Origin of the sequence: Paraburkholderia acidipaludis NBRC 101816, assembly GCF_000684975.1 — a bacterium.
GTDB lineage: Bacteria > Pseudomonadota > Gammaproteobacteria > Burkholderiales > Burkholderiaceae > Paraburkholderia > Paraburkholderia acidipaludis.
Genome location: NZ_BAXZ01000005.1, coordinates 1 through 56,185 on the forward strand (window position 1 = coordinate 1; position 56,185 = coordinate 56,185).

Genomic DNA, 56,185 nt, shown 5'->3' on the forward strand with positions numbered 1-56,185 from the left:
CGAGGGTGCCATTTTTTTGCCCGGCGATCGACCGGCCGCTACGTTGCTGACAACTTATGCGCCAAGCTCGGGCGAGGAAGCATGCTTCTGCGCGCTCGCGCTGGCGTCGTCCTGATCCGGATCCGCCTTGACGGGCGTAACCGCCGGCTTCTCGACGATCGGATGAGCGCCGTCGAGCGTCACCTGCACGCGCTTGTTGCTCGCCACCTTCTGCGGCACAGCCGTCGTGGCCGCGGCCGTGGTGACGGGCGCCTGCGGCGCATTGATCGGCACGTTGCGGCCGCGGGCCACATCGCGCAGACGCGAGCGCTCGGCCATCACTTTCGCGCCGTAGCCGCCGTCGTCCTGCGACGTCGAACCGACGTACAAACGCAGGCCGCCCGGCAACGAGCCGCCGCGCGCGATGCAATCCTTCAGCACGAGCGCGCCGACCTTGATGTTCGCAACCGGATCGAGCGCCGCATTCTGGCCGCCGAAGTACTGGAACTTGTCGGAGTGGACCTTCGACATCACCTGCATCAGGCCCTGCGCACCTACGCCGCTCTCGGCATACGGATTGAAGCCCGACTCGATCGCCATCACCGCCAGCAGCAGCAAAGGATCGAGCCCCACTTCCCGGCCGGTATCGAACGCAGCCTTGACGAGCTCGCCCACCGGTTCCTGTGCCACGCGATAGCGGCGCGCGAGATAGGTAGCGACCAGCGCCTGCTCGCCCTCCGAAACGAGGACGCGGTCGTCACGGGCATCGGGCGTGATGCGCTGCGACGGAATCATGTGTGCGAGCGTGCCGACGCTCGGCAGCGAACGCGGATCGAGGCCATTCAGCGTGGCGGCGTCGAGCGTCGCCAAACCGGGCCCCGGCTGCGCATTGCCGCCGCTATTTGCGCCGGCGTCGGGCGTAAGTGCCACCGGCAGCGTCGAACCGTCGTTCTCGCTGTCGTCGCCCGCAGCCCCCGAAGGCACGAGCGAAGGCAGCGGGTTGCCCTGCAGGAGGCGCGCCGGACCGGCCTGCACGGCCGCCGAAACGAAGGGCATGACGCGCGCGGCCAGCGTGCCGCGCCACGTGGGCAGCAGCCAGAGGGCAAGCGCGAGCAGGACGGCACAACCGCCGACAATGCTGAACAGGTGATGGCTCAGACGGGTGCCACGCCGCAGCAGCGCACGCAGGCCAAGAGCTACACGCTCGTCGGCGCGCCACCACGATAACCAGGTATTCATCTACAGATCTCCCCATGTTGCATGATCCGGCCAAACGGGAGCGGCACGAGGCCATCAGCCCGATGCAGGATCAAGACACCGCGCGCCCTGGCTGGTGCGGCAGCGGCGTCGGGAAAACGGCGAGTACGCCGTGGTGGAACTCCTCCGTTACTGCTTGAGGCACGCGCGAGGGCGCGCGGGAGTTCTCACGCAAAAAGCCAGCGCACAGGCGCGCTGGCGATGGACAACCAATCTAGACCGTGAAAAGCCGTGCAGGGAGTCGGCTAAACGGCGACGCGTTGCGTCTGAAGGACCGGGACGATGGCTAAAAATTGCAAGCCCTGCAACCAGTGTGGACGGATTCTAGCAGCGTTTTATAGATCGTCAATACTATAGATTGTCAAATCTATAACTAATTGTAATGATGAACAGCGTTCAATCGGTCGAGACCCGCGCGCCATGCGCGTTTGCGGCCGGTTATCTGCCGTTTGTAACCATTTCGCATTGTGGTGAGCAGCGTGCGGGAACCAACACAGGTAAAATCGACAATCGACCCGCCGCGCGCACGCGCCTTTGCGTCGCTCGTGGCGCCTGCAGCTGCCGCCGCTGTGGCCCCGACCCTTTCCTGATGAAATACAAAGACCTGCGCGACTTCATCGGCCGCCTCGAGAGCCTCGGCGAACTGCGCCGCGTGCCGCAAGCCGTCTCCCCGGTGCTGGAAATGACCGAGCTGTGCGATCGCGTGTTGCGCGCGGGCGGCCCGGCACTCCTCTTCGAGAACCGCTCGACCTATGCGTTCCCGGTCCTCGGCAACCTGTTCGGCACACCGCGCCGCGTTGCGCTTGGCATGGGCATCGACGCGCCCGCACCGGATCAAGGCGGCGCGGGCGACGACGCCGCGCTGGAATCGCTGCGCGACGTGGGCCGCCTGCTCTCCGCGCTCAAGGAACCCGATCCGCCGCGCGGCCTGAAGGACGCCGGCAAGCTGTTCACACTGGCGAAGGCCGTCTGGGACATGGCGCCGAAGGCGATTGGCTCGCCGCCGTGCCAGGAAATCGTCTGGGAGGGCCAGGACGTCGATCTTGCGAAGCTGCCCATCCAGACCTGCTGGCCCGGCGACGCCGGCCCGCTCGTCACGTGGGGGCTCACCGTAACACGCGGGCCGAACAAGACGCGCCAGAACCTCGGCATCTACCGCCAGCAGTTGATCGGCCGCAACAAGCTCATCATGCGCTGGCTCGCGCACCGGGGCGGCGCGCTCGACTTCCGCGAATTCGCGCTGCGCCATCCCGGCCAGCCCTACCCGGTGGCAGTCGTGCTCGGCGCCGATCCGGCGACCATTCTCGGCGCCGTGACGCCCGTGCCCGACACGCTTTCCGAATACCAGTTCGCCGGCCTTCTGCGCGGCAGCCGGACCGAACTCGCGAAGTGCCTGACGCCCGGCGTGGACGCGCTGCAAGTGCCGGCGCGCGCGGAAATCGTCCTCGAAGGGTTCATTTATCCGCAGGCGGGCGCTCCCGAACCGGCGCCCGCCGGCGCGCCGCCGCGTCCCACGAAGGGCGCCAGCGCCGCGTACGAGCACGCGCTCGAAGGCCCGTACGGCGATCACACCGGCTACTACAACGAGCAGGAGTGGTTCCCTGTCTTCACGGTCGAGCGCATCACGATGCGCCGCGACGCGATCTACCATTCCACCTACACGGGCAAACCGCCCGACGAGCCCGCCGTGCTGGGCGTGGCGCTCAACGAGGTGTTCGTGCCGCTGCTGCAGAAGCAGTTTCCCGAAATCACCGACTTCTATCTGCCGCCCGAAGGCTGCAGCTATCGCATGGCGATCGTGCAGATGAAGAAAAGCTATCCCGGGCACGCCAAACGCGTGATGTTCGGCGTCTGGAGTTTCCTGCGCCAGTTTATGTATACAAAGTTCATCGTCGTGGTCGACGATGACGTGAACATCCGCGACTGGAAGGAAGTGATCTGGGCGATCACCACGCGCATCGACCCCGCGCGCGACACCGTCCTCGTCGAGAACACACCTATCGACTATCTGGATTTCGCCTCGCCCGTTGCCGGGCTCGGCTCGAAGATGGGCCTCGACGCGACCAACAAGTGGCCGGGCGAAACCTCGCGCGAATGGGGCCGCGCAATCGAAATGAACGCCGACGTGAAGACCCGCGTCGACAAGCTGTACGACGAACTCGGGCTCTGAGGCGCCGCGCGTCTCCTGCCCGCCGCTCACGCACTCAGGAGACACGAAGATGAGTCAGTTGGCATCGGAGCGCTTGACACAGTTAAAGGACCCCGCACTTTTCAAGACCCGTGCCTGGATCGACGGCGAATGGAGCGGCGGCACGACGGAGTTCGCCGTGTTCGACCCCGCCGACAACGCCGAGATCACCCGCCTGCCGGACTGTGGCCCCGACGAGGCGCGCCGCGCAATCGCCGCGGCGCATGCGGCCCTGCCTGCGTGGCGCGCACTCACGGGCAAAGCGCGCGCGGCGGTTCTGCGCCGCTGGTTCGAACTCGTGACCGAGCATGCGGAAGACCTTGCCGTCATCATGACGGCCGAACAGGGCAAGCCGCTTGCCGAAGCGCGCGGCGAGGTCGCCTACGGCGCCTCGTTTCTCGAATGGTTCGCGGAAGAAGCGAAGCGCGTGAACGGCGACGTCCTGGCGAGTCCCGCGGCAGACAGAAAATTAGTCGTACTGAAGCAGCCAATCGGCGTTTGCGCGTCGATCACGCCCTGGAATTTCCCCATCGCGATGATCACCCGCAAAGTCGCGCCCGCGCTCGCGGCGGGCTGCACGATCGTCGTGAAGCCCGCCGAGCAGACGCCGCTTTGCGCACTGGCGCTTGCAGAGCTCGCGCAGCGCGCGGGCGTGCCGCGCGGCGTGTTCCATGTCCTGACGGCCGACGCGGCAAACTCGATCGAAATCGGCAAAGTGCTGTGCGAAAGCGACCTCGTGCGGCATCTGTCGTTCACGGGTTCCACGCCGGTGGGCCGCATTCTCATGCGGCAGTGCGCGCCGACGGTCAAGAAGATCGCGCTGGAACTCGGCGGCCACGCACCGTTCATCGTGTTCGACGACGCCGATCTCGACGCGGCGGTCGAGGGCGCCATGATCTCGAAGTACCGCAATGCGGGCCAGACCTGCGTCTGCACGAACCGCTTCTACGTGCACGACTCCGTCTACGACGCATTCGTCGGCAAGCTCGCCGCGGCCTCGCGCAGCATCCGCGTGGGCAACGGCTTCGAGTCGGACGTGACCCAGGGCCCGCTGATCGACGACGCTGCAGTCGAAAAGGTGGTCCAGCACATCGATGACGCCACTGCGAAGGGCGCCACGCTCGTCACGGGAGGCAGCGTGCGCGAGGGCCGCTTCGTCGAGCCGACCGTGCTCGCGAACGTCACGCGCGACATGCTGATCGCACAGGAAGAGACCTTCGGGCCGGTCGCGGCCGTATTGCGCTTCGAGAACGAAGCGGATGTGGTCCGCCTCGCCAACGACACCGATTTCGGCCTTGCGGCGTACTTCTACAGCCGCGACATCGCGCGCGTCTGGCGCGTGGCCGAAGCGCTCGAATATGGGATGGTGGGAATCAACACGGGCCTCATCTCGAACGAGGTAGCGCCGTTCGGCGGTGTCAAGCAGTCGGGGCTCGGGCGCGAGGGCTCGAAGTACGGCATCGACGAGTACGTCGAACTCAAATACTTGTGTATTGGCGTTTGATTAACGAAAGCTTACTATGGGCGCCCGCGCGCAAGGTGTGGACGCCCTGAAATCCGGACGCGCCGCGCGTCCCATTCGAACAAGAAATCGCATCAATGCCGCACTTCTCCCTGCTTTCCGACGGTTTTTTCCTTTCGCTCTCGCTCTGCCTCGACATCGGCCTCGTCAACGTCGCAATCCTCTCGCTCACGCTCTCGCACGGCTTCCGGCCAGGATTCTGGCTGGGCCTCGGTTCCTGTTTCGGCGACCTCATCTATGCGGCGCTCGCCCTCGCGGGCATGGCGGCGCTGCTGCAGTTCGAGGCCGTACGCTGGGTCGTCTGGATCGGCGGCTCGGCCATTCTGCTGATGCTCACCTGGAAGATGGCGCGCGAGGCGCTCAACCCGGCCGCCGCGCCGCCTGTCGAGGGCGAGGCGGACCTCGCCTCGCCGCTGCCCAGCCCCTGGCGCGGCTTCATGCGCGGCGTGCTGCTCGCGCTTTCTTCGCCGAGCGCGATCCTGTGGTTCGCGGCAGTGGGCGGCGCGCTGATTGCGAAGTCGGGCGCGACGAGCGCGGGCGCGGCGGCGCTATTTCTCTCCGGCTTCTTCCTCGGCGGCCTCGGCTGGACCCTCTTTCTCTGCGGCCTCGCGAGTCACGGACGCAAGCGCGCCGGCACCGCGCTGCTGCGCGCCTGTCACGTGGTGTCCGCGCTGCTCTTCGCCTGGTTCTCGTATAGCGTGATCGTGCACGGCTATCGCGATCTGATCGTTCAGCACGCGTCCTGATTACACGAAGGCGCCGCACCAGGCGACGCGCAAAAAGCAAACGGCGCAACGTGGCAGAGCCCGCGTTGCGCCGTTTGCGCACAACCACCACGGGGCGGCCCGTGGCCGCCCGCGCGATCAACGACGGTAATAACCGCCGTGGTAATAGCCGTGATAACCGTGGTAGTAGCCGTGATAATACGGATGACCCCAGTACGGATGGCCCCAGTAGCCGCCGACGACAACCGCGGGCGGCGGCGCATAGACCACCGGCGGCGGTGCATAAACGACGGGCGGCGGAGGCGGCGCATAGACCGGCGCAGCGTACACCGGATAAGCGGGTGCTACGGGAATGCCGATACCGATACCCACCGAAACGTGCGCCTCGGCCGCGCTGGCGAGCCCCAGACCCAGCGCAGCGGCAACGATAAACGAAACGGTCTTTTTCACTTCTCTTCTCCTGACAGCCAGCAACGGCGCCAACTTCAATCTGTTAGACAGACGGACACAACCGACGATTCCAATGTATCGAAAACACGGCGCCCTGGCGGTGGGCATTTGTTGCAAATTGCAAGCCCGTTTTTACAGCGTGCTGCCCTCTGACGCACCCGTGCGACAGGCACGCATTAGTAGAACCCCGCAGACGCGCCGCCCCAAGGCATGAATCGTCAGACGTTGTGGCGGGCTGTCATTCTTACCGCCCGGCAGGCCCGGCGGGACAAATTGCCCGGTAAAGTTTGATTACAAATTGGCTGGAGGCGCCATTCTCCGCACCGGTAAACGACGATGCCCGGTCGTCGACCGGGCATCCTGGACTGGCTCATGAACGCCGCCGTGGCAGCGATGTCGGCTCCTATCCAACCTTCACATAGGTGAACTCGCGGGTGATGCTGGGTGGCACGTAAGCACCGCTAATCTGCACCCTGGGCTTCAGGCGCTTCTTCTGATCCCACCAGCGGCGCCGCTGGACGGGCGTAAGAAACCGCAGATGCTTTCGGTAAGCGAAGATGCTCATGGCGAACTCCCGAATCGGACTACCGACAGGAAACAGCACGGGACTGCAACGACAAAACCGAAACACTTGAGACCATTGTGCTTAAATTTTGAGACATTGACTGCCTTGTTGTGAGATAGCCGCATCCATAGCGCATATCCCACTTGCATTGTCGATCTCGTTGAGCCAGGCCGCTGGGCTGGCGGCCGGGAATTCGAGCAATTTCCGCGCCACAGGCGGCGCAGGCAATACATAGGCCCGGCAGCTTGACCGGCGGACTATCTATCCTGCGTCCTTTGTAGCCGTCACGCTCCTGCGTATCGGTACGATATCGAACATAGGTCGCGCACGTGTGCAGGCTGCGCAGAATGCGGGCGCGTCGGCGCGCTGCACTACACAGCGCCCGCGCAAGCCGTGGTAATGTGGCAACGGCGCGCGTCGCCCGGACCATACGGCGCGCGTCCCGGGATTCACCGACGAGAACGCACAATGATCAAGGTCAGCATCCTTTATCCGTACCGCGAAAACGGACGCTTCGACAGCGAGTACTACTGCACGCGGCACATGCCGCTTGCCGCGCGTCTGTTCGGCGACGCGCTGCGCGGCTGGTCGGTCGATGTCGGCATCAATGCGGGGCCGCCGGGCACGCCGCCGCCATATGTCGCGGCGGGCCACTTCCTGTTCGACACCGCGGAAGCGTTCTACGCCATGTTCCAGCCGAATGCCAAAACGCTGCTCGACGACATTCCCAACTACACCGACGGCGGAAATGGCACGATCCTGATCAGCGAGATCAAGGTCTCGGTCTGAGCGACACCGCCTCACCCCCGATCACGACCCGGCGGCCGCCCGCGCCACCGCCAGCCCTACGGAGAAAAAACACCGATGTTCGGCGATATCGCCCGCTTTCTGCTCAATACGATTTTCACGCTGTTCGGCGCTGCCCTGCTTTTGCGCGCGTGGCTGCAGTACGTCCGGGTGGCTGCCTACAACCCGGTCAGCCACGCCGTGCAACAAGTGACCAACTGGCTGGTGCTGCCGCTGCGACGCGTCATTCCCGGCATGCGCGGCATCGACTGGGCCAGCGTGATCGCCGCGCTGATCGCCGCCATGGCCTACGTGCTGGCGACGGTCTGGCTGGCCGGCGTCGATCCGTTCGGCCTCTTGCCGACCCTGGTCATCGTCGCCTTGCTGACGGTGGTGAAATGGGCGCTCAATCTGCTGATCTGGCTCACGATCCTGATGGCGCTGCTGTCGTGGCTCAATCCGCAGTCGCCGGCCATGCCGGTGCTGTTCCAGCTGACGGCGCCGTTCCTCAACCCGCTGCGCCGCATCATCCCGCAGTTCGGCGGACTCGATCTTTCGCCGATCCTGCTCTTCGTCATCGTGCAGGTGCTTCTGATGGTGATCACGCGCGCGGCGGTGTCGCTTACGCTGTTTGGGATTTGAGGGGTGCGGGCGGCGGCGTTATGAAAAAGCCCGCTCAAAGGCGGGCTCCATCCGGGCAAATACGATCAGTGGGAACTACGCGGCAAGTTCAGCCGTCAGTTCGGGAAGCGTAGCAGGCACAACACCGCGCCCGACGGCGCAAAGCGACCTTGTTCCCAGTCGCGCAAGGTAGCAAGCAATATCAAGGCAAGGCGTGCCGAGCTGGGTATGACCCAGAACGCCGCCGATAAATGGATTGCTTTGCAACAACGGCAATGCCGATGATCGCCAGGCGAGCAAATCATCACGAAAAATCAGGCATTTCCAGAGAAGGTCGGCGGCGAGGTGGGCGTGTCCACTGCAAAAGCGCAGTAGCAACGAGCGCTACCAATCCCGTGTACACAATCATCACGGACCACGGGAACGGCGTGAACCTAAAAGGCGGAGGCAAGTATTTGACAAGCGGCGTGCTCGTTGTTGTGTAGATGAGTAGTTGGCTAGCCGTCGAGACAGAGAAAATCATCAAGGCCATGCCGCAGTTCCACGCGCGCTGTCCCTTGCGAGAAAGCGCAACGCCAATGAAAAGTGTGATTGTCGCGGCAACGAGCAGGCTCATTGGACGGCCATGTGGCATCAGGAGCAATAGCCAGCCTGTACGGCTTGCCGCGAACGACATTGCAAGAAAATGAAGTAGGCACGAGACGCTGATAGTGCCAATTCGAATCAGATCCCGTACCGAAGGTCCCGGCATATGATCGTTACCTTCCAGGAAGTCACTGCTCCTCCTGCTATACAGAAGGGCAACAAACAGGCCAGTCAGTGGTAGCGAAATCAACACAAAAAGCCGGAAAGGAAGCAATGCGGTCAACGCGATATTGCCGAACGCCGTCCATACGTAGAGCGTTCGGCCCCAAGCGCGTCCATAGCACAAGGCGATGCTCGCGACCAGACATCCGACGGTAGACATGAGCCAAACCGCGTCGCACATTAGTAGCTGCCACGGTAACGTCGCCTTTACTGTCGACCATGAGCGCGACCACATAAATCCCACGTAGGCGAACATTTGAAGCGAGTACACGCTTTGCAGCATCAGCGTAAAGGCAATCACTCTTATCGTTGTGTATCTTCTTGGAAAGCTCGGCGTCGTGACCATGTGGCAACAATTTTCGAATGAAGCCGGGAAAGCCCGGAAAACATAGGCAAAGCGTCCCTGCCAGCTATGAACGTGATTGCGGTGGGCGGGATTGTCGACGATCCAGGCGCTGGAGTCGACGGTCCGCTCCTGGTAGCTACCGCTCGACGACCGAACGCGACGATCGTCTCGGGCGGACGCGGGATGCAAAGGGCATAAGCGACCCGGAGGAGACCTTCGGTTTTCTCGTTAGCCGTCATTCGGTGCGGTCAGCTATTTGGCCAACTGCGCAAGGCCTATATACTGTCGTCGCGGCGGGGGGAAGGACACCCCGTAAGAGGCACCAGTGGATAATACCGACCGCGCCCAGGGTCTTGGGCACCGTCTGCGTAAGAGTCAGGCGCAGACTTTGCCCCGCCGCGCATCTCCAACTGAAAGTAGCTCTATCGCGATTGCCACGCTCTAGTGGGACGGCGGAGTTATAACTAAACCGGCGTCTACTCCACCGCGACGTGCTTTTCCAACGCACTGAAGCCAGTCCCGCCACGCAGCGGGGTCGGCAGTTGTTCCGTCCGAAAGCAGACTTAGATCTCCCAAGAGTGACCCAAGATCGTCAGAATTCGTCCGTTGGTAGAGTTCAACAATAAATTCATACATCGCGAGGTACGCCTCTTGCAATGTCAGATGCTCACTGTCCAGGGTCATTTCGCTCGTTGGGTTGTGTCTTTGGTCTTTCAATTGTTGCCGATCTAGGCGCGGACGTCGATTGTCCGAAAATGGCCGAATCCGGGCCAACGGCGAACGCACCAAACCGACCCTGAGCGGTCCTTCGGCACGCGACCGGCTCAGCGTCTCTTGCTGGAGGTATACCGCTCGCTCCGAGAGTATCGAGGATCTTTACTGTTTAACCCGATGATCAGTGAACTCATAGTCGGCCATGCAATCGGCCGAAGGGTCTCGCTTGATGGCCGAAAAATGAACGGTATCGTTGTCTATAACAGTGTACGTGTAGACATCGGGCGTGGGAGTGCCCTCCGTGATGATTGAAATCTTGTCGTCCTTCGTTTCCCACCGGCCTCGCTCTTCATCAAAAAGCTGAGTCTTTTCAGGATTTTTGTAGAACGCAATTTCGAACTTTCCGTCCAATGATCTTTTCATAGTCCACGCCAGATAGGAACATTTTCCATCCTTGTCCCTTTGACCCTGCCAGTTACCAGCCAAACGGTCATCGAGAGCCGAAGCGAGATTGGACACCGAGAGAAGAACTGCAACGAGCAAGAAATTTCGAGTTATGAGTTTCATAGGAATTTCAGCAATGGATAAGAGCTATAACGCCCGAATGAAGCTGTTCTGCAAGCGAAAGGCCGGACGACTGTCGCAGCCGACTCCGTTTTGATCAAGATGCCAAGATTCTCCTGAGAGCCGACCGATCTACGACCTCGGCCTGAAATGCCAAGAATTACGGTCTCGTCGCCCCGGACACGTTGTACGACCCCGCCCGTATGCCGTTACGTACCGCCGAGTCCACATTATTGGCTCTCTACACGACGGACATTTATCACACGCGCCGGATGCTCCTTCATGTGTCGAACCTCAACGGTGTCACCCAGGTGGGCAGGCAGCGTAGACGGTGTAGTGACCGGACCCTGTGCAAGTTGAACCGTAAATGATTGTTTACCAAGTGCTATGACCTTGCCGGTCTCCGTGACCGTCGGCTCCGACCGAAATTCCTGCATTTGCTGTTCGGGGTAAATATCGAACAGGTAAATAACCCCAGCGATTGCAGCCATGAGAACCAAGATGGCTCGCTTGTTCTGTCGCAGCAGCACAATATGGCCGCTCAAACCGGATGAGCGGCGAAATTTATGCGTATCAGATTTTTCCATCGGTGTTATTTGGATACCTGTGTTCTCGCTTGTAACAACGGCATTTGGGCGTGAAACTTGATGGATGGGCGGGACGGTCGCTTTCAGGCATACCAATGACATTCGAATGTCCGGTCGAGTGCGCCGACGAATGGCGCATGATGGCCGACCGCTGACGCCCATGCCAGCGATGCCACCGCTCCGCCAGCAAGCCACCCCAGTTTCGACGCCAGCCTCCAAACCACCCCACTGCCCAAACCCCAAAATTCCCTGTAGAATCACCGGCTCTGCGGGCGTCGTATAATGGCCATTACCCCAGCTTCCCAAGCTGGAGACGTGGGTTCGATTCCCATCGCCCGCTCCACATCGGCTCATCGTGCCGCATGACCTTACCGGACCTACCGGAGCCCAACTCAGGGCCTCGTGCAGGAATCCCGGGCTGCCCTGAATCCCCTCGTCGCAGATTCGAAGTTCGGCTCATCCTGGGTCATCCCGGCGTTTGTCACGCTGGCGCGCCGTGATCCGGCTTACCCCGACTCGCCTCGCGCAACCCGCGCGGCCGTCAACGATGGAACGATTTTTTATCTCCCGCCCCAGCGCGATCGCGCTGATCGCGCGCGCCCGCAAGAAGCTGCTGGCGGACGCCGGCGAGTGCGTCCCCTCAGAGGCCCAACCGCTTCTCGACCGCGCCGCGCAACTCGAACGCCTGCTGCTGGATGTGCGGGCCTGCCGCATCGACGCTTTCGAGCTGACCGATCCCACGCCCGTCCACATCACGATCTCGGCAGATTGAGGAGCCGAATCAGGATCCAACGTCGCCCGGCAGGCCTCCGTGCCGGCACTGCTATAATGCGCGTCGGTTTCGGCGCCGGTCGCCATGGCAGCGCCTGCGACATCCGCGGGCTCCGTCTGCCACCTGTCCGCCCCGCCGCCTGACCCCGATCCCGCGATCCTGCAATATCCTGTTTCAGCAGACGCAAACGCCCCGCCTGGCCTGCCCGTCTCGTGCCGCACAGCCGGTTGCAACGCGTGCTGCCCTCACCTGTCCATCCTCGAAGATGAATCACGATCCGAACGACGCAGTCCCGTCCGACTGCCCGCTGCCCGACGCATCGGGCGAGCCGCACGAGTCCGCCGAAAGCGTTTCGGCCGACGTCCTGCACCGCCGCCGCATCCGCAGTTTCGTGACACGCGCCGGCCGTGTTTCGACTGGCCAGCGTCGCGCGCTCGACGATCTCGGCCCTCGCTTCGTCGTCCCCTACGCGCCGCAACCGGCGGACTGGGACGCCGTGTTCGGCCGCCGCGCGCCGCGCGTGCTGGAGATCGGCTTCGGCATGGGTGCGAGCACGGCGGAAATCGCCGCGCTGCGGCCGGACGACGACTTCCTCGGCGTCGAGGTGCATGAACCGGGTGTCGGTGCGCTGCTCAAGCTGATCGGCGAGCAGAACCTTGCGAACATCCGCATCATCCAGCACGACGCGGTCGAGGTGCTCGAACAGATGATCGCGCCCGCGAGCCTCGACGGCGCGCACATCTTCTTCCCGGATCCGTGGCACAAGGCGCGCCATCACAAGCGCCGCCTGATCCAGCCGAAGTTCGTCGAACTGCTGGTTTCGCGCATGAAGCCGGGCGCCTACCTGCACTGCGCCACCGACTGGCAGAATTACGCCGAACAGATGCTGGAAGTACTGGGTGCCAACCCGGCGCTGCAGAACACCGCGGACGGCTACGCGCCGCGCCCGGATTATCGTCCCGTCACGAAGTTCGAGCGGCGGGGCTTGCGCCTGGGCCATGGCGTATGGGACCTCGTGTTCCGCCGCCGCGCGGACTGAACGGTCTGTCGGACAGCAACAAGCACAAGGGGCGCACGAGGCGCCCCTTTCGATTTTCAGTCTTCCCAGCCAAGCCCGCCGCCATAGCCGAACAGCAGGACGACGAGGCCGAACAGCAGGACGACGAGGCCGAACACGATGCGATACCAGGCAAACGCCGTGAAGTCGTGCGAGGCAACGAAGCGCAGCAGCCAGCGCACGCAGGCGAACGCGCTGACGAACGCAGCCACGAAGCCCACACCGAACAAACTCAGCCAGTCGACCGAGAGCGCCTGCCAGTTCTTGTGCAATTCGTAGACGGTGGCGCCGAAGATCACCGGAATCGCCAGGAAAAAAGAAAACTCGGTGGCGACACGCCGTTCGAAACCGAACAGCATCGCGCCGATGATCGTCGAACCGGAGCGCGACATGCCCGGAATCAGCGCGAAACACTGCGCACAACCGACCTTGAACGCGTCCAGCGGACGAATGTCGTCGATCGAGCGCACTCGCGCGGGAATCTGCGCGGCCGGCACACCGGGGTGTCGCCGCCGCCCCTCCACCCAAAGTATGACGACGCCGCCCGCCACCAGCGCGAACGCGACGGGCACCGGCGAGAACAGCACCGACTTGATCGCCTTTTCGAACAACAGGCCGAGCGCGACGGCAGGCACGGTCGCGACGATCACGTTCAACGCGAAGCGCCGCGCGTCGGGCCGGGTGGGCAGCCCCGCGATCACGTTGCCGATCTTGCCGCGAAATTCCCAGCACACGGCGAGAATCGCTCCGAACTGGATCACGACGTCGAAGGTTTTCTCGTAGTCGCCGTCGAAGTTGAGCGCGCTGCCCGCAACGATCAGGTGGCCGGTGCTCGATACCGGAAGAAACTCGGTCAGCCCTTCGACGACACCCAGAATCAAAGCCTTGCAGAACAGTATCCAGTCCATCCGTATCCTCGCGGGGGGGTTCGCGCCGGACGGAGGAAGGGACCGCCGGCGGCTGCACGCGGCGGCGTCGCGTCGGCTTATTTCTCGACGATCTGCACTCGTATGCCGTTTGTAAGGATGTTGATTGTACCCGGTTCGTAGTTGACCCCGGCAAACTGCAATTGCTCGGGCTTGAACGTGTAGACGGGATAGTCGTTGAGCAACTGCGCCGCCGCGAGCGCCGCCACGGCGCCCACCTGCTGTCCGTAGGCGGCGGCCGCGCCCTGCATGTCCACGCTGTCGACCGAAGGCGACTGGAGCACGACCGAGCGGCTCGCGGCGTCCCATGCAAGCGCGCTCGACAGCGTGAAGACGCCATCGACGGGCTGCTGCAACAGCGGGCTCTGAAGCTCGGCGTCGAGGCGAACGGCCACACGGTTGCGATCGGGCTGCAGCACGACGACGGGATTCGTCAGCGTCACCTGGAAGAGCTGCTGCAGCGAGCGGTGATACGGGAACTTGCGCTGAACCGCCGCCTGCACCTGCTCCTGCGAGAACGTGTAGTGATCGGGAATGAACGGGAACGTGCCCGTCGCACACGCGCCCAGCGACATGGCCGCACCCGCCGCGGCACATGCCGCGAGGAGGAAGGCTCGTCGGGAAACGCGCGTTGCGGTATGGATCATGCGAAATCTCCTTGAAGGGCGGCGCAAGGCCTGCCGTTCGAAACATGGGAAGGACGCACTCAGGCGTCGGGCGAGGGCTGCGTCGCCGACTCGAGCCGGGTAAGCCAGACTATCGCCGCTTCACGCGAGGCGCCGCACATCTCGGCCTGCGGCTGCAGCCCCGAGCAGCACGCGGGCCGCAGCGGTGAACCGAAGATCGCGCATTGCAGATCCTCGCCAAGCTGAATGCAGCGCACGCCCGCGGGCTTGCCCCCGGGCATGCCCGGAATCGGGCTCGTGATGGACGGCGCGATACAGCACGCGCCGCAACCGGGGCGACATGCGTGACCCGGCACGTCGAAGGGGGAAACGGCACTCACCATCTGCTTCCTGAATCAGTCGATACGATCCGCCTCGCGACGAACCAGACGCATTGTGCCATTGCCGGCTGCGACCTTTTTACACAAACGCCAAACGCACCGCACTCTTAAACTGGATCAATCCGGCGCAAGAAATTATGCCGTCCGGTGCCAGGCCCGAGTAATACCCGAGTATGGCCTGACAATGGCGCCGCCCACAGCCGCACGGCGCCCCAACGACGAGAGCCCCGCATGCGCAACGCCGACCTCCTGTTTCGCCCCGACCTGCTGGCCAAGTACGGCGCGAACGGCCCACGGTATACGTCCTACCCAACCGCACTGCAGTTCCGCGAAGACTTCGATCCCGCCGACTACTTCCGCGCCGCCACCGACCCCGGTGCCGAAGAAACCGATCTTTCGCTTTACTTCCACATTCCATTCTGCGACACCGTCTGCTTTTATTGCGGCTGCAACAAAGTTGCGACGAAGAACCGCACCCGAGCGAAACCGTATCTGAAGCAGATGATCCGTGAACTGGAACTGCAGGCCGCGCTCTTCGACACGAAGCGGCCCGTTTCGCAGCTCCATTGGGGCGGCGGCACGCCGACCTTCCTTTCGCCCGACGAGATGAGCGCGCTGATGGCCGCCACCCGCGAGCACTTCACACTGCGCCCCGATCACGAAGGCGAATACTCGATCGAAATCGACCCGCGCGAAGCCTCGGCGGCCACCATTGAACATCTGCGCGGCCTCGGCTTCAATCGCCTGAGCCTCGGCGTGCAGGACTTCGACCCGGTCGTGCAGCGCGCGATCAATCGCGTGCAGCCGCTGGAGATGACGGTCGAATGCATCGAAGCGGCACGCGCGAACCGCTTCGAGTCGATCAGCGCCGACCTGATCTACGGACTGCCACATCAGACCGTGGCGAGCTTCCGGCGCACGCTCGATACGATCCTGTTGCTCGCGCCCGATCGCCTTTCGGTATTCGGCTATGCGCACATGCCGCATCTGTTCAAGATGCAGCGGCAAATGGATGCGGCAACGCTGCCCTCGCCCGCCGAACGGCTCGCGCTGCTGCAGCTCGTGGTCGAACAGTTGACCGACGCCGGCTACGTCTACATCGGCATGGATCACTTCGCGCTGCCGACCGACGAACTCGCGCTGGCTCAAAAGCGGCGCACACTGCATCGCAATTTCCAGGGCTACAGCACGCGCGCCGACTGCGACCTGATCGGCTTTGGCGCATCGTCCATCGGCAAGGTCGGCGACGTCTATGCGCAGAACGCGAAGGATCTGCCCAGCTACGGCGCCGCGCTCGATGCGAAGCGACTCGCGATTGCACGCGGCATTCGCCTGAGCGCCGACGATCGGCTGCGCCGCGACATCATCGCGGAGCTGATGTGCAATCTCGAACTGCGTTTCGACGAGTTCGAGGCCGCCTACGGCGTGCGCTTCCCGAGCGCTTTCGCGCCCGAACTCGAACGCCTGCGCTCGTTCGAGGAAGACGGGCTCGTCGCGCGCAGCACGAACCGGCTCGAAGTGCTGCCGGCCGGGCGGATGTTCGTGCGCAATATCGCCATGGTGTTCGACCGCTACCTCGGCACGCAGCGCCCGGAGCGCTTCTCGCGCACGGTTTAAGCGCGTGCTGGGCGCCGGTTGCCGGGCGGCCCGAATTAGGTCATAATTCTCGGCTACCCGGCGCGTAGCCGTCGTAAATAGCGACGGATGGCGCCGAGCCTGCCTCGGTGGTGAAATTGGTAGACGCGCCGGACTCAAAATCCGGTTCCGAAAGGAGTGCCGGTTCGATTCCGGCCCGAGGCACCAGATTCAAAAAACAAAGCCCCGCTCTATGGCGGGGCTTTGTTCGTTTACGGCGGTCAGCCAACTCAACGCAAATTAGTCTGCGCGAGCTCGATCACCTCGTCTCCACGCCCGCTCAACACCGCGCGCAGCATATAGAGGCTAAAGCCCTTGGCCTGCGCCCATTGCAGCTTCGGCGGCATGGCCAGTTCGTGCTTGGCCGTCACCACGTCGACGAGCGCAGGCCCGGGATGCGCGAACGCCGCGCGCAACGCATCGTCCAGCGCTTCCGACGTCTCCACCCGCACGCTGAAAATACCCGCTCCCTTCGCGATATCGGCAAAGTTCGTCGCCGCGAGATCGGTGCCCGTTTCGACGTAACCGCCCGCCTTCATCTCCATCGCGACGAAGCCCAGCGTGCCATTATTCAGGACAACGATCTTGATCGGCAGGTCGAGCTGCCGCGAAGTCAGGATGTCGCCGAGCAGCATCGAGAGCCCGCCATCGCCCGAGAGCGAGATGACCTGTCGCCCCGCGTGGGCCGCCTGCGCGCCGAGCGCCTGCGGCATCGCGTTGGCCATCGACCCGTGGTTGAACGAGCCGTGCAGCCGGCGCTTGCCGTTCATCGTGAGGTAGCGCGCCGCCCACAGCGTAGGCGTGCCGACATCGACGGCGAAGATCGCGTCGTCGGCCGCGAGCGCGTCCACGCGCGCCGTCACGTACTGCGGATGCAGCGGCTTGCCCGCGGGCGCCGGTGTCGCGAGGTCGTCGAGACTTTGGCGCGCATTCTTGTAGTGCTCCTTCGCCCGCTCGACGAAGCGGCGATCGGTCTTGCGCGTGAGCTTCGGCGCAAGCGCCCGCAACGTCTCGCGCACGTCGCCCACGAGCCCGAGCGCAAGCGGCGCCCGCCTGCCGAGCGCCGCCGGATTGCGGTCGATCTGCACGATATTGGTGTGCTGCGGATAGAAGTTGCGATACGGGAAGTCGGTGCCGAGCATCACGAGCGTGTCGCACGACATCATCGCGTGATAGCCCGAGCTGAAGCCGATCAGCCCTGTCATGCCCACGTCGTAAGGGTTGTCCCATTCGACGTACTGCTTGCCGCGCAGCGCGTGCACGGTCGGGGCGCCGAGCGTGTCCGCCAGCGCCACGACCTCGTCGTGCGCGCCCTGGCAACCGCTGCCGCACAGCAGCGTGACAGCTTCCGAGCGGTTCAGCAGGGTGGCGAGCCGGTCGATGTCCGCCTCCGCGGGCAGCGTCGACGGTCGCGCGGCCTGGGCCCAGACCGGCTCCTCGCCCGTCGCTTCAAGCAAGGCCACGTCGCCCGGCAGCACGATCACCGCCACGCCCTTTTCGTCGATGGCCGTGCGCAACGCCGTCGCCAGCACGCGCGGGAACTGCGAGGCATTCGTCACCAGCTCGACGTAGTGGCTGCACTCCTTGAATAGCTCTTGCGGATGCGTTTCCTGAAAGTAGTGGAGGCCGATCTCCGTCGACGGAATGTGAGCTGCGATCGCGAGCACGGGAACATGGTTGCGTTGGCAATCATAGAGGCCGTTGATGAGATGCAGGTTGCCCGGCCCGCAGCTTCCGGCGCAGACTGCGAGCCGCCCTGTCGCCGCCGCTTCCGCGCCGGCCGCGAACGCCGCCACCTCCTCGTGGCGCGTGTGCATCCAGCGAATCGTGCCAAGACGCTCCAGACTCGACGACAAGCCGTTCAGGCTGTCGCCGGTGACGCCCCAGATGCGCTCCACGCCCACCGCTTCGAGTGTCTTCGCCAGATAATCCGCGATCGTGTTCGCCATGCTGTCCTCCTTGTAGACTGACGCGCGGCCCCGCGGTGTGCCTGTACCGCTGCACTCCGCGGCGCCGCGCCGGAAAAAGGGTTGGATATCGCGCAACCGCGCCGCCACTTGGCGGCGGAGATCCGCGATGCATCGCGCTACGTTACGCCATCCTCGCGAACGACGCCTCGAAGCCTGCTGCGAGCGAGACGCATCGCCCGCCCCGGACCGCGGCGCCGGTTAGAATGCAGCGGTTTTGACGCCGTCCGCCGGTCTTCATGAATCTCGAAAGCATTCTCTTCAGCCAGGGTTTCGGTTCGCGCCGCCAGTGCCGTGCGCTCATCGCCGACGGGCGCGTCGCCGTGGCGGGCGCGCTCTGCGCCGATCCGCTCGCATCGTTCGACACCGCGGGACTCAGCTTCAGCGTGGACGCCGAATCCTGGCCGTTTCACGAACGTGCCTATCTAGCGCTGAACAAGCCTGCCGGCTACGAGTGCTCGCGCGATCCGCAGCATCATTTGAGTGTCTTTCACCTTCTGCCGGCACCACTCGCGGCGCGCGGCGTGCAATGTGTCGGCCGTCTCGACCAGGACACGACCGGCTTGTTGCTGCTTTCGGACGACGGCCAGTTCGTTCACGCCTTCACGTCGCCCAAACGCAAGGTGCCGAAGGTCTACGTGGCAACGACACGCCATGCGCTCGACGACACGCAGCTCGAGGCGCTGCGCACGGGCGTCCTGCTGCACGGGGAACGCGAACCGATCGCGGCCGTCGATGCGTGCGCGCGCGGCGAGCATGCGCTCGAACTCACAGTGCTGGAAGGCAAGTACCACCAGGTCAAGCGCATGATCGCCGCAGCGGGCAATCGCTGCGAGGCACTGCACCGCGAGCGCATTGGCGGCTTCACGCTGCCCGCGGATCTCGCGCCCGGCGCCTGGCGATGGCTCGAAGCACCTGAGCTCGACGCGCTGCGCGAGGGCTGATCCGCACCGTATCGGCGCCGCTTTCGCCCGCTTGCGGCTATGTGCGGTGCCGCACCCCTATCGTCAGAACAGTCCCCTTTCCGCCGCGCCGCAACATGCCCTTCCTGACGTTGCGCCCTATACTCGTTTAAACAATGATTACAAGCGATGCAAGGAGGGGGGATATGTTCATCAACGGCACATATCAAATTTCATACGTGTTGATGGCGTTCGTGGCACTGGGGGTGCTGTTGATCGGCGGGCTGCTCGTGTCGATGCGTTTGCGTCATCGATATCAGCCCAGCCTGATCGGCGTGCTCATCGGCGCCCTGTTCTGCTTCCTCCTGCTCGAAGCGCTGCCGGCCATCACGTGAACGGCACGCTTGCGCCATGCCGCCGCCCCGTGTTCACGGGTGCGGCGGCAGCGTGCGCAGGAAATCGTCGACGCTCGGATAACGCAGTCTCACGCCCAGTTCCCGCTTGAGCCGCCGGTTCGAAAGGCGCCGGGATTCGCGCATGAACGAAAGCAGCATGGGTTCGAGGCTGCGCTCCGCTTCTTCGCGGCTCACGCGCGGCGCCCGTGCGAGCCCGAACACATCGGCCACGCGGTCGAAATACTCCCCCATCTTCAGTTCGCTGTCGTCCGACGCGTGTATCACGCGCGCCGGGCGACCGCGCGCGGCGAGTCGCACCATGATGGCGGCCAGATCGTCGGCGTGAATGTGGCTCGTGTAGACATCGTCACGCTCCACCAGCGCCGGCGTGCCCTTCGCGAGACGCGCGAGCGGCAGGCGGTTGGCCGCATAGATGCCGGGAATGCGCGCGATCGAAGCCGTGAGCACGCCGCGTGCGGTCGCGCGGCGCAGCACGCTCTCGGCGGCCACCCGGCGCTTGGCGCGCGCATTGGCAGGCCGCACAGGCCGCGTTTCGTCGATACGCGCGCCTTCGCAATCGCCATAAACGCCCGTCGTGCTGGCATAAACCAGCTTCAATCGGCCAGGCCTTATGCGCGCGGGCCTCGCGGCCCCCGCAGCCCCGATAGTGCGCTCGGGTACAATAGAGAACGCTTCGCGGCGCACCGGCAACGCCGCGCGCGGGCCTGCCGACGCGCCGCGCCGCACGGCCCCATGCGGTCTCCCGGCCGGCCGCGCCGCCAAACGGCGCCGTGCGGTCAGGGCGGCGATCAGACGACGGCTGCGGTTGTCGTCTTCGCCGGATTTTTCCGGCGGCGCGAGGTGCAGCACGACATTCGCGAGCCCGGCGAGCCGCGCAAGACTCGCACGCACGTCGAGGTCGCCCACCAGCGGGACCGTGCCGGCCTCGCGCAGCGACGCCGCGCGTGCCGGCTGGCTCGTGAGCGCAAACACGCGTGCGCGGGGACGCAGCAGCGCGACGCAGCGCAGGCCAACGTCGCCGCAACCGACAATCAGGATGCGCGCGCGGCGCAAGGTTCGTGTGGCAATCATGGTGGACCCATTTTAAGCCGTCGGCCCAAGTCGGCGGCAGCCCTTACGGATTTCGGACTTACGCTTCAATCGAACATGGCTTTCAACGTAACGCTCAAGCAAAGCGGCCGGCAGTTCCAGGTCGAACCGGACGAACCCATCCTCAACGCAGCCCTGCGCCAGGGCGTCGGCCTGCCCTACGGCTGCAAGAACGGCGCTTGCGGTTCGTGCAAGGGCACGGTCTGCAGCGGCGAGATCGAGCAGCGCGCGCACGCGGCCTCGGCGCTTTCGAACGACGAACGCACGCGCGGCATGGCGCTCCTGTGCTGCGCGACGGCCCAGTCGGACCTCGAAATCGACATCCGCGAAGTGGCGGGCGTGGGCGACATGCAGGTGCGCAAGCTGCCCACGCGCATCGCCGCGATCGAGCGCCGTGCCGACGACGTGATCGTCCTGAAGCTGCAATTGCCCGCCAACGAGCGCTTGCAGTACCTCGCCGGCCAGTACCTCGAATTCATCCTGAAGGACGGCACGCGCCGCAGCTACTCGATGGCGACCGCGCCGCACGAAGAAGGCCCGCTCGAACTGCACGTCCGCCACATGCCGGGCGGCAAGTTCACCGACCACGTCTTCACGCAGATGAAGGAGCGCGACATCCTGCGCTTCGAGGCGCCGCTCGGCACCTTCTTCCTGCGCGAGGACTCGGAGAAGCCGATCGTCCTGCTCGCCTCGGGCACCGGCTTCGCGCCGATCAAGGCGATCGTCGAGCATGCGGCTCACAAGAACCTGAACCGCCCCATGACGCTCTACTGGGGCGCGCGCCAGAAGAAGGATCTGTACCTGCTGGATCTCGCCGAGCAATGGGCGAAGGACATCCCGAACTTCCGCTTCGTGCCGGTGCTCTCGGAACCTGCGGCGGGCGACAACTGGACCGGCCGCACGGGCTTCGTGCATCGCGCGGTGATCGAGGATCTGCCTGACCTGTCCGGCTACCAGGTCTACGCGTGCGGCGCGCCGGTCATGGTGGAATCGGCGCAGCGCGATTTCTCGCAGCACCACGGCCTGCCCGAAGACGAGTTCTACGCGGACTCGTTCACGAGCGCCGCGGACCTCGCCAATCCGGTCTGACACGATCCCTCAAACAGTTTGTGGCGGCGGGTCGGCCTACTGCCGTCACGAAAATTTCTTCCGCCGCGCACAATTGACGGTTTACACGGCCGATCCGCTTGTCGTATTCTTGCGCCCATGAACCGCATCCTGTCCGCTCTCCGACGTCGCCGCTCGCCCGAATAGGGCCTGGCTTCGTTGCGGACGCGCGTTACCCACCCACGCGCATGCAGTTCGAATTACGAAAGCCACGGCCAGCCGTGGCTTTTTGTTTTTCCGGCCGCCTCGTCGCGGCTTCCTTGCCAACCTTGTTGCAACCCTTGAGCGCGGAGCCCGTTGCCATGAATTTTTCCGAGTACCCGACCGAGTCGCTGATGTACATCACCAACCGGCCCGAAATCGTTTTCACGCATGGCAAGGGGTCGTGGCTCTACGACAACGAAGGCAAGCGATATCTGGACTTCATCCAGGGCTGGGCCGTCAACAGTCTCGGCCACTGCAACGAAGGGATGATCGAAGCGCTCGAGAAGCAGTCGCGCCTGCTCATCAACCCGTCGCCGGCCTTCTACAACGAGCCGATGGCGAAGCTCGCGAACCTCCTCACGGAACACAGCTGCTTCGACAAGGTGTTCTTCGCCAACAGCGGCGCGGAAGCCAACGAAGGCGCGATCAAGCTCGCGCGCAAGTGGGGCAAAAAGCATCGCGACGGCGCCTACGAGATCGTCACGTTCGACCACAGCTTCCACGGCCGCACGCTCGCGACCATGTCGGCGAGCGGCAAGGCCGGCTGGGACACGATCTACGCGCCGCAAGTGCCGGGCTTCCCGAAGGCCGACCTCAACGACATCGCCTCGGTCGAAAAGCTCATCAGCGCGAAGACCGTCGCCGTCATGCTCGAGCCGATCCAGGGCGAAGGCGGCGTGATCCCCGCCACGCGCGAGTTCATGCAGCAACTGCGCGCGCTCACGCAAAAGCACGGCATCCTGCTGATCGTCGACGAAGTGCAGAGCGGCTGCGGCCGCGCGGGCACGCTGTTCGCGTATGAACTCTCGGGCGTCGAGCCGGACATCATGACGCTCGGCAAGGGCATTGGCGGCGGCGTGCCGCTCGCCGCGTTGCTCGCGAAGAAGGAAATCGCCGTGTTCGAAGCCGGCGACCAGGGCGGCACCTACAACGGCAACCCGTTGATGACGGCCGTGGGCTATTCGGTGATCTCGCAACTGGTGGCGCCGGGCTTCCTCGAAGGCGTGCGCGCACGCGGCGAGTATCTGCGCGAGAAGCTGCTCGAACTCTCGGCGGAACGCGGCTTCGAAGGCGAGCGCGGCGAGGGCCTGCTGCGCGCCCTGCTGCTCGGCAAGGACATCGGGCCGCAGATCGTCGAGAAGGCGCGCCTGATGCAGCCGGACGGCCTGCTGCTCAACGCCGCGCGGCCGAACCTGCTGCGCTTCATGCCCGCGCTCAACGTCACGAACGAAGAGATCGACCAGATGATGGCGATGCTGCGCGCGATCCTCGATACGCTGTAATCGACCGGAACCAGGCGATGTCCGTCACGATCCGCCCTTTCGCACGAGCCGACGCCGACGCGGTGATCGCGCTGTGGCTGCAGTCGTTTCCTGAGTACCAGGACACGACTCGCCCGCACCGCAGTCCGCGTCTGTCGATCGAGAACAAGCTCGGTACGCAGCCCGAACTGTTTTTCGTCGCCACGCGCGACGCAGACGGCGCGGTGATCGGCACGGCGATGGCGGGCTACGACGGACATCGCGGCTGGCTCTATTCGGTGGCCGTCGATCCGGCGGCGCGGCGCCTCGGCATCGGCACGCGGCTCGTGCGCCACGCCGAAAGTCAGCTCGCCGCGCGCGGCTGTCCGAAGCTCAATTTGCAGGTGCTGCGCGACAAGCCCGAGGTACTGGCTTTCTACGAGGCGCTCGGCTACCGCACCGATGCGGTGGTGAGCCTCGGCAGGCGGCTGGAACAACCCACGCCCATGGCCCAATAAGTGCCGGCCGCATCGCCTACGCGAAGGCCATAAAAAAGCTGCATGAGTTGTTCACCCATGCAGCTTTTTGTTTTGTACTACGAGAGATGCTTACTTGCCCGCTTATTCGCCAAGATAGGCGGCACGCACCTTCGGATCGTCGAGCATCTGCTTTGCCTCGCCTTCCATCGTGACGAGACCCGAGTCCATCACGTAGCCGCGGTTCGCGGCCTGCAGCGCGAGACGCGCATTCTGCTCGACCAGCAGCACCGTGATGCCCTCCTGCGAGATCGTGCGCACCACTTCGAAGATCTTCTCGACCATGATCGGCGAAAGACCCATCGACGGTTCGTCGAGCAGCAAAAGCTTCGGCTTGCTGAGGATCGCCCGCGCCATCGCCAGCATCTGCTGTTCGCCGCCCGAGAGCGTGCCCGCCAGCTGCGTCGCACGCTCCTTCAGGCGCGGGAAGAAGCCGAACATACGATCGACGTCCTTCTTGATGCCGTCGTTGTCGTTGCGCAGGTACGCGCCCATCTGCATGTTTTCGAGGATCGACATGCGTGCGAAGATGCCGCGCCCTTCCGGCACCATCGCGAGGCCGCGCTTGAGCAGCTCGTGCGCCGGCACGCCCTTGATCGACTGGCCATCGTATTCGATGTCGCCCGCCGAGTAGGGCTTCAGACCCGTGATCGCCTTCATCGTCGTGGTCTTGCCCGCGCCGTTCGCGCCGATCAGCGTGACGAGCTCGCCTTCACGCACTTCGAGGTCCACGCCCTTCACGGCCTGAATGCCGCCGTAATTGACCTGCAGGCCCTTGATTTTGAGAATTGCCTTTGCCATCAGTGCACCCCTGCGCCCAGATATGCCTCGATCACCTTCGGGTCCTTCTGCACGTCGTGCGGCAGCCCTTCGGCGATCACCTTGCCATAGTCGAGCACTGTCATGCGGTTGCACAGGCCCATCACCAGTTTCACATCGTGTTCGATCAGCAGGATCGTCTTGCCGTCTGAGCGGATCTTGTCGAGCAGGCGCGTGAGCTCGACCTTCTCGGTCGCGTTCATGCCGGCCGCCGGCTCGTCGAGCGCGAGCAGCTTCGGATCGGTCGCGAGCGCGCGCGCAATTTCCAGGCGGCGCTGGTGGCCGTACGAAAGATTGCGCGACGTGTAGTCGGCGTACTGCGCGATGCCCACGTACTCGAGCAGTTCGAGCGCGCGTTCCTTGATCTCGCGCTCTTCCTTGCGCTCCGAGGGCGTCTGGAACACGGCGCCGATCAGCCCGTGCTTCGTGCGCACGTGGCGGCCCACCATCACGTTCTCCAGCGCCGTCATGCCGCCAAAGAGACGAATGTTCTGGAAGGTGCGCGCAATGCCCGCCTTCGCCACCTGATAAACGGCCGTCGGCGTGTAGGCCTCGCCGTCGAGCCTGAACTCGCCGGAGTCCGGCGTATAGAGACCCGTGATCACGTTGAAGAACGTGGTCTTGCCGGCGCCGTTCGGGCCGATGAGGCCGTAGATGGTCCCTTGCTCGATCTCGAGGCCCACGTCCGAGAGCGCCTGCAGGCCGCCGAAGCGCTTGTTCACACCCTTCACGGACAGGCGGATGGATTTGTTGCTCATATTCGTCTCTCTGTCCTTTTAGGCGCGCACCGGCTTCTTGCTGGAGCGCTTCGCAATCTTCGCGATCTTGTCTTCGTGCTTCGGCGCGGGCCAGAGGCCTTCCGAGCGGTACAGCATGATGACGACCATCGCGAGACCGTAGAGCAGCTGACGAATGACTTCGGTATCGACGATCTCATGGCCGAAGATCGCGTCCTGCAGCGGGCCCATCGTCGAGCGCAGGAACTCGGGGAAGATGGCGAGCAGCACCGCGCCGAGAATCACGCCCGGAATGTGGCCCATGCCGCCCAGCACCACGCAGGCGAGCACGACGACCGATTCCCAGAACGTGAACGATTCCGGCGAGACGAAGCCCTGGAAGGAGCCGAACATCGCGCCCGAGAGGCCGCCGAACGAAGCGCCCATCGCGAACGCGAGCAGCTTGACGTTACGCGTATTGATGCCCATGGCCTTCGCGGCGATTTCGTCCTCGCGGATCGCGGCCCAGGCGCGGCCGATGCGCGAGTGCTGCAGACGCGTACACACCCAGATCACGAGCAGCGCGCAGATCACGAACACGTAGTAGTACATGTAGACCGACGTGAACGTGAAGCCGAACAGCGTGTGCGGCTGGGCGAAGTTGACGCCGGCCACTTCGAGCGGCGCGACGCCGGTAATGCCCTGCGGCCCGTTCGTGATGTTCACCGGACGGTCGAGGTTGTTCATGAAGATACGGACGATTTCCCCGAAGCCGAGGGTCACGATCGCCAGATAGTCGCCGCGCAAACGCAGCGTCGGCGCGCCGAGCAGCACGCCGGCGCCGGCCGCGAACGCCATCGCCACGGGAATCACGATCCAGTACGGCGTATGCAGACCGCCCGGGAACAGGTTGGCGATCCACTGGAACTGCGTGGTGAGGTGCGGCGAGGTCAGCAGTGCGGCCGTGTAGGCGCCGACGGCGTAGAACGCGATGTAGCCGAGGTCGAGGAGGCCGGCGAAGCCGACCACCACGTTCAGGCCCAGCGCGAGCATCACGTAGAGCATCGCGAAGTCGAGCACGCGCACCCAGTAGTTGCCGCCCGTCGCGCCCACCACGAAGGGCAGCGCGGCCACGAAGACCGCCGTGACGATGCCCACTGCGAGAGTCTTCGTCGTGTTCTTCTCGGGGATGAGCGTCGTCGACGGCTCGATCGGTTGAATAGAAGTCATGTTGTGCTACTCCCTCTTATGCGCGGTCCGCAACACGTTCGCCCAGCAGCCCCGACGGACGGAACACGAGCACGACGATCAGCACGATGAACGCGAACACGTCCTGATAGTTACTGCCGAACACCCCGCCGGTCAGATTGCCGATGTAGCCCGCGCCAAGCTGCTCGATCAGACCGAGCACGATGCCGCCGACCATGGCGCCGCCAAGGTTGCCGATACCGCCCAGCACGGCCGCGGTGAACGCCTTCATGCCGGGAATGAAGCCCATGTAGAAGTGCGCGTTGCCGTACTCGGAGGCGATCATCACGCCGGCCAGCGCCGCGAGCGCCGAGCCGATCATGAAGGTGGCCGAGATCACGAAGTTCGGGTTCACGCCCATCAGGCTCGCGTTGGCCGGGTTTTCGGCGATCGCGCGCATGGCGCGGCCGAGCTTCGTCTTGTGCACGAGCAGCAGCAGGCCTGCCATGACGACGAACGCGACGACGATAATGACGATCTCGGTCGGCGAGATCACGGCGCCGACGCCTGTGGCGCTAGGCTTGATCACGTTGATCGGATCGGTGGAGATCAGCTGCGGGAAGGCAAGCGGATTGCGGCCCCAGATGATCATGGCGAGCGTCTCGAGCAGGATAGACACGCCGATCGCGGTGATCAGCGGTGCGAGACGCGGCGCGCGGCGCAGCGGCCGGTAAGCGACCCGCTCGATCGTGTACCCGACCACCGAACAGACCACGGCGGCGACGATGAGGCCGATGCACAGCGTGGGAATGGCCCCGAGGCCCGGAAAGTGATTCTGCAGCACGTTGATCGCGGAAAGCGCGACCATGGCGCCGACCATCAGCACGTCGCCGTGCGCGAAGTTGATGATGCCCAGAATCCCGTACACCATGGTGTAGCCGAGCGCGATGATGGCATAGACGCTGCCAAGCACCAGCCCGTTCAGGATCTGTTGGACGAAGATATCCATTTAATGCTCCTTAGCCCGTGCGACCGGATTCGCGCTCGTCATCGGCCGGTGGGCGATGTTTTACGGAACCGCAACGACACTTTCGGGTACTGAAGTAAAAGACCGGTAACGGTTGACCACAGCCGGCTCGCACTGCCGCTGTGTTGCAGCGGCCGCTCACCGGATGCGGATGCAAAAACGGCACCGTCGGATGGTTCGGTGCCGTCGGGTTCAACTACCCGCCAGGATCGCGGCGACGCAATCGCGAGCGGCACGATGTCCGCCCACGCCTGTGTCGTGCGTCATGACTCCCTCTTTCGGCCCGTCTCCGGTGCCGGTGTGTGAACGAGCAAGTTGCATGCCAATTTCCGCAACCGGCATGACGAAGGGGATCGCGTCCATTCCGGTCCTTTCCGCGGCTGACGCCCGAAAGGAGCGCGGTCCGAAGCGTGATTCACCGCTTTCGCCATCACGTCCGGAACGCATAACAGCCCTTACATGGTGCACGGTCGCCTTCGACGCCGCACACCTGCCCGCCCGGGTCCTGCCGCCGCACCGCGCAGCGCGCGGCGCAACCGCAGCCGCCTCGGACGCGGCATCAGCAAACTCGATTTGCATTAATAAGGTCTCCTGCGCCTTCCGGATTGCTCGCCTGAAGGGTGTCAAGCCTTCAGGACGCGCGCATTGTAACTCCAATTATGCGACGGGCAATATGCTGAGCCGGCAGGGTTTTCCTGCATTGCAACCACTTTTTGAGAGTAGGCTCGAAATGCGGTTGCACCCTGGTTGCGCCATTTTTTCGTGCATCAGTTGCACCAAATATACAGCGGCTTGCATCAACTGTTGCGAGAAGCGCCCGGAATGCCTTACCGGGCGGGCCATGGGAAATGGCGCCATCTCCGGCATAGTTATGGAGTGGACGCACCAAAACGATGCACACAGGAGCCGCTACGAGCCCATGCATAAATTAATTGGGGACGCGTTAAAGAATCCAGCCGCGAAACCCCGCTGGGCAGACGCGAAAGAGCCTGGATGCAACCGGGTTTTCCAGGCCCTCCGCATTCATGCGCCCCCATTTAGTACAGTCGAGTACGGGCTACGGCTGGCCAACAAAAAAGCGCGCCTGCGGCGCGCTTTTTTCAGTGGAGCCCAACCCGAAGCGACTGCACTTCAGGCCGGCGTACCCAAGCCTCGCGGCAACGGGAACGCGATATTCTCCTCGATCCCCTCCAGCGCGCGCACATTGCGCACACCGAGCTCGTTGAGCCGGCGGATGATCTGCTGCGCGAGCGCCTCGGGCGCCGACGCACCGGCCGTCAGACCAATGCGGTGCTTGCCGACGAGCCATGCCGGATCGATCTGATCGGGCGCATCCACCATATAGGCAGCCACGCCGCGTTTTTCGGCAACCTCGCGCAGGCGGTTCGAATTCGAGCTGTTAGGACTGCCCACCACGATCACGAGGTCGCATTGCGGCGCCATGAACTTCACCGCGTCCTGCCGATTCTGCGTCGCGTAGCAGATGTCCTGCTTCTTGGGCTCGCGGATCGCCGGGAAGCGGGCCTTGAGCGCCGCGATGATTTCGGCGGCGTCGTCGACGGAAAGCGTGGTTTGCGTGACGAACGCGACGTGTTCGGGGTCGCGCAGCTGCAGCGCCTCGACGTCGGCAATGTCCTCGACGAGGAACATGCCCGCGGCTGCCTGTCCCATCGTGCCCTCGACTTCCGGATGGCCCTTGTGGCCGATCATCACGATATCGAGCCCCTCGTCGCGCATCTTGGCGACCTCGACGTGCACCTTGGTGACGAGCGGGCACGTGGCGTCATACACGCGCAGGCCGCGCGCCTCGGCGTCGGTGCGCACCGCCTTCGATACGCCGTGCGCACTGAAGATCACCGTATTGCCGGAAGGCACTTCGCTGAGCTGCTCGATGAAAATGGCGCCCTTCTTGCGCAGGTCCTCGACCACATAGGCGTTGTGAACGATTTCGTGACGCACGTAGATCGGTGCGCCGTGCAGCTGGATAGCGCGCTCGACGATCTCGATGGCGCGGTCGACGCCTGCACAAAAGCCGCGCGGCTGTGCAAGCAGGATTTCGCTTTCGGCAGTCAAGAACGTGTCCATGGAGCTGATGGGTTTAGAGAATTCCGATGATTTTCACTTCGAACGCGACCGCCTGGCCTGCGAGCGGGTGGTTGAAATCGAACAGCGCGGAGGTTTCGTTCACCTCCTTGAGCACACCGGCATAACGGCCGCCGTCCGGCGCGTTGAACTCGATCAGGTCGCCGGGCGTGAAGTCTTCTCCGATCATGCCGTTCTCGCGCAGCGTGGCGAGCGAGACGCGCTGGATGAGGTCGGGATTGCGCTGGCCGAATGCGACACCGGGCGCTAGCTGAAAGGTCGAGTGGTGGCCCACCTTCAAGCCCAGCAAAATATCTTCCAGCGGCGGCGCGAGTTGCCCGGCGCCCAGCAGCAGCGTGGCGGGCCGGTCAACGAAGGTATTGACGATTTCGGTGCCATCGGCGAGCGAAAGCCGGTAATGAAGCGTCACGTGGGAACCGGGTTTCACCTCGGAGATGTCAATGATGCTCATGCAGTACTCGTTTTCGTCAGGACGCGCGCTTCAGGTAAGAACAGGCGCGTGCGCGCCGCGAGGCGCCGGTCCGGCGGCGTTTCTGCGGCCGGAAAGCTTCTATTGTAAGCCACATATCCACGGCGGTTGGGCTTGCGCGTATGAAAGGCCACGGGCATGACGCCCCTGGGTCTCGCGCACCCCGCCGTCTCTCGGAGGTCACGATGCTGGAAGCAGCTTGCGCGAAGCCGGTCTGGCGCAGCGCCGATGTATTGCAAGGCGAAACCCTGTCGCAATCCGCCGCGAACGACACCCGCTCGCGTGCGCAGCCGGCTATGCCCACGGTCGAATCGGGCCAGCTCGCGCGTTCGCGCGACATGCCGCGCGAACGCCTGCGCGCCGCGGGGCCCGGGGCCCTCTCCGACGTCGAGTTGCTGGCCCTGCTGCTCGGGTCCGGCTTGCCCGGCCATGGCGTCTTCGAGGTCGCACGGTCGCTGATCGAGCGTTTCGGTACCCTGCGCGCAATGCTGGACGCGCAGCCCGAAGAGCTCAACGGCCTGCGCGGCATCGGTCCGGCCAAGGCGGCGAAGCTGCAGGCGGTGCTCGAACTGGCGCGGCGCGCCCTCGCGGAACAACTGGACGATCGGCCGCTCGTCGATACGCCGGGCACCGTGGAGGACTACCTGCGCCTCCTGATCGGCGGGCGCTCTTACGAGGTTTTCGTGTGCCTCTATCTCGACGTGCGCCATCGGCTGATCCGGCCCCCCGAGGAAAGCTCGCGCGGCTCGCTCTCGCGCATGGTGGTGTATCCCCGGGAAATCGTCCGGCGCACGTTGATGCTCAACGCGGCCAGCCTGATCGTCGCGCACAATCACCCGTCTGGCGCCGTGCAGCCGAGCGCGAGCGACCGGCGCCTCACGCGGGTGCTGCGCGAAACGCTCGCACTGGTGGAGGTTCAGCTGATCGATCATCTGGTGGTGGGCGCGCACGATACGTACTCGTTCGCCCGCAATGGCTGGAACTGAGCCGCGGGTGAGTGGCAAATGAGCTGCCGGCGCCACCACGAACTTTCGCAAATCGGGTTTGATTTTCCTGGCCTTTTTCTGCTAGAATTATGGTTTGCCTATTTCCAACCCTGTTCCGAAGCCCGTCAAGGCGTTCCAGGGGAAATATGGCCTGGGTTCGAGGTTGTCTCTCATCCATACGTGAGCGCGCTCCTGGTCCAGCCATTTCTCGCCTGGGAAACTTAAGCGGCTCTCGAACTCAGAATTTCCGTAGGAGTGTACTCATGGCACGTGTATGCCAAGTCACTGGGAAAGCGCCGATGAGCGGCAACAACGTTTCCCACGCTAACAACAAAACCAAGCGCCGTTTCCTCCCGAATCTGCAAAATCGCCGTTTCTGGGTTGAAAGCGAAAACCGTTGGGTGCGTCTGCGCATCTCGAACGCAGGCCTGCGCCTGATCGACAAGAACGGCATCGATTCCGTGCTCGCAGACCTGCGCGCACGCGGCGAACTGTAAGGAGTAAATCATGGCCAAGGGCGTCCGCGACAAGATCAAGCTGGAGTCGACCGCAGGTACGGGTCACTTCTACACGACCACGAAGAACAAGCGCAACATGCCGGAAAAAATGTCGATCAAGAAGTTCGACCCGGTTGTTCGCAAGCACGTCGAGTACAAGGAAACCAAGATCAAGTAATTGATCGGGTTCCGAGCCTGACGAAGACAAGAAAAACCCCGCTCCTGCAGCGGGGTTTTTCTTTTTGCGTCGTCCGCAATACACCCTCGGCGCATCTGTTCCCACCTCTTCCGCAGTGCGGCTTTTCGTCCTGTTGCCGAAGGGAGTATGCTTCCCGCTTCATCGGCGCACACCGCGTGCGCGCCTCAGTAGAACAAGAGACGGAGAAGCAGGAGCATGAATTTCGATGTAGCGATCGTCGGCAGCGGGCTGGCCGGACTGAGCGTCGCGCTGAATCTCGCCGACACGCGGCGCGTGGTGGTGATCGCCAAGCGCGAGATGACCGAAGGCGCCAGCGACCGCGCGCAAGGCGGCATCGCCGCGGTGCTCGACTCGGCGGACAGCGTGGAGAACCACGTGGACGATACCCTCGTCGCCGGCGGCGGCCTGTGCGACGAGGCCGCGACGCGCTTCATCGTCGAGCATGGCCGCGAGGCGATCGAGTGGCTCATCGCCCAGGACGTGCCGTTCACGAAAGACGCAGCCGCCGAACTGGGTTTTCACCTCACGCGCGAAGGCGGCCACAGCCACCGCCGCATCATCCACGCCGCCGACGCCACGGGCCACGCGGTCGTGCAAACGCTGCTCGAGCGCGCGCGCCAGCATCCGAATATCACGATCCTCGAAGACCACCAGGCCATCGACGTCATCACGTCCGACCGCCTCGGCCTGCCGGGGCGCCGCTGCCACGGCCTCTACGCGCTCGACCTGAAGAACGACCGCACCGTGACGATCCAGGCGCCGCACACGGTCCTCGCGACGGGCGGCGCAGGCAAGGTCTATCTCTATACGACGAACCCCGACACTGCCACCGGCGACGGCATCGCCATGGCGTGGCGCGCGGGCTGCCGGGTCGCGAACATGGAGTTCATCCAGTTCCACCCCACGTGCCTCTTCCATCCGCACGCCAAGTCGTTCCTGATTACCGAGGCCGTGCGCGGCGAAGGCGGTGTGCTGCGCCTGCCGGACGGCACGCGCTTCATGCCGGAGCACGACGCACGCGCCGAACTGGCGCCACGCGACATCGTCGCACGCGCAATCGACTTCGAGATCAAGAAGCACGGCATCGACTGCGTGCATCTCGACATCAGCCACCAGCCCGCGGCCTTTCTCGAAGAGCACTTCCCCACCGTCCTCGCGCGCTGCCGGGAGTTCGGCATCGACATCACGAAGGAACCCATTCCCGTGGTGCCGGCCGCGCACTACACCTGCGGCGGGGTCGTCACCGACCTCGCGGGCCGCACCGATCTCGCGGGCCTCTACGCGGTCGGTGAAACGTCCTATACGGGGCTGCACGGCGCCAACCGGCTCGCCAGCAATTCGCTGCTCGAATGTCTCGTGATCGGCCGGTCCGCCGCGGAGGCGATCGAAGCCGAAGGCTTTGCCGCCGCCGCGCACGCACCGCTGCCCGACTGGGACGAGAGCCGCGTTTCGGACTCCGACGAAGAAGTCGTGGTCGCCCATAACTGGGACGAGTTGCGCCGCCTGATGTGGAATTACGTCGGCATCGTGCGTACCGACAAGCGGCTCGCGCGAGCACAGCATCGCCTCGCCCTGCTGCGCGACGAAATCCTCGAGTACTACGCCAACTTCCGCGTCACGCGCGATCTGCTGGAGTTGCGCAATCTCGTCGAGGTGGCGTCGCTGATTGTGGACAGCGCGCGCCAGCGGCGCGAAAGCCGCGGCCTGCACTACAGCCGCGACTGGCCGCATGCGCTGCCGAAAGCGCTGCCCACCGTGCTTTCACCGGAACGCGTGCGCAATCGTACGGTAAGCTGAGCATCCAGGTTCCGCACGTCGCGGACTAAAGCGGGCGAAAGCGGGCACCACAAAAACGAAGGGCCGTTTCGAACGAAACGGCCCTTTCTACATTCACAGTCGTGTGTGCGCGCTCAGACGATCCGCATCGAGTAATCGGTCGCGCGCACGTCCTTCGTCAGCGCACCGATCGAAATGCGATCCACGCCCGTTTCGGCAATCGTGCCCACCGTCTCGAAGTTGACACCGCCCGAAGCTTCCAGCACGGCGCGGCCGGCCGTGACACGCACGGCGTCGCGCATCGCCTCGAACGAAAAGTTGTCGAGCAGGATGGACTTTGCGCCGTGCGCGAGCGCCTCGTCGAGCTGCGTGAGCGTTTCCACTTCGACCTGGATCGGCACGCCCGCATTCAGGGCAAACGCGGCATCCATCGCGGCGCCCACGCCGCCCGCAGCCGCGATGTGGTTTTCCTTGATGAGGATACCGTCGTAAAGCGCGAGCCGCTGGTTCGCCCCGCCGCCCACGCGCACCGCGTACTTCTGCGCGAGGCGCAGGCCGGGCAGCGTCTTGCGCGTGTCGACGATGCGCGCATTCGTGTGCGCGATCACGTCCACGTAGCGGCGCGTTGCCATCGCCACGCCGGAAAGCAGTTGCAGGAAATTCATCGCGTTGCGTTCGGCCGTGAGCAGCGCGCGCGCCGGGCCCCGCAGCGAGCAAACGGTCGTATCGGCGCTCATGCGGTCCCCTTCGCGGTAGTGCCAGCGCACTTCGATACGCGGATCGACACTGCGCACCACGCCCATGAACCACAGCACGCCGCACAGCACCGCTTCCTCGCGCACGATGATGCGAGCGTCGTGCATCTCGTCGGCGGGGACCAGCCGGCCCGTTTGATCGCCCGCGCCCACGTCTTCCGCGAGCGCATCGGCCACGTTGCGCGCGATCGCCGCGTCGAACGCCGCACCGTACTGCGCACGCACTTCGGGGAGGACCGGCGACGCCGCCTCGAGGCCCAACAGTTCCATCGCCCCCATTTAGGCCGCTCCCACGTTCGCGAACAGCGCGCCGTCGCGCGAGAGGTCGCCGCTCGCCTGCACGCGGCGTTTATGCTCGGCCGCGAAGGCCAGCATGCGGTCGATCGGCAGCCGGGCGCGCTCGCCCAGTGCGGCATCGACGAAAATCTCGTTGTGGCCGCGCTCGAGCACGTCGGCCAGATTTTCGAGGCCGTTCATGGCCATCCACGGACAGTGCGCGCAGCTCTTGCAGGTCGCGCTGTTGCCGGCCGTGGGCGCTTCGATGAAGGTCTTGCCGGGAGCCGCAAGGCGCATCTTGTGCAGGATGCCGAGGTCGGTCGCCACGATGAAACGCGTGGCGTCGAGCCTGACCGCCGCATCGATGAGCTGCGTGGTCGAGCCGACCACATCGGCCTGCGCGACGACGCTTTCGGGCGATTCGGGGTGCACGAGCACCTTCGCATCGGGATATTCGGCGCGCAGCAGGTCGAGCTCGATGCCCTTGAATTCGTCGTGCACAAGGCAGGAGCCCTGCCACAGCAACATGTCGGCGCCGGTCTTTTTCTGGATGTAGCCGCCCAGGTGCCGATCCGGCGCCCAGATGATCTTTTGGCCCTGCGCATGCAGGTGCGCGACGATCTCGAGCCCGATCGACGACGTGACCATCCAGTCCGCGCGCGCCTTCACGGCGGCGCTTGTGTTCGCATATACGACCACGGTACGGTCCGGATGCTGGTCGCAGAAGGCAGAGAATTCGTCCACCGGGCAACCCAGATCGAGCGAGCACGTCGCATCGAGATCCGGCATCAAGATGCGTTTGTTCGGACTCAGGATCTTCGCGGTCTCCCCCATGAAGCGCACGCCCGCGACAACCAGCGTCTGCGCCTCGTGATCGCGGCCGAAACGCGCCATCTCTAGCGAATCGGCCACGCAGCCGCCGGTTTCGTCCGCCAGCTCCTGCAGTTCGGGATCGACATAGTAATGCGCGACAAGCACTGCCTTCTCGCGCTTGAGAAGCGCGCGGATACGCTCCTTCAATGCAACACGCTGTGCCGCGGAAGGTGCATCGGGCACGCGTGCCCACGCCTGTCCAACGCTGCAGACGGCGCCCTGCGGCCGGTCGTATTCGACCTTCATGATCGCCTGACTCATGATCTCCTCTGTCGGCCAGTGCGGGTGCAAAACACTTACCCTGGCCCATACAGGCAGGTTGCTGCCCTGCCGACGGCTGCGGAAAAAGCCCTGCAAGCAGCGCAGGTTTTCGCGGCCCCAAAAAGAAAAACCCCGCCAACGCGGGGTTTTGTGACGTACCTGAATTCTAATGGATTTTTTTACGTCTCATGCATAGCGGCGAAGACGCGAGGCGAATTCCTGGAGCGCCTTGATGCCGCTTTGTTCGGCGCGGTGACACCAATCCTGCAACTGCGTCAGCAGTTGTTCGCGCGAGGCGCTCGAGCGTTCCCAGATTGCCGCGAGTTCGTTGCGCAACTCGATGTAGGTGCGCAGCTTCTGGCTGTTCGCGAAGATTTGCGGCAGTTGGCGCTTCTGCGGTTCGTCGAGGCTTGCCTCTTCCTTGTCGAACCACTTGCGTGCGCCGCGCATCAGCAGGTACTTCTCGCGGGCGCCCACTTCCTTGAGGTGCGCGAGTTCCTGGCGATACGCCTGCTTCACGGCCTTCGCATAGCGCGCCATCACTTCGTAGCGGTTCGACAGCACGGCCTGCAGCGTTTCCTGATCGGGCACCAGCTTGGCCGTGATGAGGCGCGGCGTGGGCGCGACCTTCTTGACTTTCGCGAGGCCGCACATCGACATCAGGCGGATGTACATCCAGCCGATATCAAACTCGTACCACTTGTTCGACAGCTTCGCGGAGGTCGCGAAGGTGTGATGGTTGTTATGCAGTTCCTCGCCGCCGATGAGGATGCCCCAAGGGAGCAGGTTCGTGCTGGCGTCCGCCGAATTGAAGTTGCGATAGCCCCAGAAGTGGCCGAGACCGTTGACGACGCCGGCCGCCCAGAACGGAATCCACGCCATCTGCACGGCCCAGACGGTCAGGCCGACCGCGCCGAACAGCGCCACGTCGATCACCATCATGAGGCTCACGCCGAGAATGGGGTAGCGCGTGTAGACGTTGCGCTCCATCCAGTCGTTGGGCGTGCCGTGGCTGAAGCGGCGCAGTGTCTCTTCGTTCTTCGCTTCCGTGCGATACAGTTCCGCGCCTTCGAGCAGCACCTTCCAGATGCCGCGCGTTTGCGGGCTGTGCGGATCTTCTTCGGTCTCGCACTTTGCGTGATGCTTGCGATGGATCGCGGCCCACTGGCCGGTGAGCATGCCGGTGGTCATCCAGAGCCAGAAGCGGAAGAAGTGGCTCGCGACGGGATGCAGGTCGAGCGCCCGGTGCGCCTGGCAGCGGTGCAGATACACCGTGACGCCGACGATCGTGATGTGCGTGGCGACTGCCACGGACAACAGGATCTGCCACCACGAGAAGCGCAGCAGCCCGTGAGCGAGGAAATCTAACAGGGAGTTCAACAAGGTCTATACCCGTGTAACGAGCGACTCCGGCCTTACAAGGCCGCCTGAGTCAGGAAAGTGAAAGCACAGCGAAGTGGTTGGACGGCATTCTACTAGAACCGTTCCAAGTGTTTGTAACAAATGAAGATTTTTTTCCTTTTCGGGGGTTCCCGTCAATGCCCGAAAGTGCCTCGGAGGCGCTTTGCCGCACCTTTCAACCCATCTTCGCTCAATGTGCTCGCAATCGGCGCGAACCGGCACACGCGTGAGCCGGGCCTTTGCCGGGCTCACGCGCCTCGCGCTGCTGCCTCGCTACTTATGGACCGCCCGGCAACGAACCGGAAACCGGGGACGGACCGCCCGCGAGATTATTCGAGCGCCGCGTCCGGCTCCGCCGCCGTCTCGCCTGCCTTCGCGATGGCGTCCGCGGCCTCCTGCTCTGCCGCCGACTCTTCCGGCGTGGTAGCCGCCTTGGCCTGCCCGGCCTTCGGCCGCGCCTCCCCGCGCCGCTCCAGCACGGCGGCAAAGAAGCCGTCGGTGGCGTGGCGATGGGGCCAGAGCGAGAGATAGTCGCCGGTGTCGAGACCCACGCGCTGCTCGGCGAGCACCTCGCGCGCGCTCACCAGCTCGAATTCCGGATGCGCTTCGAGGAACTGCTTCACAACCGCTTCGTTCTCGGCTTCGAGAATGCTGCAGGTCGCGTAGACGAGCCGGCCGCCGCGCTTGAGCAAACGCGCCGCGCTGGTGAGGATCGACAGCTGCTTGGGCGCGAGCTCGGCCAGCGACTCCGGCGTCTGGCGCCACTTGAGGTCGGGATTGCGGCGCAGCGTGCCGAGGCCCGAGCACGGCGCGTCCACCAGCACGCGGTCGATCTTGCCGACGAGCCGCTTGATCTTCGAGTCGTGCTCGCTGTCGATCAGCACCGGGTTGACATTCGAGAGCCCGCTGCGCGCGAGACGCGGCTTGAGCTTGGCAAGGCGGCGGTCGGACACGTCGAATGCATAGAGACGGCCCGACGAGCGCATCGCCGCGCCGAGCGCCAGCGTCTTGCCGCCGGCGCCCGCGCAGAAGTCCACGATCATCTCGCCGCGGCGCGGCGCCACGAGCGAGCAGAGCAGCTGGCTGCCCTCGTCCTGCACTTCGAACCAGCCGTTCTTGAACGCGTCGAGCTTCGCCAGCGCCGGTTTGCCGGTCACTCGCACGCCGAAGGGCGCAAACGGCGTTTCGCCGGCTTCGATGCCGGCCTCGGCCAGCGCGCGCAGCAGTTCGTCGCGGCTCGCCTTGATCGGGTTCGCGCGCAGGTCCAGCGGCGCCGGGTAATTCAGCGCCGCGGCCAGCTGCGCAAGCTCAGCCGGCTCGAAGCGCGGCTCGAGCCCGCGCACGATCCACTCCGGCAGATTCAACTGCACGCGCTGCGGCAGGCTCGCCGGGTCGATCTTCGACACGTGCTCGAGCCAGCCCGCCTCGGCGTCGGAGACGAACGGCCGGACGGCCGAGCGGCCCGCCGTGGCCATCAGGCCGAGCAGCGCAAGACGCCGCGTCGGGCTGCCCGTGCCGCTCTCGGCAAGATGCGCGAACTCCATGCGGCGGCGCAGGACCGCGAAAACCGCTTCGGCAATCACGCCGCGCTCGCCGTGGCCGAGCTTCGGGTGCTCGCGGAAGAAACGACTCGTCACCGCGTCGGCGGGACCGGTAAATTTGAGGACGTCGGCGAGTAGCGTCTCGGTTTGTCCGATCAGGAATCCATGCAGTCTCATGCGCCCTCCCCGGCGGTTTGCGCGTTCGCGCTTGTGTCGTTGTCGGTATGGTCAAGGAAGAGCCACTGCGGCTCGGGTGGCGTGAGCGTGACGTTGCCGCCGTCGAGCGCGAGGCGCTCTTCGACGAACCAGCGCACCGCGCGCGGATAGATCACATGCTCGGTGCCGAGCACGCGCGCGGCCAGCGCCGCGGCGTCGTCGCTCGCACGCACCGGCACCGCCGCCTGCGCGACGATCGGGCCATGATCGAGCTTCGAGGTGACAAAATGCACCGTGGCACCATGCACGCGGCAGCCGGCGTCGAGCGCCTGCTGATGCGTCTTCAGGCCCGGAAAGCTCGGCAGCAGCGAAGGATGAATATTGAGCATCCGACCCGAATAATGATCGACGAAGCCTTCGGTCAGTACGCGCATGAAGCCCGCGAGGATGACGAGATCCGGTTGATAGCCGTCGATGGTCTGGGCGAGCGCCGCGTCGAAGGCGGCGCGATCGGGAAACTGGCGGTGGTCGACCACCGCCGTGGCAATGCCGCGCGACGCCGCGAACGCAAGGCCCGCGGCGTCGGGGCGGTTGGCAATCACGGCGGCGATTTTTGCCGGCCACGCTTCGTGCGCGCATGCGCGCACGATGGCTTCCATGTTGCTGCCCCGCCCCGAGATCAGGATAACGAGATTTTTCATCCGCGAATTTTATCATCGAGGCCGAGGCCCGACGCCCCGGCGGCGGCGATCCCGCGCCCGAGCGTTTATAATCTTCTGTTTCGTCGCGGACCTCGCACCGCGACGTCCGGCGTCACATCAGGTCACATTAGCCCCATAACCGGTCCGATCCGCTATCGTGAGAGTCTTCCGCGGTCTTCCCAACGCCGAAAGCCGGGCGCCCTGCGCGCTCACCATCGGCAATTTCGACGGTGTCCACCGCGGGCATCAGGCGTTGCTCGCGCGCGTGCGGGCGGCGGCCGACGCACGCGGCCTGCCCGTCTGCGTGATGACCTTCGAGCCGCACCCGCGCGAATTCTTCAACCCGGCAGGGGCGCCGCCGCGTATCGCGATGCTGCGCGACAAACTGGAGGCGCTGCGCGATAACGGCGTGGACCGCGTGGTCGTCGAGCACTTCAACCACACATTCGCGAGCCAGTCGCCGGATGCGTTCGTCGAACGCATTATCGTCGGCGGCCTGCACGCGCGCTGGATGATGATCGGCGACGACTTCCGCTACGGCGCGAAGCGCGCAGGCGACTTCGATTCGCTGAAGACGGCCGGCGAGCAGTACGGCTTCGAAGTCGAGCAGATGGCGACCGTGGCCGACCCGTCGGGCGCGCGCATTTCGAGTTCGGGCGTACGCACTTCGCTGATCGCGGGCGACCTCGACGCGGCGCGCGCCGCGCTCGGCCGCGGCTATGCGATCAGCGGCCACGTCGTGCACGGGCAAAAACTTGGCCGCGACCTCGGTTTCCCGACGCTGAACCTGCCGATCGGCCACAAGCGGCCGGCGGCCAAGGGCATCTTCGTCGTGCAGGTGCATGGCATCGCCGATCATCCGCTGCCCGCCGTGGCGAGCCTCGGCCTGCGCCCGACCGTGGACGACTCGGGCCGCGTGCTGCTGGAAGTGCATCTGCTCGACTGGCACGGCGACGCCTACGGCAAGCTCGTGCGCGTCGAATTCCTGAAGAAGCTGCGCGACGAGGAAAAGTTCGAAGACCTCCAAACGCTTACCGCGGCCATCGCGCGCGACGTGGTCAACACGCGTGCCTGGTTTGCCGCTGCCGGCGCCGACGCGGCCGGCACCCGTTCCACCGGTTTCTCCACCTCGGCCACCGACCGAATTAGGTGATCCGCGGCCCGTGCGCGCGCAGATGGCGCGGCACGGGCCGCCCGCCCCCTGTGCCGTATCGCGTTCTACGCATGCGGCGCGCGAGGCAAAGGTTGCGCGGCAAGTCCGCTCTCCCCGACGCCGTGCACCCCCAGAATTCACCGTGATTTCACCATGAGCGACAAGAAAGCATCCTCCGGCAAGCCGCAGAAGTCCGAATCGAAATATCCCGTCAACCTGCTGGACACCCCGTTCCCGATGCGCGGCGATCTGCCGAAGCGCGAGCCGCAATGGGTCAAGGAATGGGACGAAGGCAAGATCTACGAGAAGATCCGAGCCGCCTCGAAGGGCCGCAAGAAGTTCATCCTGCACGACGGCCCGCCGTATGCGAACGGCGACATCCACCTCGGCCACGCGGTGAACAAGATCTTGAAGGACATGATCGTCAAGGCGCGCAATCTCGCGGGCTATGACGCCGTCTACGTGCCGGGCTGGGACTGCCACGGCATGCCGATCGAGATCCAGATCGAAAAGCAGTTCGGCAAGTCGCTGCCGGCCCAGGAAGTCATGAAGAAGGCGCGCGAGTACGCCGCTGGCCAGATCGAAACGCAGAAGACGGGCTTCAAGCGCCTTGGCGTGCTGGGCGACTGGAACAATCCGTACAAGACCATGAACTTCGCAAACGAGGCCGGCGAAATCCGCGCGCTCGCGAAGATCATGGAGAAAGGCTATGTGTTCCGCGGCCTCAAGCCCGTGAACTGGTGCTTCGACTGCGGCTCGGCGCTCGCCGAAGCGGAAGTCGAGTACAAGGACAAGACCGACCCGACCATCGACGTGCTGTTCGCGTTCGCGCAACCCGCGGAAACGGCCGCCGCGTTCGGCCTCGCCTCGCTGCCGCGCGAGGAAGGCGGCATCGTGATCTGGACCACCACGCCGTGGACGATCCCCGCCAACCAGGCGCTGAACGTCCATCCGGAAGTGGTCTACGCGCTCGTCGATACGCCGCGCGGTCTGCTGATCTTCGCCGAGGAGCGCGTCGAAGCCTGCCTGAAGGACTTCGGCCTCGAAGGCCGCGTGATCGCCACGACGCCCGGCGAAAAGCTCGCGAACCTGCGCTTCCATCACCCGCTCGCGTCCGCGCACCCGGGCTACAAGCGCACCTCGCCGATCTACCTCGGCGACTACGTCACGACCGACACCGGCACGGGTATCGTGCACTCGTCGCCCGCCTACGGCGTGGAAGACTTCGTCTCGTGCAAGGCGCACGGCATGGCCGACTCGGACATCATCAGCCCCGTGATGGGCGACGGCCGCTACATCGAATCGCTGCCGCTCTTCGGCGGCCTCTCGATCTGGGCGGCAAACCCGAAGATCGTCGAGGCGCTCGACGCCGCCGGCACGCTCCTGCGCAGCGAAAAGTACCTGCACAGCTACATGCACTGCTGGCGCCACAAAACGCCCATCATCTACCGCGCCACCTCGCAGTGGTTCGCGGGCATGGACGTCAAGCCGGCCGAAGGCGGCAAGACGCTGCGCGAAACGGCGCTGGAAGGCATCGAGGCGACGGCGTTCTACCCGTCCTGGGGCAAGCAGCGCCTCTACGCGATGATCGCGAACCGTCCGGACTGGACGCTTTCGCGCCAGCGCCAATGGGGCGTGCCGATGGCGTTCTTCGTGCACAAGGAAACCGGCGAGCTGCATCCGCGCACGCTGGAATTGCTCGAGGAAGTCGCGAAGCGCGTGGAGAAGGCGGGCATCGAGGCATGGCAGACGCTCGATCCGCGCGAGCTGATCGGCGACGACGCCAATCTGTACGAGAAGAACCGCGACACGCTCGACGTGTGGTTCGACTCGGGCACGACGCACTGGCACGTGCTGCGCGGCTCGCACAAGGACGAGCTGCAATTCCCGGCCGACCTCTACCTGGAAGGCTCGGACCAGCACCGCGGCTGGTTCCACTCGTCGCTGCTCACGGCTTCGATGCTCGACGGCCGTCCGCCGTACAACGCCCTCCTCACGCACGGCTTCACCGTGGACGGCGAAGGCCGCAAGATGTCGAAGTCGCTCGGCAACGGCGTCGATCCGCATGAAGTGGCGAACCGCCTGGGCGCGGAAATCATCCGCCTGTGGATCGCTTCGACCGACTATTCGGGCGAACTCGCGATCTCCGAAGAGATCCTCAAGCGCGTGACGGAAGGCTATCGCCGTATCCGAAACACGCTGCGCTTTCTGCTTTCGAACCTCTCGGACTTCGATTTCGACAAGCACGCGCTGCCCGCGGACCAGTGGCTCGAAATCGACCGCTACGCCGTGGCGCTCACGCACACGCTGCAAAACGACGTGCTCGCGCACTACGACCGCTACGAGTTCCACCCGGTCGTCGCGAAGCTGCAGACGTTCTGCTCGGAAGACCTGGGCGGCTTCTATCTCGACGTGCTGAAGGACCGCCTCTACACGAGCGCGCCGGACTCGCAGGCCCGCCGCGTCGCGCAGACGGCGCTGCATCACATCACGCACAGCCTGTTGCGCATCCTCGCGCCGTTCCTTTCGTTCACGGCCGAAGAAGCGTGGAAGGTATTCCAGCCTAAGAGCGAAACCATTTTCGTCGAGACGTTCCACGCTTTCCCGGACATCGCGCAGGCCGACGAACTGATCGCCAAGTGGACGCTCCTGCGCGACGTGCGCGGCAACGTGACAAAGGCGCTGGAAGAAGCCCGCGTGGCGAACCAGATCGGTTCGTCGCTGCAGGCGGAAGTGCGCATCCTCGCGAGCGGCGCGCGTTACGACGCCCTCGCCTCGCTCGGCGACGACCTGAAGTTCGTGCTGATCACCTCGGCGGCGGAAGTCGTCAAGGTGGAGAGCGAAGCGGACGAAGCCGTCGAGGTCATCACGTCGAAGTACCTCAAGTGCGAGCGCTGCTGGCACTACCGTGAGGACGTGGGCGCGAATGCGGCGCATCCGGGCCTGTGTGGCCGCTGCGTCGCGAATCTGTTCGGCAACGGCGAAACGCGGAGCGCGGCATAATGGCAAAAACCCTGCCGAAACAATCCCGTAGCGGCGGCGCCGGTAGCAGTGGCGGCACCGGCGGCACGCTCGCCCCGTGGCTGGGCGTCGCGGTGATCGTGATCCTCGCTGACCAGCTCACGAAGATCGCCATCGCCAAGGTGTTCAGCTACGGCGAAGGGCGCGCGATCACGTCGTTCTTCAACCTCGTGCTCGTGTACAACAAGGGGGCGGCGTTCAGCTTCCTCGCCACGGCGGGCGGCTGGCAGCGCTGGGGCTTCACGGCGCTCGGCGTGGTCGCCGCGCTCGTGATCTGCTACCTGCTCAAGCGCCACGCCGCGCAGCACCTGTTCTGCACCGCGCTGGCGCTGATCCTTGGCGGCGCGCTCGGCAACGTGCTGGACCGGCTGATGTACGGCCACGTGATCGACTTTCTCGACTTCCACGTGGGCCGGTGGCACTGGCCGGCGTTCAACGTGGCCGACAGCGCGATCTGCGTAGGCGCCGCGCTGCTGGTGTTCGACGAACTGCGGCGTGTGCGCGGCGCGCGCTGAAAGCTTGATCGACGGAGGTCTGACCTGATGAACACGTCCGCAGCGAACCCCGGAGAACTGGCCGGCAAGCACCTCGTGATCGGCATGACGGGCGGCATCGCCTGCTACAAGATCGCCGAGCTCACGCGCCTTCTGACCAAGGCCGGCGCGACCGTGCAGGTCGTGATGACCGAGGCGGCGACGCAGTTCATCACCCCCGTCACGATGCAGGCGCTCTCGGGCCGCCCCGTCTACACGAGCCAGTGGGACGGGCGCGTGCCGAACAACATGGCGCACATCGACCTCTCGCGCGACGCGGACGCGATCGTAATCGCGCCCGCCTCCACCGACTTCCTCGCGAAGCTCGCCAACGGTTTCGCCGACGACCTGCTCTCCACGCTATGCGTGGCGCGCGATTGCCCGCTCCTCATCGTGCCCGCGATGAACCGGCAGATGTGGGGCAACCCGGCCACGCAGCGCAACGTCGCGCAACTGCGCGCGGACAGCGTGACGACGCTCGGCCCCGATTCGGGCGCGCAGGCGTGCGGCGAAGTCGGCGACGGGCGCATGCTGGAGCCGGAAGCAATCTATGAAGCGATCGTCTCGTTCTTCGCGCCGAAGGTGCTCGCGCACCGCCGCGTGCTGATCACGGCTGGCCCGACCTTCGAGCCGCTCGACCCGGTGCGCGGCATCACGAACCGTTCGAGCGGAAAAATGGGCTTCGCGCTCGCGCGCGCGGCGCAGCAGGCCGGCGCCGACGTGCATCTGGTGGCCGGTCCTGTCGCGTTGCAAACGCCATGGGGCGTGTATCGCGAGGACGTGCAGACCGCGCAGCAGATGTACGAGTCGGTGATGCGCGCGGTGCCCGACTATGACGTCTTCATCGGCGTGGCCGCCGTGGCCGACTGGCGCGTCGATCAGGTCTCCGAACAGAAGATCAAGAAGACGGCCGGGCAACGCATGCCGAGCTTCAATTTCGTCGAGAACCCAGACATCCTCGCCTCGGTGGCGGCGCTCGAGCATCCGCCCTATTGCGTCGGTTTCGCGGCCGAAAGCGGCGACCTCGACGTGCACGGCGAGGAAAAGCGCCGGCGCAAGAAGGTGCCGCTTTTGATCGGCAACCTCGGCCCGCTGACCTTCGGCCTCGACGACAACGAAGTCGTCCTGTTCGAGGCGAAGGGCAGCACGAAGCTGCCGCGCGCGGCCAAGCAGGCACTCGCGCAAACGCTGATTGCCGAAATCGCACGGCGTTTGCCGGACCAGAGCATCATCTCGTGACGCGCGCGCCGCGCCATCGGCCTCCGGCAACGGTCGGGCCAAGGCGGCGCGCGTCGCGAACGGAGCAAGGTGAGCTGTCATGACGCTACTTTCCGTACTCGACCAGTCGCCCGTGATTGCCGGGCACACGGCAGCCGACGCGATCGCCGCCACCGTGGAACTCGCGCAACTCGCCGACGACCTTGGCTACACGCGCTACTGGTGCGCCGAGCATCACGGCCTGCTCGGCGTCTGCAATCCCTGCCCCGAAGTAATGCTCGCGCGCCTTGGCAGCGTGACGAAGCGCATCCGCATCGGCTCGGGCGGCATCATGCTGCCCTACTACAGCCCGTTCAAGGTCGCCGAACAATTCATGATGCTCGAAGCGCTGTTTCCGAACCGCATCGACCTGGGTGTCGGGCGCGCGCCGGGCGGCGACCTGCGCACGGCCCAGGCCGTGGCCGCCGGCGACTACGACCGCGGCGAGCATTTCCCGCAGCAGGTGCAGACCCTAGTCGGCCTGATGGACGGCACGCTGCCGAAAGACGACGTGGCAAGCGGCGTGATCCTGCAACCGCAGGTAGAGACGCGGCCGCAGCTCTGGGTGCTCGGTTCGAGCGACTTTGGCGGCATGCTGGCCGCGCAGCTGGGCCTGCGTTTCTCGTTCGCGCATTTCATCAACGCGCACTTCGGACATCTGGTGGCGAGCGCCTACCGCGAGCGCTTCCAGCCGGGGCACGAAGCGAAGCCGTATCTGGCCTGCGCGGTCTTCGTGATCTGCGCCGACACCGAACAGGAAGCCGCCGACCTCGAAAAAGCCGTCGACCTGCGCCGCGTGCAGATGGCGCTCGGCCTGAACGCGCCGATTCCGAGCGTCGAGCAAGGGCTCGCGCAGGAATACGGCGAGCGCGAACAACTCGTGATCGACCGAGAAAAGCCGCGCAGCATCATCGGCACGCCCGAAACCGTTACCGAGCGCCTTATTGCCGTGCAGGAGCGCTTCGCGGCCGACGAACTGATCGTGCTGACCGTCGCCGGCAGTTACGCGGCGCGGCTGCGCTCCTATCAATTGCTGGCGCAAGCGTTCCAGCTTTCCCGACAACCCTGACCATTGACCCGCAGGCCAGCCCGGCCTGACACTCTCCAGCCCATGAAAATCGACATCAAGATCCTGAACGAGCGCATGCGCGACCAGTTGCCCCAATACGCGACGCCGGGCAGCGCGGGACTCGACCTGCGCGCCTGCATCGAAACGCCGCTCACGCTCGAACCGGGCGAAACGAAGCTCGTGCCGACGGGCCTCGCCGTCCACGTCGCCGATCCGGGTTTTGCCGCGCTGATCCTGCCGCGCTCGGGCCTCGGCCACAAGCACGGCATCGTGCTGGGCAACCTCGTCGGCCTGATCGATTCGGATTACCAGGGTGAACTGATGATCTCGACCTGGAACCGCGGCCACACCACGTTCACGCTCAATCCGCTCGAGCGCCTCGCGCAGCTCATGATCGTGCCGGTCGTGCAGGCGCACTTCAATATCGTCGAGGACTTCGAAGCAAGCGAACGCGGCGCCGGCGGTTTCGGCAGCACGGGCAAGCACTGAACCGCGGCTCCTGGCTCCAACGAAAAAGCGCGCCGCGGCGCGCTTTTTTGCTTCCTGAGCATGACACCAGGATCACGCCGGGGCGTCGGGCCGCGCGGCACCCGCGGGCGCCGCGCGATGCCGATACCACAGCGCATAAACGACCACGAGCACCACGAGAAATGCCACGCCATAGGCGAGCGTCATGCGGAATTCGCGCGTGAGGGCTGTGCCGACGAGTATGCCGACCATCAGCACCGCGCCCAGCACGCTCGTGAGCGGAAAGCCCCACATGCGGAACGCGAGCGGCGCGCCGCTATTGCGCACGCGGAAGAAAATCTGCGTGACGAAGATCATGAGCCACGTAAACATCGCGCCGAACATGGCGATCGACATCATCAGCGTGAACGCCGCCTGCGGCCAGAGCGCGTTCAGCACCGCCGCCACGCCGATACCGATGGTCGACAGCGACAGCGCCGCCGTCGGCACGCCCTGACGCGTGAGGCGCCCGAATACCGCTGGTGCATAGCCCGCGCGCGAGAGGCTGAACATCATGCGCGTGGTAATGTAGAGCTGGCTGTTCATCGCGGAGAGCGCGGCCACGAGCACGACGAAGTTGATCGCGCCCGCAGCGTAGGGCACGCCGGTTTCGGCCATCACTTTCACGAAGGGACTCTCGTTGCCGCCCGCTTCGGTCCACGGCACGATCGCCAGCATCAGCGCGAGCGTGAGCAGGTAGAACAGCACGAGGCGCAGCACCGTCGCGCGGAACGCACGCGTCACGGCACGCGCAGGATCGCGCGCCTCCGCTGCCGCCACGGCGATCGTCTCGACGCCCAGGTAGCTGAAGAGCGACACGATCGTGCCCACCCAGACGCCCCACCAGCCCTTGGGCAGCAACCCGCCGTGCGACGTGTAGTTGGCGAATCCGACGCCGGACCCCGCGGGCGCGCGCCAGACGAACCACGCGCCGAGCACGATGAACGCGACGATCGCTGCGATCTTCAGGCTCGAAAAGAGGTACTCGATCGAACCGTAGGCGCGCACGCTCATGGCGTTCACGAGGATCAGCGCCGCCGAGAATCCAACGATCCAGTAGAGCCCCGGCACAGTCGGGAACCAGAATTTCATGTACACGGCGATGGCGGCCACCTCGGTGCCCACGGCGAGCACATAGGCCGACCAGTACGCATAGCGCACGACGAAGCCCGCCAGCGGCCCGATATAGTGCTCGGCGTAGGCGCCGAACGAGCCGGACGTGGGGTGCGCAACCGTCATCTCCGCAAGCGCGCCCATCAGCAAAAGCGCGATCAGCGCGCCGATCGCATAGGAAATCAGCACGCCCGGCCCGGCGAAGCCGATGGCGAAACCGCTGCCGAGAAAGAGCCCCGTACCGACGGCGCCGCCGATGGCGATCATCGTCATCTGCCCGGCCGAGAGACCGTGTTGCAGACCACGTTCGCGCTCGACGATCGAGTCGAACGCACCCTGTTTATTTGATACCACGATGAACCCCTGCCGCACGCCCACCCACCCACAAGCGGCACGCGCAAAAAACAAAACGGCGCGGACCGTGACGTCCGCGCCGTTTCTCTTCGAGTGAAGCCGAAACGAACCGCTTATTCTACTTCGACCGCTTCCGGGTTCGGATTGCGCGGCGCAGGCGGCTGCTCGTCGAACGTGAGCTGGACCTTGTCCTCCGCATCCACGTCCACGGTCACGCGACCGCCGTTCATGAGCTTGCCGAACAGCAGTTCGTCGGCCAGCGCGCGGCGGATCGTGTCCTGGATCAGGCGCTGCATCGGGCGCGCGCCCATCAGCGGATCAAAGCCGTGCTTCGCGAGATGCTTGCGCAGCGCGTCGGTGAAGAGCGCATCGACCTTCTTCTCGTGCAGTTGATCTTCGAGCTGCATGAGGAACTTGTCGACCACGCGCATGATGATTTCTTCATCGAGCGAGCGGAAGCTGATCGTCGCATCGAGCCGGTTGCGGAACTCGGGCGTGAACAGGCGCTTGATGTCGGCCATCTCGTCACCCTGCTCGCGCCGGGTCGTGAAGCCGATCGTTGCCTTGTTCATCGACTCGGCGCCCGCGTTCGTCGTCATGATGATGATGACGTTGCGGAAGTCCGCCTTGCGGCCGTTGTTGTCGGTCAGCGTGCCGTGGTCCATCACCTGCAGCAGCACGTTGAAGATGTCCGGGTGCGCTTTCTCGATTTCGTCGAGCAGCAACACGCAGTGCGGCTTCTTCGTGACGGCTTCGGTGAGCAGACCACCCTGGTCGAACCCGACGTAACCCGGCGGGGCGCCGATCAGACGGCTCACCGCATGGCGCTCCATGTACTCGGACATGTCGAAGCGGATCAGTTCGATACCGAGCGTGAACGCCAACTGACGCGCCACTTCGGTCTTGCCGACGCCGGTCGGGCCCGAGAACAGGAACGAGCCGATCGGCTTATCCGTCTTGCCGAGGCCCGCGCGCGCCATCTTGATCGAGGCCGAAAGCGCGTCGATAGCCGGATCCTGGCCGAACACCACCGACTTCAGATCGCGGTCGAGCGTCTGCAGCTTGCTGCGATCGTCCTGCGACACGCTCTGCGCTGGCACGCGCGCGATCTTCGAGATGATCTCTTCGATCTCGCTCTTGCCGATCGTCTTCTTCTGCTTCGACTTCGGCAAAATGCGCTGCGCCGCGCCCGCTTCGTCGATCACGTCGATCGCCTTGTCGGGCAGATGGCGGTCGGTGATGAAGCGCGCCGACAATTCGGCGGCCGCATTCAGGGCTCCCGACGAATACTTCACGCCGTGATGTTCCTCGAAACGCGACTTCAGCCCGCGCAGGATCGCGACGGTCTGCTCGACGGTCGGCTCGACCACGTCCACTTTCTGGAAGCGCCGCGACAGCGCCGCATCCTTTTCGAAGATGCCGCGGTATTCGGTAAACGTCGTCGCGCCGATGCACTTGAGCGTGCCCGACGAAAGCGCCGGCTTCAGAAGATTCGACGCGTCGAGCGTGCCGCCCGAAGCGGCGCCCGCACCGATCAGCGTGTGAATCTCGTCGATGAAGAGAATCGCGTGCGGACGCTCCTTGAGCTCCTTCAGCACGGTCTTCAGACGCTGCTCGAAGTCGCCGCGATACTTGGTGCCCGCGAGCAGCGCGCCCATGTCGAGCGAGTACACCTGCGCGTCGGCGAGGATGTCCGGCACTTCGCCGCGCGTGATGCGCCAGGCGAGGCCTTCCGCGATCGCGGTCTTGCCGACACCGGCTTCGCCCACGAGCAGCGGATTGTTCTTGCGGCGGCGGCACAGCACCTGCACCACACGCTCGACTTCCAGCTCGCGTCCGATCAGCGGGTCGATGCGTCCGTCCTTCGCCATCTGGTTCAGGTTCTGCGTGAACTGGGCGAGCGGCGTTTCCTTCTGGCCGGCTGCGTCTTCGGCTTCCGCGTTGGCGTCGCTTGCCTTGGCGGCTTCGCCGCTGCTCGTCTTCGCTATGCCGTGCGAAATGAAATTCACCACGTCCAGACGCGTGACGCCCTGCTGCTGCAGGTAGTACACCGCGTGCGAGTCCTTTTCGCCGAAGATCGCCACGAGCACGTTCGCGCCCGTGACTTCCTTCTTGCCGTTCGAAGTGGACTGGACATGCATGATCGCGCGCTGGATCACACGCTGGAAACCGAGCGTGGGTTGCGTGTCGACGTCGTCCGTGCCGGGAACCGTGGGCGTGTTGTCGTGAATGAAGTTGCGCAGGTTCTGTCGCAGGTCTTCGATATTGGCGGCACACGCACGCAGCACTTCCGCCGCTGTTGGGTTGTCCAACAGCGCCAGCAGCAGATGCTCCACCGTAATGAACTCATGCCGCGCCTGACGTGCTTCCATGAACGCCATGTGCAGGCTGACTTCCAGTTCCTGGGCAATCATGCTTCCTCCATCACACACTGCAGCGGATGCCCCGCTTGCCGTGCGTGGGTAACGACTTGCTCAACTTTGGTCGACGCGATGTCTCGCGTATAGACCCCACAAATGCCCCTGCCTTCGCGATGAACCTTCAACATGATCTGTGTTGCGGTCTCGCGGTCCTTGTTGAAATATTCCTGCACGACCATCACGACGAATTCCATCGGCGTGTAGTCGTCATTCATCAGCACGACCTTGTACATGGAGGGCGGTTTGACCTGCTGTTCCTGCCGCTCCAGTATGGTTGAGTCCTGCTTGTCCGGGATAATCGCCATACACCCATTCTAAACAACTCGGACAGGCCCGCAATCCTGCCGAAACCCGACCGGCCAGCCGGTGAATCCACTGCCGCAAAACCTGCGCATGCGAAGCCCCCATCTGGCCACGACCGGCTGCGGGCCGGCCCCCTTTTTTAACCTGGATACTGTATTGACTGCTGCTTCGTGGCCTGTCGCGGCTCGTCCAGCAGCTTTCGCGCCAACCTCGAAATCAGTATCGCACAACCTGCGCCGCGCCGTTGGCGCCCACTGTCGGGGGCCGCACGCAAGCATGAATTTTTGCACTGCAACGCATCCCATGTGCGTCGATTATGCGACTTTTCAAGATGCATCGCTCGCCTCTGTCCGATGCGCAAGAAAAGCGGGAAAAACCCTGGAAATGCGCTCTTTACAACGCGTTGTAGCGCATCTCAAATTGCTCTTGACAACAGAATAAAGACCCCCAACAATCAAGCTGGCACTTTTTTCAACCGACTCAAATTCGAAAAAATGCCGTTGGTGAGCTTGTGAGGAGGGGGCGGTCGCAACAAACGATCGTTAAGCTTTTCGAACTGCTCGTGGTAGTGACATGAGTTACAGGGGAAGTAGGTATGGCAACCGGTACGGTCAAGTGGTTCAACGACGCGAAGGGTTTCGGATTCATCACCCCGGATGAAGGCGGCGAGGATCTGTTCGCTCACTTCTCGGCCATCCAGATGAATGGCTTCAAGACCCTCAAAGAAGGTCAGAAGGTGAGCTTCGAGGTCGTGCAAGGCCCGAAGGGCAAACAGGCATCGAACATTCAGGCAGCAGCCTGATCTGTTCGGTACCCGTACCTTGGAAACCCGGCTCCGGCCGGGTTTCCTTTTTGTGACATTTTTGCGTGATACTGCGGTGGTCGTGCAAAAAAATCAGGTCACGCGCAACGTTCCCATCATGCCGAGGTCCTCGTGCTCGAGGATGTGGCAATGGAACATGCGGTCGCCCGCATCGCGCTGAACCGTAGCGATCCATACCGTCTCGCCGGGCTCGACGTTCACGGTGTCGCGCCACGCCAGCAAGGGCTCCTCGACGCGCATTCCCGCCCGCTCCCGCGCCACGATCTGAAACTGCGTCCCGTGCATGTGGAACGGATGATCCATATCTGCACGGTTCTCGATAGACCACGCCTCGACTTCGCCACGGCGGCTCGTTAGCGTCACGCGGCCCGGATCGTAGGTCGCGCCATTCACCAGAAAATGCATGCCGCGGGGCATCGCGCGTGCGGATGCACCCGGCTGGTGCATCGCTTTCATATCCATGGCCTCGCTGAATACGACCGACTTGCGCGCCCGGGCCGGCCCGAGCGGCACGATAGAACGCAGCCGCGCGGGCAGTTCGGGCGATGCGGCGGCGTCTGGCGTAGCGGCACCCGGCCCAAAGCGCACGTCGGCCAGCGCGAAAGCTGCATCTGGCGGCAGACTGCCGCCCATCATCGCCATCTTGCGGCGGTCGTATTGCGCTGCCATCAGTTTGGCATCCGAAGCGTGCGCGTTGGCGCGCACGATCAGTTCCGCGCGTTCGCCCGGCGCGAGCAGCAGCAAGGTCACGCCCTCCCTGGGCGCGCCGAGCAGGCCGCCGTCGGTGCCGACCTGCGCGAACGGACGGCCGTCGTCGAACGCCAGCAGCAGATAGCGCGCGCTGCAGCCGTTCCAGACACGCCAGCGCTCGTCCCGCGTCACATCGATGCGGGGGCGCCGCGCGCCGTTGACGAGCGCGAACTGCCCTTCGCGCCCGTTCATCCAGTCCAGCATGCTGTTCGGCGCAATCGTGCCGTCGGTGGCGAGCTTCAGGTCGGATACGAAAAGATGGCGCTCGGGCCATGAAGCGAGCGGATCGTCGGCGGCACGCACGACAATCGGACCCGCCAGCCCGCGAAACACCTGCTCCGCCGTCATCCTGTGGGGATGCGGGTGATACCAGTACGTGCCCGCGCTGCCCGCCGGCAGCGTAAATCGATAGGTCCGCTCGGCTCCCGGCGCGACCGGATCGGACGGATTGCCGTCCTGGTCCGGCGGTACCGGCAGGCCGTGCCAATGGACGGTGGAAGGCTGCGACAGATTGTTCACGAAGCGGATTTCGACCGTGTCGCCTTCGTGCACGTCGATGAGCGGGCCGATTACCGGTTTACCGCGATCGGGATCGGCAGCGCCCGCATCGTATTGCCAGAACAACGTATCGGGCTGTCCCGGCAGCAGTGGCCGCGCAACGGGACGCGCGACGAGCGTCGCGCGAAAGTGCCCCGGCTCGCGGCTTTCGTTGGCAAGCGTGCGCAACGCGGGGAGCGGCGCACCGGCCTGCAGCGCATCGGCGGCTGCAAGCGGCGCGTGCGCCGGCATCGTATCGTGCTGCATGCCCGCCATGCCGGAGGCGTCCGGTTGCATGGGCATCGCATGACTATCGCCCTGCGCGTAGGGCGTTCGCGCATACAGCGCGGCAATGGCGGCGCCGAGAGCACCGGACAGGAATGCGCGTCTTCGCATCGTTGGAATCCTCTTTCAAGCGTCTTTGCGCGGCGCGAGCCGATATGCGTGCCGCGCGCGTGATCGTGCATCGCGTCTGACCGTGGCAGGCGCGAAGGAAGTTGAACCGCGCTCGCGAAGAGCGCGGGAATCACGTGTCAGACGATCGGAGGAGGCAGAGGCGGTGCATGCGTAATGCCGGCACGCAAAGGTTCGGGTAACGAAACAGCTCGCGCGCAGGCGATTGGCCCGGTGTCGAAGCGCAAACCGGCGGATGGCAAAACGCAATGCATGGCACAACTGACGACACAGCACCCCTCATTGCAGGCGCAACGTGCTTCATCGCACGCGGCCTCGACGAGCGCGTGTGCGCCGGCAACGGCGTGCTCGCAACCCGACACCGGCGCTTCGTGCCCACACGCAGCGGCTGTGCGTGCGCCGAGCAGCGCGAAAGCGCACACAAGCAGGAAGCGGAAAACAAGGCTCATTCGGGAAGCCGGTGGCGAGCGGGTAGAAAGCGGCGCGCGATGGAAATATCGATGCATCCGGGCCCGAACTCCGCGTTCGGGCCCGGAGCGGGCTCACATATTCTCGATCATCACCTGGCCGAATCCCGAGCACGACACCTGCGTCGCGCCTTCCATCAGGCGTGCGAAATCATAGGTCACGCGCTTCTGGAGAATCGACTTCTCCATCGAAGCGATGATGAGATCCGCGGCCTCGGTCCAGCCGAGGTGGCGCAGCATCATCTCGGCCGAAAGAATCTCCGAGCCCGGATTGACGTAGTCCTTGCCGGCATACTTCGGCGCGGTGCCGTGCGTGGCCTCGAACATCGCCACCGAGTCCGAAATATTCGCGCCCGGAGCAATGCCGATGCCGCCCACCTGGGCCGCCAGCGCGTCGGAGATATAGTCGCCGTTCAGGTTCAGCGTCGCGATCACGTCGTACTCGGCGGGACGCAGCAGGATCTGCTGCAGGAACGCGTCGGCAATCACGTCCTTGATGACGACGTCGCCGCCCGTCTTCGGGTTCTTCACTTTCATCCACGGACCGTCGTCGATCAGCTCCGCGCCGAACTCGCGCTGCGCAAGCGCATAGCCGTAGTCGCGGAACGCGCCTTCCGTGAACTTCATGATGTTGCCCTTGTGCACGAGCGTCACCGAGCGGCGCTCGTTGTCGAGCGCATACTGGATCGCCTTGCGCACGAGGCGGTCGGTGCCCTCGCGCGAGACCGGCTTGATGCCGAGGCCCGACGATTCGGGAAAGCGGATCTTCGACACGCCCATCTCGTCGCGCAGAAAGCGGATGATCTTCTTCGCGCCTTCCGATTCGGCCGGCCATTCGATGCCCGCGTAGATGTCTTCCGAGTTCTCGCGGAAGATCACCATGTTGACCTTCTCCGGCGCACGCACCGGCGAGGGCACACCCTTGAAGTACTGCACGGGGCGCAGGCATACGTAGAGATCGAGCTGCTGGCGCAGCGCCACGTTCAGCGAGCGGATGCCGCCACCCACCGGCGTCGTGAGCGGCCCCTTGATGGAGACGACATACTCCTTCACGGCGTCGAGCGTCTCCTCGGGCAGCCACACGTCGGGGCCGTAGAGACGCGTGGCCTTCTCGCCCGCGTAGATCTCCATCCAGTGCAGCTTGCGCTGGCCGCCGTAGGCCTTCGCCACCGCCGCGTCGACCACCTTGATCATCACCGGCGTGATGTCGACGCCCGTGCCGTCGCCTTCGATATACGGGATGATCGGCTGGTCGGAGACGTTGAGCGAAAAATCCGCATTGACGGTGATCTTGTCACCGTCCGTCGGAACCTTGATGTGCTGATACGGCATGATCGACTCCAGTTAGGGACTTGGCTGGTAGTAGCAGTAGCGAATCGTGTGCTGCGCGGCCGGCGCGGTCGATGTTCGCGGCGAGAAGGTGTAGCGTCATGCCGCGCACCGGCCGTCCGCGTGACGGTCTGGGCGTTATTCTAGCCCACGCCCTGCAATGGCGTGCCGCCAGGCAAGACTTCGGCGAGCGCGCATCAAAGTCTTATGTCTTATATAAGACACATGACATAATCAAGCGGATTATGCATTAAGATTCCGCCGCGCTCCAAAGAAATCATTCACGCTCGCCCGCCTTCCATGCGCCTGATCGCCCTCAATAAACCGTTCGGTACGATTTGCCAGTTTTCGCCGCACGAAACACGTCCGACGCTTGCCAGCTGGGTCAAGACACCGGGCGTCTATCCGGCGGGCCGGCTCGA

53 protein-coding genes and 2 tRNA genes (1 of these 55 cut by a window edge) are annotated in these 56,185 nt (G+C 64.4%); 27 read left to right on the plus strand and 28 right to left on the minus strand.

All coding sequences use genetic code 11. The annotated features are described in order from the left end of the window. Positions 1-54 precede the first annotated feature (54 nt). Positions 55-1,218 (minus strand): transglycosylase SLT domain-containing protein, encoded by a 1,164-nt coding sequence (locus tag BAC01S_RS06985; protein ID WP_027794106.1) that lies wholly within the window; start codon positions 1,216-1,218, stop codon positions 55-57. Positions 1,219-1,825: 607 nt separating this feature from the next. On the opposite strand from BAC01S_RS06985, the gene BAC01S_RS06990 reads away from it, so the two are divergent. From BAC01S_RS06990 to BAC01S_RS07000, 3 genes are all read left to right on the plus strand, one after another. Beyond that, on the plus strand, positions 1,826-3,406 hold the full coding sequence (locus BAC01S_RS06990) for a UbiD family decarboxylase (protein ID WP_027794107.1): 1,581 nt from the start codon (positions 1,826-1,828) through the stop codon (positions 3,404-3,406). Positions 3,407-3,455: 49 nt separating this feature from the next. Beyond that, positions 3,456-4,928, plus strand: a complete 1,473-nt coding sequence (locus tag BAC01S_RS06995) for an NAD-dependent succinate-semialdehyde dehydrogenase (RefSeq protein ID WP_027794108.1) — start codon at positions 3,456-3,458, stop codon at positions 4,926-4,928. Positions 4,929-5,023: 95 nt separating this feature from the next. Beyond that, complete coding sequence (locus tag BAC01S_RS07000) at positions 5,024-5,692, plus strand: LysE family translocator (RefSeq protein ID WP_027794109.1); 669 nt, start codon at positions 5,024-5,026, stop codon at positions 5,690-5,692. 117 nt (positions 5,693-5,809) lie between these two features. On the opposite strand, the gene BAC01S_RS07005 is transcribed toward BAC01S_RS07000, so the two are convergent. After that, on the minus strand, positions 5,810-6,121 hold the full coding sequence (locus BAC01S_RS07005) for a hypothetical protein (protein ID WP_027794110.1): 312 nt from the start codon (positions 6,119-6,121) through the stop codon (positions 5,810-5,812). 403 nt (positions 6,122-6,524) lie between these two features. Beyond that, on the minus strand, positions 6,525-6,686 hold the full coding sequence (locus tag BAC01S_RS35035) for a hypothetical protein (protein WP_169740107.1): 162 nt from the start codon (positions 6,684-6,686) through the stop codon (positions 6,525-6,527). A 468-nt stretch (positions 6,687-7,154) separates the two neighbouring features. Between BAC01S_RS35035 and BAC01S_RS07015 the strand changes: the two genes are divergently transcribed. Beyond that, positions 7,155-7,475, plus strand: a complete 321-nt coding sequence (locus BAC01S_RS07015; RefSeq protein WP_027794111.1) for an EthD family reductase — start codon at positions 7,155-7,157, stop codon at positions 7,473-7,475. Between the two features lie 75 nt (positions 7,476-7,550). Next, positions 7,551-8,114 carry a YggT family protein gene (locus BAC01S_RS07020; RefSeq protein ID WP_027794112.1) on the plus strand — a complete coding sequence of 188 codons (564 nt, stop codon included), beginning with the start codon at positions 7,551-7,553 and terminating at the stop codon, positions 8,112-8,114. A gap of 283 nt (positions 8,115-8,397) precedes the next feature. Here BAC01S_RS07020 and BAC01S_RS07025 read toward each other — a convergent pair whose 3' ends face one another. The 3 genes from BAC01S_RS07025 to BAC01S_RS34465 form a co-directional block, all read right to left on the minus strand. Further along, positions 8,398-9,201 (minus strand): hypothetical protein, encoded by an 804-nt coding sequence (locus tag BAC01S_RS07025; protein WP_027794113.1) that lies wholly within the window; start codon positions 9,199-9,201, stop codon positions 8,398-8,400. 921 nt (positions 9,202-10,122) lie between these two features. Beyond that, the gene (locus BAC01S_RS07030) at positions 10,123-10,527 is read right to left on the minus strand and encodes a hypothetical protein (RefSeq protein WP_027794114.1); all 405 of its coding nucleotides are present in this window, start codon (positions 10,525-10,527) and stop codon (positions 10,123-10,125) included. A gap of 227 nt (positions 10,528-10,754) precedes the next feature. Next, a complete protein-coding gene (locus tag BAC01S_RS34465) occupies positions 10,755-11,213 on the minus strand; it encodes a hypothetical protein (RefSeq protein WP_156954342.1) in 459 nt (152 codons plus the stop codon). Between the two features lie 166 nt (positions 11,214-11,379). Here BAC01S_RS34465 and BAC01S_RS07035 point away from each other — a divergent pair. From BAC01S_RS07035 to trmB, 3 genes are all read left to right on the plus strand, one after another. Next, positions 11,380-11,454, plus strand: a tRNA-Gly gene (locus BAC01S_RS07035). A 204-nt stretch (positions 11,455-11,658) separates the two neighbouring features. Continuing rightward, positions 11,659-11,883 carry a hypothetical protein gene (locus BAC01S_RS07040; protein ID WP_027794115.1) on the plus strand — a complete coding sequence of 75 codons (225 nt, stop codon included), beginning with the start codon at positions 11,659-11,661 and terminating at the stop codon, positions 11,881-11,883. Positions 11,884-12,148: 265 nt separating this feature from the next. Then, positions 12,149-12,922 (plus strand): tRNA (guanosine(46)-N7)-methyltransferase TrmB, encoded by a 774-nt coding sequence (gene trmB, locus BAC01S_RS07045; protein ID WP_027794116.1) that lies wholly within the window; start codon positions 12,149-12,151, stop codon positions 12,920-12,922. A gap of 56 nt (positions 12,923-12,978) precedes the next feature. Here the strand turns inward: trmB and BAC01S_RS07050 are convergent, their stop codons facing one another. The 3 genes from BAC01S_RS07050 to BAC01S_RS07060 form a co-directional block, all read right to left on the minus strand. Then, positions 12,979-13,848 (minus strand): undecaprenyl-diphosphate phosphatase, encoded by an 870-nt coding sequence (locus BAC01S_RS07050; protein WP_027794117.1) that lies wholly within the window; start codon positions 13,846-13,848, stop codon positions 12,979-12,981. Positions 13,849-13,925: 77 nt separating this feature from the next. Further along, a complete protein-coding gene (locus tag BAC01S_RS07055; RefSeq protein ID WP_027794118.1) occupies positions 13,926-14,513 on the minus strand; it encodes a DUF1439 domain-containing protein in 588 nt (195 codons plus the stop codon). A gap of 59 nt (positions 14,514-14,572) precedes the next feature. After that, complete coding sequence (locus BAC01S_RS07060) at positions 14,573-14,875, minus strand: YkgJ family cysteine cluster protein (protein WP_027794119.1); 303 nt, start codon at positions 14,873-14,875, stop codon at positions 14,573-14,575. A gap of 228 nt (positions 14,876-15,103) precedes the next feature. Between BAC01S_RS07060 and hemN the strand changes: the two genes are divergently transcribed. Together hemN and BAC01S_RS07070 are read left to right on the plus strand one after the other, a co-directional pair. Further along, positions 15,104-16,489: an oxygen-independent coproporphyrinogen III oxidase gene (gene hemN / locus BAC01S_RS07065; protein WP_027794120.1), complete on the plus strand. Its 1,386-nt coding sequence runs from the start codon at positions 15,104-15,106 to the stop codon at positions 16,487-16,489. Positions 16,490-16,590: 101 nt separating this feature from the next. Next, positions 16,591-16,675: transfer RNA gene (locus BAC01S_RS07070), tRNA-Leu, on the plus strand. A gap of 62 nt (positions 16,676-16,737) precedes the next feature. Here the strand turns inward: BAC01S_RS07070 and poxB are convergent. After that, positions 16,738-18,456, minus strand: coding sequence for a ubiquinone-dependent pyruvate dehydrogenase (gene poxB, locus BAC01S_RS07075; RefSeq protein WP_027794121.1), 1,719 nt, complete (start codon positions 18,454-18,456; stop codon positions 16,738-16,740). A 257-nt stretch (positions 18,457-18,713) separates the two neighbouring features. Between poxB and BAC01S_RS07080 the strand changes: the two genes are divergently transcribed. After that, positions 18,714-19,418: a pseudouridine synthase gene (locus tag BAC01S_RS07080; protein ID WP_027794122.1), complete on the plus strand. Its 705-nt coding sequence runs from the start codon at positions 18,714-18,716 to the stop codon at positions 19,416-19,418. A 164-nt stretch (positions 19,419-19,582) separates the two neighbouring features. Then, positions 19,583-19,771, plus strand: a complete 189-nt coding sequence (locus BAC01S_RS07085; RefSeq protein WP_027794123.1) for a hypothetical protein — start codon at positions 19,583-19,585, stop codon at positions 19,769-19,771. Positions 19,772-19,804: 33 nt separating this feature from the next. Here BAC01S_RS07085 and BAC01S_RS07090 read toward each other — a convergent pair whose 3' ends face one another. Beyond that, a complete protein-coding gene (locus BAC01S_RS07090; protein WP_027794124.1) occupies positions 19,805-20,863 on the minus strand; it encodes an NAD-dependent epimerase/dehydratase family protein in 1,059 nt (352 codons plus the stop codon). A gap of 75 nt (positions 20,864-20,938) precedes the next feature. Here BAC01S_RS07090 and BAC01S_RS07095 point away from each other — a divergent pair, with 75 nt between their 5' ends. From BAC01S_RS07095 to BAC01S_RS07105, 3 genes are all read left to right on the plus strand, one after another. Then, complete coding sequence (locus tag BAC01S_RS07095; RefSeq protein WP_027794125.1) at positions 20,939-21,970, plus strand: CDP-6-deoxy-delta-3,4-glucoseen reductase; 1,032 nt, start codon at positions 20,939-20,941, stop codon at positions 21,968-21,970. A 320-nt stretch (positions 21,971-22,290) separates the two neighbouring features. Further along, positions 22,291-23,475 carry an acetylornithine transaminase gene (locus tag BAC01S_RS07100; RefSeq protein WP_027794126.1) on the plus strand — a complete coding sequence of 395 codons (1,185 nt, stop codon included), beginning with the start codon at positions 22,291-22,293 and terminating at the stop codon, positions 23,473-23,475. 17 nt (positions 23,476-23,492) lie between these two features. Continuing rightward, positions 23,493-23,951, plus strand: a complete 459-nt coding sequence (locus tag BAC01S_RS07105) for a GNAT family acetyltransferase (protein WP_043201529.1) — start codon at positions 23,493-23,495, stop codon at positions 23,949-23,951. 102 nt (positions 23,952-24,053) lie between these two features. Here BAC01S_RS07105 and BAC01S_RS07110 read toward each other — a convergent pair whose 3' ends face one another. The 7 genes from BAC01S_RS07110 to BAC01S_RS07140 form a co-directional block, all read right to left on the minus strand. Beyond that, complete coding sequence (locus BAC01S_RS07110; RefSeq protein WP_027794128.1) at positions 24,054-24,770, minus strand: ABC transporter ATP-binding protein; 717 nt, start codon at positions 24,768-24,770, stop codon at positions 24,054-24,056. After that, a complete protein-coding gene (locus BAC01S_RS07115) occupies positions 24,770-25,546 on the minus strand; it encodes an ABC transporter ATP-binding protein (RefSeq protein WP_027794129.1) in 777 nt (258 codons plus the stop codon). The genes BAC01S_RS07110 and BAC01S_RS07115 overlap by 1 nt, the downstream gene beginning before the upstream one ends. An 18-nt stretch (positions 25,547-25,564) precedes the next feature. After that, positions 25,565-26,734: an ABC transporter permease subunit gene (locus BAC01S_RS07120; protein WP_027794130.1), complete on the minus strand. Its 1,170-nt coding sequence runs from the start codon at positions 26,732-26,734 to the stop codon at positions 25,565-25,567. Between the two features lie 16 nt (positions 26,735-26,750). Then, complete coding sequence (locus BAC01S_RS07125; protein ID WP_027794131.1) at positions 26,751-27,701, minus strand: branched-chain amino acid ABC transporter permease; 951 nt, start codon at positions 27,699-27,701, stop codon at positions 26,751-26,753. A 210-nt stretch (positions 27,702-27,911) separates the two neighbouring features. After that, positions 27,912-28,082 carry a hypothetical protein gene (locus tag BAC01S_RS34470; protein ID WP_156954343.1) on the minus strand — a complete coding sequence of 57 codons (171 nt, stop codon included), beginning with the start codon at positions 28,080-28,082 and terminating at the stop codon, positions 27,912-27,914. Between the two features lie 768 nt (positions 28,083-28,850). Beyond that, on the minus strand, positions 28,851-29,813 hold the full coding sequence (gene ispH / locus BAC01S_RS07135) for a 4-hydroxy-3-methylbut-2-enyl diphosphate reductase (protein ID WP_027794132.1): 963 nt from the start codon (positions 29,811-29,813) through the stop codon (positions 28,851-28,853). Between the two features lie 4 nt (positions 29,814-29,817). Next, on the minus strand, positions 29,818-30,273 hold the full coding sequence (locus BAC01S_RS07140; protein ID WP_027794133.1) for an FKBP-type peptidyl-prolyl cis-trans isomerase: 456 nt from the start codon (positions 30,271-30,273) through the stop codon (positions 29,818-29,820). A 314-nt stretch (positions 30,274-30,587) separates the two neighbouring features. Between BAC01S_RS07140 and radC the strand changes: the two genes are divergently transcribed. From radC to nadB, 4 genes are all read left to right on the plus strand, one after another. After that, positions 30,588-31,277 carry a RadC family protein gene (radC, locus tag BAC01S_RS07145; RefSeq protein ID WP_027794134.1) on the plus strand — a complete coding sequence of 230 codons (690 nt, stop codon included), beginning with the start codon at positions 30,588-30,590 and terminating at the stop codon, positions 31,275-31,277. Positions 31,278-31,540: 263 nt separating this feature from the next. Then, complete coding sequence (rpmB, locus tag BAC01S_RS07150; RefSeq protein ID WP_027794135.1) at positions 31,541-31,774, plus strand: 50S ribosomal protein L28; 234 nt, start codon at positions 31,541-31,543, stop codon at positions 31,772-31,774. Between the two features lie 10 nt (positions 31,775-31,784). Then, positions 31,785-31,952 carry a 50S ribosomal protein L33 gene (rpmG, locus tag BAC01S_RS07155; RefSeq protein ID WP_027794136.1) on the plus strand — a complete coding sequence of 56 codons (168 nt, stop codon included), beginning with the start codon at positions 31,785-31,787 and terminating at the stop codon, positions 31,950-31,952. A gap of 216 nt (positions 31,953-32,168) precedes the next feature. Continuing rightward, positions 32,169-33,770 carry an L-aspartate oxidase gene (nadB, locus tag BAC01S_RS07160; RefSeq protein ID WP_027794137.1) on the plus strand — a complete coding sequence of 534 codons (1,602 nt, stop codon included), beginning with the start codon at positions 32,169-32,171 and terminating at the stop codon, positions 33,768-33,770. Between the two features lie 113 nt (positions 33,771-33,883). Here the strand turns inward: nadB and nadC are convergent, their stop codons facing one another. From nadC to purN, 5 genes are all read right to left on the minus strand, one after another. Then, positions 33,884-34,783: a carboxylating nicotinate-nucleotide diphosphorylase gene (gene nadC, locus BAC01S_RS07165; protein ID WP_027794138.1), complete on the minus strand. Its 900-nt coding sequence runs from the start codon at positions 34,781-34,783 to the stop codon at positions 33,884-33,886. Beyond that, positions 34,784-35,914, minus strand: a complete 1,131-nt coding sequence (nadA, locus tag BAC01S_RS07170; RefSeq protein ID WP_027794139.1) for a quinolinate synthase NadA — start codon at positions 35,912-35,914, stop codon at positions 34,784-34,786. It lies immediately after the preceding gene. A gap of 186 nt (positions 35,915-36,100) precedes the next feature. Next, positions 36,101-37,297, minus strand: a complete 1,197-nt coding sequence (locus BAC01S_RS07175) for a DesA family fatty acid desaturase (RefSeq protein ID WP_027794140.1) — start codon at positions 37,295-37,297, stop codon at positions 36,101-36,103. A 347-nt stretch (positions 37,298-37,644) separates the two neighbouring features. Continuing rightward, complete coding sequence (locus BAC01S_RS07180; protein ID WP_027794141.1) at positions 37,645-39,033, minus strand: RsmB/NOP family class I SAM-dependent RNA methyltransferase; 1,389 nt, start codon at positions 39,031-39,033, stop codon at positions 37,645-37,647. Further along, positions 39,030-39,713, minus strand: a complete 684-nt coding sequence (gene purN, locus BAC01S_RS07185; protein WP_027794142.1) for a phosphoribosylglycinamide formyltransferase — start codon at positions 39,711-39,713, stop codon at positions 39,030-39,032. Before purN ends, BAC01S_RS07180 begins: the two co-directional genes overlap by 4 nt. A 157-nt stretch (positions 39,714-39,870) precedes the next feature. Between purN and BAC01S_RS07190 the strand changes: the two genes are divergently transcribed. From BAC01S_RS07190 to dut, 6 genes are all read left to right on the plus strand, one after another. Beyond that, a complete protein-coding gene (locus BAC01S_RS07190) occupies positions 39,871-40,866 on the plus strand; it encodes a bifunctional riboflavin kinase/FAD synthetase (RefSeq protein WP_027794143.1) in 996 nt (331 codons plus the stop codon). Between the two features lie 153 nt (positions 40,867-41,019). After that, complete coding sequence (gene ileS / locus BAC01S_RS07195; protein ID WP_027794144.1) at positions 41,020-43,869, plus strand: isoleucine--tRNA ligase; 2,850 nt, start codon at positions 41,020-41,022, stop codon at positions 43,867-43,869. Beyond that, positions 43,869-44,402 (plus strand): signal peptidase II, encoded by a 534-nt coding sequence (gene lspA / locus BAC01S_RS07200; protein WP_027794145.1) that lies wholly within the window; start codon positions 43,869-43,871, stop codon positions 44,400-44,402. The genes ileS and lspA overlap by 1 nt, the downstream gene beginning before the upstream one ends. 27 nt (positions 44,403-44,429) lie before the next feature. After that, positions 44,430-45,659, plus strand: a complete 1,230-nt coding sequence (gene coaBC, locus BAC01S_RS07205) for a bifunctional phosphopantothenoylcysteine decarboxylase/phosphopantothenate--cysteine ligase CoaBC (protein ID WP_043201534.1) — start codon at positions 44,430-44,432, stop codon at positions 45,657-45,659. 79 nt (positions 45,660-45,738) lie between these two features. Beyond that, on the plus strand, positions 45,739-46,746 hold the full coding sequence (locus BAC01S_RS07210) for an LLM class flavin-dependent oxidoreductase (RefSeq protein ID WP_027794147.1): 1,008 nt from the start codon (positions 45,739-45,741) through the stop codon (positions 46,744-46,746). Between the two features lie 42 nt (positions 46,747-46,788). Beyond that, positions 46,789-47,235, plus strand: coding sequence for a dUTP diphosphatase (gene dut / locus BAC01S_RS07215; protein WP_027794148.1), 447 nt, complete (start codon positions 46,789-46,791; stop codon positions 47,233-47,235). Positions 47,236-47,307: 72 nt separating this feature from the next. Here dut and BAC01S_RS07220 read toward each other — a convergent pair whose 3' ends face one another. The 3 genes from BAC01S_RS07220 to clpS all read right to left on the minus strand — a co-directional run bounded on the left by BAC01S_RS07220 (position 47,308) and on the right by clpS (position 51,445). Next, a complete protein-coding gene (locus BAC01S_RS07220) occupies positions 47,308-48,720 on the minus strand; it encodes an amino acid permease (RefSeq protein WP_043201611.1) in 1,413 nt (470 codons plus the stop codon). Between the two features lie 113 nt (positions 48,721-48,833). Further along, positions 48,834-51,134: an ATP-dependent Clp protease ATP-binding subunit ClpA gene (clpA, locus tag BAC01S_RS07225; RefSeq protein ID WP_027794150.1), complete on the minus strand. Its 2,301-nt coding sequence runs from the start codon at positions 51,132-51,134 to the stop codon at positions 48,834-48,836. Further along, positions 51,131-51,445: an ATP-dependent Clp protease adapter ClpS gene (gene clpS, locus BAC01S_RS07230; RefSeq protein ID WP_027794151.1), complete on the minus strand. Its 315-nt coding sequence runs from the start codon at positions 51,443-51,445 to the stop codon at positions 51,131-51,133. Before clpS ends, clpA begins: the two co-directional genes overlap by 4 nt. Positions 51,446-52,038: 593 nt before the next feature. Here clpS and cspD point away from each other — a divergent pair. After that, positions 52,039-52,245, plus strand: a complete 207-nt coding sequence (gene cspD, locus BAC01S_RS07235; protein WP_017776809.1) for a cold shock domain-containing protein CspD — start codon at positions 52,039-52,041, stop codon at positions 52,243-52,245. A 93-nt stretch (positions 52,246-52,338) separates the two neighbouring features. Here the strand turns inward: cspD and BAC01S_RS07240 are convergent, their stop codons facing one another. After that, a complete protein-coding gene (locus tag BAC01S_RS07240) occupies positions 52,339-53,949 on the minus strand; it encodes a multicopper oxidase family protein (RefSeq protein WP_027794152.1) in 1,611 nt (536 codons plus the stop codon). Between the two features lie 560 nt (positions 53,950-54,509). Next, positions 54,510-55,766, minus strand: coding sequence for an NADP-dependent isocitrate dehydrogenase (icd, locus tag BAC01S_RS07245; RefSeq protein WP_027794153.1), 1,257 nt, complete (start codon positions 55,764-55,766; stop codon positions 54,510-54,512). 297 nt (positions 55,767-56,063) lie between these two features. Here icd and BAC01S_RS07250 point away from each other — a divergent pair, with 297 nt between their 5' ends. Further along, on the plus strand, positions 56,064-56,185 hold the 5' end (the start) of the coding sequence (locus BAC01S_RS07250; protein WP_027794154.1) for a pseudouridine synthase. The gene runs 466 nt beyond the window's last position; 122 of the gene's 588 nt are visible here — the first part of the coding sequence; the start codon lies at positions 56,064-56,066; its stop codon lies off the right edge, out of view.

What these genes read in the sequence shown, in the direction of transcription:
- BAC01S_RS06985 (WP_027794106.1), bottom strand. Translation starts at nt 1,218, where the DNA reads ATGAATACCTGGTTATCGTGGTGGCGCGCCGACGAGCGTGTAGCTCTT.
- BAC01S_RS06990 (WP_027794107.1), top strand. Translation starts at nt 1,826, where the DNA reads ATGAAATACAAAGACCTGCGCGACTTCATCGGCCGCCTCGAGAGCCTC.
- BAC01S_RS06995 (WP_027794108.1), top strand. Translation starts at nt 3,456, where the DNA reads ATGAGTCAGTTGGCATCGGAGCGCTTGACACAGTTAAAGGACCCCGCA.
- BAC01S_RS07000 (WP_027794109.1), top strand. Translation starts at nt 5,024, where the DNA reads ATGCCGCACTTCTCCCTGCTTTCCGACGGTTTTTTCCTTTCGCTCTCG.
- BAC01S_RS35035 (WP_169740107.1), bottom strand. Translation starts at nt 6,686, where the DNA reads ATGAGCATCTTCGCTTACCGAAAGCATCTGCGGTTTCTTACGCCCGTC.
- BAC01S_RS07015 (WP_027794111.1), top strand. Translation starts at nt 7,155, where the DNA reads ATGATCAAGGTCAGCATCCTTTATCCGTACCGCGAAAACGGACGCTTC.
- BAC01S_RS07020 (WP_027794112.1), top strand. Translation starts at nt 7,551, where the DNA reads ATGTTCGGCGATATCGCCCGCTTTCTGCTCAATACGATTTTCACGCTG.
- BAC01S_RS07030 (WP_027794114.1), bottom strand. Translation starts at nt 10,527, where the DNA reads ATGAAACTCATAACTCGAAATTTCTTGCTCGTTGCAGTTCTTCTCTCG.
- BAC01S_RS34465 (WP_156954342.1), bottom strand. Translation starts at nt 11,213, where the DNA reads ATGTCATTGGTATGCCTGAAAGCGACCGTCCCGCCCATCCATCAAGTT.
- BAC01S_RS07040 (WP_027794115.1), top strand. Translation starts at nt 11,659, where the DNA reads ATGGAACGATTTTTTATCTCCCGCCCCAGCGCGATCGCGCTGATCGCG.
- trmB (WP_027794116.1), top strand. Translation starts at nt 12,149, where the DNA reads ATGAATCACGATCCGAACGACGCAGTCCCGTCCGACTGCCCGCTGCCC.
- BAC01S_RS07050 (WP_027794117.1), bottom strand. Translation starts at nt 13,848, where the DNA reads ATGGACTGGATACTGTTCTGCAAGGCTTTGATTCTGGGTGTCGTCGAA.
- BAC01S_RS07055 (WP_027794118.1), bottom strand. Translation starts at nt 14,513, where the DNA reads ATGATCCATACCGCAACGCGCGTTTCCCGACGAGCCTTCCTCCTCGCG.
- BAC01S_RS07060 (WP_027794119.1), bottom strand. Translation starts at nt 14,875, where the DNA reads ATGGTGAGTGCCGTTTCCCCCTTCGACGTGCCGGGTCACGCATGTCGC.
- hemN (WP_027794120.1), top strand. Translation starts at nt 15,104, where the DNA reads ATGCGCAACGCCGACCTCCTGTTTCGCCCCGACCTGCTGGCCAAGTAC.
- poxB (WP_027794121.1), bottom strand. Translation starts at nt 18,456, where the DNA reads ATGGCGAACACGATCGCGGATTATCTGGCGAAGACACTCGAAGCGGTG.
- BAC01S_RS07080 (WP_027794122.1), top strand. Translation starts at nt 18,714, where the DNA reads ATGAATCTCGAAAGCATTCTCTTCAGCCAGGGTTTCGGTTCGCGCCGC.
- BAC01S_RS07085 (WP_027794123.1), top strand. Translation starts at nt 19,583, where the DNA reads ATGTTCATCAACGGCACATATCAAATTTCATACGTGTTGATGGCGTTC.
- BAC01S_RS07090 (WP_027794124.1), bottom strand. Translation starts at nt 20,863, where the DNA reads ATGATTGCCACACGAACCTTGCGCCGCGCGCGCATCCTGATTGTCGGT.
- BAC01S_RS07095 (WP_027794125.1), top strand. Translation starts at nt 20,939, where the DNA reads ATGGCTTTCAACGTAACGCTCAAGCAAAGCGGCCGGCAGTTCCAGGTC.
- BAC01S_RS07100 (WP_027794126.1), top strand. Translation starts at nt 22,291, where the DNA reads ATGAATTTTTCCGAGTACCCGACCGAGTCGCTGATGTACATCACCAAC.
- BAC01S_RS07105 (WP_043201529.1), top strand. Translation starts at nt 23,493, where the DNA reads ATGTCCGTCACGATCCGCCCTTTCGCACGAGCCGACGCCGACGCGGTG.
- BAC01S_RS07110 (WP_027794128.1), bottom strand. Translation starts at nt 24,770, where the DNA reads ATGGCAAAGGCAATTCTCAAAATCAAGGGCCTGCAGGTCAATTACGGC.
- BAC01S_RS07115 (WP_027794129.1), bottom strand. Translation starts at nt 25,546, where the DNA reads ATGAGCAACAAATCCATCCGCCTGTCCGTGAAGGGTGTGAACAAGCGC.
- BAC01S_RS07120 (WP_027794130.1), bottom strand. Translation starts at nt 26,734, where the DNA reads ATGACTTCTATTCAACCGATCGAGCCGTCGACGACGCTCATCCCCGAG.
- BAC01S_RS07125 (WP_027794131.1), bottom strand. Translation starts at nt 27,701, where the DNA reads ATGGATATCTTCGTCCAACAGATCCTGAACGGGCTGGTGCTTGGCAGC.
- BAC01S_RS34470 (WP_156954343.1), bottom strand. Translation starts at nt 28,082, where the DNA reads ATGGACGCGATCCCCTTCGTCATGCCGGTTGCGGAAATTGGCATGCAA.
- BAC01S_RS07140 (WP_027794133.1), bottom strand. Translation starts at nt 30,273, where the DNA reads ATGAGCATCATTGACATCTCCGAGGTGAAACCCGGTTCCCACGTGACG.
- radC (WP_027794134.1), top strand. Translation starts at nt 30,588, where the DNA reads ATGCCCACGGTCGAATCGGGCCAGCTCGCGCGTTCGCGCGACATGCCG.
- rpmB (WP_027794135.1), top strand. Translation starts at nt 31,541, where the DNA reads ATGGCACGTGTATGCCAAGTCACTGGGAAAGCGCCGATGAGCGGCAAC.
- rpmG (WP_027794136.1), top strand. Translation starts at nt 31,785, where the DNA reads ATGGCCAAGGGCGTCCGCGACAAGATCAAGCTGGAGTCGACCGCAGGT.
- nadB (WP_027794137.1), top strand. Translation starts at nt 32,169, where the DNA reads ATGAATTTCGATGTAGCGATCGTCGGCAGCGGGCTGGCCGGACTGAGC.
- nadC (WP_027794138.1), bottom strand. Translation starts at nt 34,783, where the DNA reads ATGGGGGCGATGGAACTGTTGGGCCTCGAGGCGGCGTCGCCGGTCCTC.
- nadA (WP_027794139.1), bottom strand. Translation starts at nt 35,914, where the DNA reads ATGAGTCAGGCGATCATGAAGGTCGAATACGACCGGCCGCAGGGCGCC.
- BAC01S_RS07180 (WP_027794141.1), bottom strand. Translation starts at nt 39,033, where the DNA reads ATGAGACTGCATGGATTCCTGATCGGACAAACCGAGACGCTACTCGCC.
- purN (WP_027794142.1), bottom strand. Translation starts at nt 39,713, where the DNA reads ATGAAAAATCTCGTTATCCTGATCTCGGGGCGGGGCAGCAACATGGAA.
- ileS (WP_027794144.1), top strand. Translation starts at nt 41,020, where the DNA reads ATGAGCGACAAGAAAGCATCCTCCGGCAAGCCGCAGAAGTCCGAATCG.
- lspA (WP_027794145.1), top strand. Translation starts at nt 43,869, where the DNA reads ATGGCAAAAACCCTGCCGAAACAATCCCGTAGCGGCGGCGCCGGTAGC.
- coaBC (WP_043201534.1), top strand. Translation starts at nt 44,430, where the DNA reads ATGAACACGTCCGCAGCGAACCCCGGAGAACTGGCCGGCAAGCACCTC.
- BAC01S_RS07210 (WP_027794147.1), top strand. Translation starts at nt 45,739, where the DNA reads ATGACGCTACTTTCCGTACTCGACCAGTCGCCCGTGATTGCCGGGCAC.
- dut (WP_027794148.1), top strand. Translation starts at nt 46,789, where the DNA reads ATGAAAATCGACATCAAGATCCTGAACGAGCGCATGCGCGACCAGTTG.
- clpA (WP_027794150.1), bottom strand. Translation starts at nt 51,134, where the DNA reads ATGATTGCCCAGGAACTGGAAGTCAGCCTGCACATGGCGTTCATGGAA.
- clpS (WP_027794151.1), bottom strand. Translation starts at nt 51,445, where the DNA reads ATGGCGATTATCCCGGACAAGCAGGACTCAACCATACTGGAGCGGCAG.
- cspD (WP_017776809.1), top strand. Translation starts at nt 52,039, where the DNA reads ATGGCAACCGGTACGGTCAAGTGGTTCAACGACGCGAAGGGTTTCGGA.
- BAC01S_RS07240 (WP_027794152.1), bottom strand. Translation starts at nt 53,949, where the DNA reads ATGCGAAGACGCGCATTCCTGTCCGGTGCTCTCGGCGCCGCCATTGCC.
- icd (WP_027794153.1), bottom strand. Translation starts at nt 55,766, where the DNA reads ATGCCGTATCAGCACATCAAGGTTCCGACGGACGGTGACAAGATCACC.